This window comes from Halomonas llamarensis (assembly GCF_023555005.1).
GTDB lineage: Bacteria > Pseudomonadota > Gammaproteobacteria > Pseudomonadales > Halomonadaceae > Vreelandella > Vreelandella llamarensis.
On record NZ_JAMJPJ010000008.1, the window covers coordinates 1 to 57,671 of the forward strand.

At 54.7% G+C, this 57,671-nt stretch carries 53 protein-coding genes, 1 tRNA gene and 3 pseudogenes (1 of these 57 running past the window's edge); 36 read left to right on the forward strand and 21 right to left on the reverse strand.

Annotation, left to right across the window (positions count from 1 at the left end):
• The 3 genes and pseudogenes from M8006_RS06995 to csiR all read left to right on the forward strand — a co-directional run.
• Positions 1-140 (forward strand): aldehyde dehydrogenase family protein (locus M8006_RS06995; protein WP_250080835.1); only part of this gene is annotated, 140 nt, incomplete at its 5' end.
• 9 nt (positions 141-149) lie between these two features.
• Positions 150-284: pseudogene (locus M8006_RS18260) on the forward strand (4-aminobutyrate--2-oxoglutarate transaminase); the annotation flags it as partial.
• Positions 285-479: 195 nt separating this feature from the next.
• Positions 480-1,214: a DNA-binding transcriptional regulator CsiR gene (gene csiR / locus M8006_RS07000; RefSeq protein ID WP_250080746.1), complete on the forward strand. Its 735-nt coding sequence runs from the start codon at positions 480-482 to the stop codon at positions 1,212-1,214.
• A gap of 83 nt (positions 1,215-1,297) precedes the next feature.
• Here csiR and M8006_RS07005 read toward each other — a convergent pair whose 3' ends face one another.
• The 3 genes from M8006_RS07005 to dctP all read right to left on the reverse strand — a co-directional run bounded on the left by M8006_RS07005 (position 1,298) and on the right by dctP (position 4,277).
• Positions 1,298-2,617 (reverse strand): TRAP transporter large permease, encoded by a 1,320-nt coding sequence (locus M8006_RS07005; RefSeq protein WP_250080747.1) that lies wholly within the window; start codon positions 2,615-2,617, stop codon positions 1,298-1,300.
• A 102-nt stretch (positions 2,618-2,719) separates the two neighbouring features.
• Positions 2,720-3,265, reverse strand: coding sequence for a TRAP transporter small permease subunit (locus M8006_RS07010; protein WP_250080748.1), 546 nt, complete (start codon positions 3,263-3,265; stop codon positions 2,720-2,722).
• The gene (dctP, locus tag M8006_RS07015) at positions 3,258-4,277 is read right to left on the reverse strand and encodes a TRAP transporter substrate-binding protein DctP (RefSeq protein WP_250080749.1); all 1,020 of its coding nucleotides are present in this window, start codon (positions 4,275-4,277) and stop codon (positions 3,258-3,260) included. Before dctP ends, M8006_RS07010 begins: the two co-directional genes overlap by 8 nt.
• A gap of 285 nt (positions 4,278-4,562) precedes the next feature.
• Between dctP and rsd the strand changes: the two genes are divergently transcribed.
• Together rsd and M8006_RS07025 are read left to right on the forward strand one after the other, a co-directional pair.
• Positions 4,563-5,054 (forward strand): sigma D regulator, encoded by a 492-nt coding sequence (gene rsd / locus M8006_RS07020; RefSeq protein WP_250080750.1) that lies wholly within the window; start codon positions 4,563-4,565, stop codon positions 5,052-5,054.
• 219 nt (positions 5,055-5,273) lie between these two features.
• Complete coding sequence (locus tag M8006_RS07025) at positions 5,274-6,248, forward strand: malate dehydrogenase (protein ID WP_250080751.1); 975 nt, start codon at positions 5,274-5,276, stop codon at positions 6,246-6,248.
• A 75-nt stretch (positions 6,249-6,323) separates the two neighbouring features.
• Here the strand turns inward: M8006_RS07025 and M8006_RS07030 are convergent, their stop codons facing one another.
• The gene (locus M8006_RS07030) at positions 6,324-6,980 is read right to left on the reverse strand and encodes a histidinol-phosphatase (protein WP_250080752.1); all 657 of its coding nucleotides are present in this window, start codon (positions 6,978-6,980) and stop codon (positions 6,324-6,326) included.
• A 211-nt stretch (positions 6,981-7,191) separates the two neighbouring features.
• On the opposite strand from M8006_RS07030, the gene M8006_RS07035 reads away from it, so the two are divergent.
• Both M8006_RS07035 and ptsP read left to right on the forward strand, forming a co-directional pair.
• On the forward strand, positions 7,192-7,728 hold the full coding sequence (locus tag M8006_RS07035; RefSeq protein WP_250080753.1) for an RNA pyrophosphohydrolase: 537 nt from the start codon (positions 7,192-7,194) through the stop codon (positions 7,726-7,728).
• Between the two features lie 48 nt (positions 7,729-7,776).
• Positions 7,777-10,038 (forward strand): phosphoenolpyruvate--protein phosphotransferase, encoded by a 2,262-nt coding sequence (ptsP, locus tag M8006_RS07040; protein WP_250080836.1) that lies wholly within the window; start codon positions 7,777-7,779, stop codon positions 10,036-10,038.
• Here the strand turns inward: ptsP and M8006_RS07045 are convergent.
• Positions 10,035-10,823, reverse strand: coding sequence for an NRDE family protein (locus M8006_RS07045; RefSeq protein ID WP_250080754.1), 789 nt, complete (start codon positions 10,821-10,823; stop codon positions 10,035-10,037). The genes ptsP and M8006_RS07045 overlap by 4 nt on opposite strands.
• A gap of 155 nt (positions 10,824-10,978) precedes the next feature.
• Between M8006_RS07045 and M8006_RS07050 the strand changes: the two genes are divergently transcribed.
• The 10 genes from M8006_RS07050 to M8006_RS07095 all read left to right on the forward strand — a co-directional run bounded on the left by M8006_RS07050 (position 10,979) and on the right by M8006_RS07095 (position 19,291).
• Entirely contained in the window at positions 10,979-12,133 is a 1,155-nt protein-coding gene (locus M8006_RS07050; protein WP_250080755.1) for a response regulator, read from the forward strand.
• Complete coding sequence (locus tag M8006_RS07055) at positions 12,130-12,927, forward strand: sulfite exporter TauE/SafE family protein (RefSeq protein WP_250080756.1); 798 nt, start codon at positions 12,130-12,132, stop codon at positions 12,925-12,927. The genes M8006_RS07050 and M8006_RS07055 overlap by 4 nt, the downstream gene beginning before the upstream one ends.
• 46 nt (positions 12,928-12,973) lie before the next feature.
• Positions 12,974-13,777, forward strand: coding sequence for a prolipoprotein diacylglyceryl transferase (gene lgt, locus M8006_RS07060; protein WP_250080757.1), 804 nt, complete (start codon positions 12,974-12,976; stop codon positions 13,775-13,777).
• 22 nt (positions 13,778-13,799) lie between these two features.
• Positions 13,800-14,099 carry a nucleotidyltransferase domain-containing protein gene (locus M8006_RS07065; RefSeq protein ID WP_250080758.1) on the forward strand — a complete coding sequence of 100 codons (300 nt, stop codon included), beginning with the start codon at positions 13,800-13,802 and terminating at the stop codon, positions 14,097-14,099.
• Complete coding sequence (locus M8006_RS07070; protein ID WP_250080759.1) at positions 14,096-14,629, forward strand: hypothetical protein; 534 nt, start codon at positions 14,096-14,098, stop codon at positions 14,627-14,629. The genes M8006_RS07065 and M8006_RS07070 overlap by 4 nt, the downstream gene beginning before the upstream one ends.
• A gap of 122 nt (positions 14,630-14,751) precedes the next feature.
• Positions 14,752-15,525 carry a thymidylate synthase gene (locus M8006_RS07075; RefSeq protein WP_250080837.1) on the forward strand — a complete coding sequence of 258 codons (774 nt, stop codon included), beginning with the start codon at positions 14,752-14,754 and terminating at the stop codon, positions 15,523-15,525.
• Entirely contained in the window at positions 15,522-16,055 is a 534-nt protein-coding gene (locus tag M8006_RS07080; protein WP_250080760.1) for a dihydrofolate reductase, read from the forward strand. Before M8006_RS07075 ends, M8006_RS07080 begins: the two co-directional genes overlap by 4 nt.
• A gap of 26 nt (positions 16,056-16,081) precedes the next feature.
• Positions 16,082-16,834, forward strand: a complete 753-nt coding sequence (locus M8006_RS07085) for a ProQ/FINO family protein (protein ID WP_250080761.1) — start codon at positions 16,082-16,084, stop codon at positions 16,832-16,834.
• A gap of 244 nt (positions 16,835-17,078) precedes the next feature.
• Positions 17,079-18,143 (forward strand): porin, encoded by a 1,065-nt coding sequence (locus M8006_RS07090; RefSeq protein WP_250080762.1) that lies wholly within the window; start codon positions 17,079-17,081, stop codon positions 18,141-18,143.
• 95 nt (positions 18,144-18,238) lie between these two features.
• Positions 18,239-19,291, forward strand: a complete 1,053-nt coding sequence (locus tag M8006_RS07095) for a hypothetical protein (protein ID WP_250080763.1) — start codon at positions 18,239-18,241, stop codon at positions 19,289-19,291.
• A gap of 162 nt (positions 19,292-19,453) precedes the next feature.
• Here M8006_RS07095 and M8006_RS07100 read toward each other — a convergent pair whose 3' ends face one another.
• Positions 19,454-20,608, reverse strand: a complete 1,155-nt coding sequence (locus M8006_RS07100) for a DcaP family trimeric outer membrane transporter (RefSeq protein WP_250080764.1) — start codon at positions 20,606-20,608, stop codon at positions 19,454-19,456.
• 411 nt (positions 20,609-21,019) lie between these two features.
• Between M8006_RS07100 and M8006_RS07105 the strand changes: the two genes are divergently transcribed.
• The 3 genes from M8006_RS07105 (at position 21,020) to M8006_RS07115 (ending at position 24,262) form a co-directional block, all read left to right on the forward strand.
• Positions 21,020-23,056, forward strand: coding sequence for a sensor domain-containing diguanylate cyclase (locus tag M8006_RS07105; protein ID WP_347709747.1), 2,037 nt, complete (start codon positions 21,020-21,022; stop codon positions 23,054-23,056).
• Positions 23,057-23,163: 107 nt separating this feature from the next.
• On the forward strand, positions 23,164-24,111 hold the full coding sequence (locus M8006_RS07110; protein WP_250080765.1) for an AEC family transporter: 948 nt from the start codon (positions 23,164-23,166) through the stop codon (positions 24,109-24,111).
• Between the two features lie 74 nt (positions 24,112-24,185).
• Positions 24,186-24,262 (forward strand) — tRNA-Arg (locus M8006_RS07115).
• A 149-nt stretch (positions 24,263-24,411) separates the two neighbouring features.
• Here the strand turns inward: M8006_RS07115 and M8006_RS07120 are convergent.
• From M8006_RS07120 to M8006_RS07170, 11 genes are all read right to left on the reverse strand, one after another.
• Positions 24,412-24,663: a hypothetical protein gene (locus tag M8006_RS07120; RefSeq protein ID WP_250080766.1), complete on the reverse strand. Its 252-nt coding sequence runs from the start codon at positions 24,661-24,663 to the stop codon at positions 24,412-24,414.
• Positions 24,663-26,393 carry an Hsp70 family protein gene (locus tag M8006_RS07125; RefSeq protein WP_250080767.1) on the reverse strand — a complete coding sequence of 577 codons (1,731 nt, stop codon included), beginning with the start codon at positions 26,391-26,393 and terminating at the stop codon, positions 24,663-24,665. Before M8006_RS07125 ends, M8006_RS07120 begins: the two co-directional genes overlap by 1 nt.
• A 12-nt stretch (positions 26,394-26,405) precedes the next feature.
• Entirely contained in the window at positions 26,406-27,077 is a 672-nt protein-coding gene (locus M8006_RS07130) for a nucleotide exchange factor GrpE (protein ID WP_250080768.1), read from the reverse strand.
• Between the two features lie 34 nt (positions 27,078-27,111).
• A complete protein-coding gene (locus tag M8006_RS07135; protein ID WP_250080769.1) occupies positions 27,112-27,405 on the reverse strand; it encodes a J domain-containing protein in 294 nt (97 codons plus the stop codon).
• A complete protein-coding gene (locus M8006_RS07140) occupies positions 27,402-29,870 on the reverse strand; it encodes a tetratricopeptide repeat protein (RefSeq protein WP_250080770.1) in 2,469 nt (822 codons plus the stop codon). The genes M8006_RS07135 and M8006_RS07140 overlap by 4 nt, the downstream gene beginning before the upstream one ends.
• A 76-nt stretch (positions 29,871-29,946) precedes the next feature.
• Positions 29,947-30,555 (reverse strand): TerD family protein, encoded by a 609-nt coding sequence (locus M8006_RS07145; RefSeq protein WP_250080771.1) that lies wholly within the window; start codon positions 30,553-30,555, stop codon positions 29,947-29,949.
• Between the two features lie 130 nt (positions 30,556-30,685).
• On the reverse strand, positions 30,686-31,558 hold the full coding sequence (locus M8006_RS07150) for an aldolase/citrate lyase family protein (RefSeq protein WP_250080772.1): 873 nt from the start codon (positions 31,556-31,558) through the stop codon (positions 30,686-30,688).
• The gene (locus tag M8006_RS07155; protein ID WP_250080773.1) at positions 31,558-32,685 is read right to left on the reverse strand and encodes a cysteine protease StiP family protein; all 1,128 of its coding nucleotides are present in this window, start codon (positions 32,683-32,685) and stop codon (positions 31,558-31,560) included. Before M8006_RS07155 ends, M8006_RS07150 begins: the two co-directional genes overlap by 1 nt.
• Complete coding sequence (locus M8006_RS07160; RefSeq protein WP_250080774.1) at positions 32,682-33,440, reverse strand: HAD family hydrolase; 759 nt, start codon at positions 33,438-33,440, stop codon at positions 32,682-32,684. Before M8006_RS07160 ends, M8006_RS07155 begins: the two co-directional genes overlap by 4 nt.
• Complete coding sequence (locus M8006_RS07165) at positions 33,437-34,594, reverse strand: phosphoribosyltransferase domain-containing protein (protein WP_250080775.1); 1,158 nt, start codon at positions 34,592-34,594, stop codon at positions 33,437-33,439. Before M8006_RS07165 ends, M8006_RS07160 begins: the two co-directional genes overlap by 4 nt.
• A 140-nt stretch (positions 34,595-34,734) precedes the next feature.
• Positions 34,735-35,313 carry a TerD family protein gene (locus M8006_RS07170; protein WP_250080776.1) on the reverse strand — a complete coding sequence of 193 codons (579 nt, stop codon included), beginning with the start codon at positions 35,311-35,313 and terminating at the stop codon, positions 34,735-34,737.
• 726 nt (positions 35,314-36,039) lie between these two features.
• On the opposite strand from M8006_RS07170, the gene M8006_RS07175 reads away from it, so the two are divergent.
• From M8006_RS07175 to M8006_RS07195, 5 genes are read left to right on the forward strand one after another with little or no spacing between them, the layout of a single operon-like run.
• Positions 36,040-37,236: a TerD family protein gene (locus M8006_RS07175; protein WP_250080777.1), complete on the forward strand. Its 1,197-nt coding sequence runs from the start codon at positions 36,040-36,042 to the stop codon at positions 37,234-37,236.
• Positions 37,237-37,288: 52 nt separating this feature from the next.
• On the forward strand, positions 37,289-37,933 hold the full coding sequence (locus tag M8006_RS07180) for a VWA domain-containing protein (protein WP_250080778.1): 645 nt from the start codon (positions 37,289-37,291) through the stop codon (positions 37,931-37,933).
• Positions 37,934-37,944: 11 nt separating this feature from the next.
• Positions 37,945-38,997, forward strand: a complete 1,053-nt coding sequence (locus M8006_RS07185; protein WP_250080779.1) for a TerY-C metal binding domain-containing protein — start codon at positions 37,945-37,947, stop codon at positions 38,995-38,997.
• Positions 38,994-40,601, forward strand: coding sequence for a protein phosphatase 2C domain-containing protein (locus M8006_RS18265; RefSeq protein ID WP_250080780.1), 1,608 nt, complete (start codon positions 38,994-38,996; stop codon positions 40,599-40,601). The genes M8006_RS07185 and M8006_RS18265 overlap by 4 nt, the downstream gene beginning before the upstream one ends.
• Entirely contained in the window at positions 40,598-42,091 is a 1,494-nt protein-coding gene (locus M8006_RS07195) for a helix-hairpin-helix domain-containing protein (protein ID WP_250080781.1), read from the forward strand. The genes M8006_RS18265 and M8006_RS07195 overlap by 4 nt, the downstream gene beginning before the upstream one ends.
• 113 nt (positions 42,092-42,204) lie before the next feature.
• Here M8006_RS07195 and M8006_RS07200 read toward each other — a convergent pair whose 3' ends face one another.
• From M8006_RS07200 to M8006_RS07210, 3 genes are all read right to left on the reverse strand, one after another.
• Positions 42,205-43,182: a calcium/sodium antiporter gene (locus M8006_RS07200; protein ID WP_250080782.1), complete on the reverse strand. Its 978-nt coding sequence runs from the start codon at positions 43,180-43,182 to the stop codon at positions 42,205-42,207.
• Between the two features lie 60 nt (positions 43,183-43,242).
• Positions 43,243-43,695: a tellurite resistance TerB family protein gene (locus M8006_RS07205; protein ID WP_250080783.1), complete on the reverse strand. Its 453-nt coding sequence runs from the start codon at positions 43,693-43,695 to the stop codon at positions 43,243-43,245.
• A 152-nt stretch (positions 43,696-43,847) separates the two neighbouring features.
• Positions 43,848-44,501 (reverse strand): DUF1523 family protein, encoded by a 654-nt coding sequence (locus M8006_RS07210; protein ID WP_250080784.1) that lies wholly within the window; start codon positions 44,499-44,501, stop codon positions 43,848-43,850.
• 480 nt (positions 44,502-44,981) lie between these two features.
• Between M8006_RS07210 and M8006_RS07215 the strand changes: the two genes are divergently transcribed.
• The 10 genes and pseudogenes from M8006_RS07215 to M8006_RS07260 all read left to right on the forward strand — a co-directional run bounded on the left by M8006_RS07215 (position 44,982) and on the right by M8006_RS07260 (position 55,544).
• Entirely contained in the window at positions 44,982-45,323 is a 342-nt protein-coding gene (locus M8006_RS07215) for a YbjQ family protein (protein ID WP_250080785.1), read from the forward strand.
• A 333-nt stretch (positions 45,324-45,656) separates the two neighbouring features.
• On the forward strand, positions 45,657-47,093 hold the full coding sequence (gene cysS / locus M8006_RS07220) for a cysteine--tRNA ligase (RefSeq protein WP_250080786.1): 1,437 nt from the start codon (positions 45,657-45,659) through the stop codon (positions 47,091-47,093).
• A gap of 15 nt (positions 47,094-47,108) precedes the next feature.
• Positions 47,109-48,230, forward strand: a complete 1,122-nt coding sequence (locus M8006_RS07225) for an NAD(P)/FAD-dependent oxidoreductase (RefSeq protein WP_250080787.1) — start codon at positions 47,109-47,111, stop codon at positions 48,228-48,230.
• Positions 48,224-49,240, forward strand: coding sequence for an arsenic resistance protein (locus M8006_RS07230; RefSeq protein ID WP_250080788.1), 1,017 nt, complete (start codon positions 48,224-48,226; stop codon positions 49,238-49,240). The genes M8006_RS07225 and M8006_RS07230 overlap by 7 nt, the downstream gene beginning before the upstream one ends.
• Positions 49,241-49,285: 45 nt before the next feature.
• On the forward strand, positions 49,286-49,846 hold the full coding sequence (locus M8006_RS07235) for a DapH/DapD/GlmU-related protein (RefSeq protein WP_250080789.1): 561 nt from the start codon (positions 49,286-49,288) through the stop codon (positions 49,844-49,846).
• 9 nt (positions 49,847-49,855) lie between these two features.
• A pseudogene (thrS, locus tag M8006_RS07240) lies at positions 49,856-51,766 on the forward strand (threonine--tRNA ligase); the annotation flags it as partial.
• A 138-nt stretch (positions 51,767-51,904) separates the two neighbouring features.
• Positions 51,905-52,330: pseudogene (gene hisI / locus M8006_RS07245) on the forward strand (phosphoribosyl-AMP cyclohydrolase); the annotation flags it as partial.
• A 299-nt stretch (positions 52,331-52,629) separates the two neighbouring features.
• Complete coding sequence (locus tag M8006_RS07250) at positions 52,630-53,718, forward strand: CobW family GTP-binding protein (protein WP_347709748.1); 1,089 nt, start codon at positions 52,630-52,632, stop codon at positions 53,716-53,718.
• The gene (gene folE2, locus M8006_RS07255) at positions 53,718-54,620 is read left to right on the forward strand and encodes a GTP cyclohydrolase FolE2 (protein ID WP_250080790.1); all 903 of its coding nucleotides are present in this window, start codon (positions 53,718-53,720) and stop codon (positions 54,618-54,620) included. Before M8006_RS07250 ends, folE2 begins: the two co-directional genes overlap by 1 nt.
• A 234-nt stretch (positions 54,621-54,854) precedes the next feature.
• The gene (locus M8006_RS07260) at positions 54,855-55,544 is read left to right on the forward strand and encodes a type 1 glutamine amidotransferase domain-containing protein (protein WP_250080791.1); all 690 of its coding nucleotides are present in this window, start codon (positions 54,855-54,857) and stop codon (positions 55,542-55,544) included.
• A 98-nt stretch (positions 55,545-55,642) separates the two neighbouring features.
• Here M8006_RS07260 and M8006_RS07265 read toward each other — a convergent pair whose 3' ends face one another.
• Positions 55,643-56,920 carry a M20/M25/M40 family metallo-hydrolase gene (locus M8006_RS07265; protein WP_250080792.1) on the reverse strand — a complete coding sequence of 426 codons (1,278 nt, stop codon included), beginning with the start codon at positions 56,918-56,920 and terminating at the stop codon, positions 55,643-55,645.
• A gap of 177 nt (positions 56,921-57,097) precedes the next feature.
• Between M8006_RS07265 and M8006_RS07270 the strand changes: the two genes are divergently transcribed.
• Positions 57,098-57,671, forward strand: partial view of a sodium-dependent transporter gene (locus M8006_RS07270; RefSeq protein ID WP_250080793.1) — the 5' end (the start) only. Its footprint extends 899 nt past the window's final position; 574 of the gene's 1,473 nt are visible here — the first part of the coding sequence; the start codon lies at positions 57,098-57,100; its stop codon lies off the right edge, out of view.

Below are 57,671 nucleotides of genomic sequence, written 5' to 3' on the forward strand. Positions count from 1 at the left end.
TGGCCGTTAACGAAGGCATTCTGTCGACCGAATTGGCGCCGTTTGGCGGCGTGAAGGAATCCGGGCTTGGGCGTGAAGGGTCCCGCCACGGGTTGGACGAGTTCACCGAGTTGAAATACGTCTGTGTGGGGGGCCTTTAAGCGCTTTTCGGCCATTGCCACCGGAAGGTCGTCGACGCCGTCAGAGCGCAAGCGGGCCGGGTGATGCACACTTGCCAGACGGTCATGCCCTACGAAGGCTGCGTCCAAGTGGCGGAGAAACTCAGCCAGATTTCTGCGGTGCGCAACGATTAAGTCACACGAGCCGATGCAAGAAAACGGCATCGGCTCGATGCGTCTGTCGTCGCTCAAGACATTGGCATCGTCAAACAGGTGTTTCGAATTATGCTATGCTTTTCATCATTTTTCAGATCGCCCTAATGCAAGGAGTGCTGCCGCTTCGTAGGTTCGCAGGACATGCGCTTCTTTCAGGATTTTTTTATGAATAGTGTCAATGAACATGTCGCCACCCCGGCCTCGGGCAGTGACGAGCAGGCAGATGCCAAAGAGAACTTGGGAGTTCGCGCATACAAGCAGTTAAAGAACGATATCATCAAGGGCGCTTTTCGCCCCGACGAAAAGCTGCGTATGAGCGCCCTCAAGGAGCGTTACGACCTGGGCATTGGGCCACTGCGTGAAGCGTTGTCGCAACTGGTAGCCGAGCACCTAGTGGTGGCGATCAGCCAGCGAGGTTATCGCGTGGCGCCGATGTCGCTGGCCGAGCTTCACGATATTTATGATGCGCGTGCGCAACTCGAAGCGATGATGCTTGGCTTGGCGATTGAGCGCGGAGGCGATGCCTGGGAAGCGGATATTTTGGCGAAATCTTATCAATTGTCCAAAGTGAGCGAAGCCAATACCCCTGACTCGCTTTTGGAAATTTGGGATGCGCGCCATAGTGCGTTTCATACCGCTTTGGTTCGTGGCTGTCGTTCGCCGCAACTGATGAAAGTGCGCGATGGGCTCTTTGATAAGGTCCAGCGCTATCGCCATTTTTGGCTCAAAGAAACCGTTTTTTCCGAGCAGGCGTTGGATAAAAAGCGCCAAGAGCACGATGCCCTCGTTGAGGTCACGCTGGCGCACCGCAAAGAAGACGCCGAGCGCATGATGCGCGACCATTTGATGACGCCCGTCCCGATCATTACGTCGGTAATGCAGCAACAAGGCATTGCTTAACGCGCCAGCTATCGTGAAGGGTGCCCCATCCCGATGGCTGGCGCGTTTTGACGGGCGTTGTTAATGGATAGGCTGTGCCGTTGCTAGAACAATAGACCGGGTAGCCACAGCGCGATGCTTGGGAAAGCGACAATCAGAGCCAGGCCGAGAATTTGCAACGCCACGTAAGGCAGTGCCGAGTAATAAATATCCACGATGGTGATGGACTTTGGCGCGACTGACCGCATGTAAAAGAGGTTGTAGCCAAAAGGGGGCGTTAAATACGCGGATTGCATGCTGAGGATAAACAGCACCGCAAACCAAGTCGTATCGAAGCCTAGGTCGCGCACAATCGGCACGTAAAGCGGGATGGTGATGAACAGAATGGCAAAATCATCCAAAAACATGCCGAGTACGAAGAAGCTAGCCAGCATGATGATAATGACGGTGTAGGGCGATAGCGCAAAGTCATCAATGAGGTCGCTGACGATCATGCCAGCGCCCAACCCCATATAGATCTTACTAAAGAACACCGCCGCGATCGCAATCCAGAGCAGCATGCCGGTGATTTTTGTCGTGCTGAGCATGACGTAGCGCAGCAAATCCCAATTGAGCCTACCCCGCATGGCGGCAATGAGCATCGCGCCCGACGCCCCAACGGCAGAGGCTTCAGAGGGAGACGTGACGCCACCAATGATGCAGCCCAATACGGTTGTGACCAATATGCCGGGGGCAATCACGTGGCGCAGTGAGATCAGCTTCTCTTTGGCGGTGAAGCGCTCTTCTTTGGGGGCGGCAGGCCCGAGTGCCGGGTTGATGCGGCAGCGTATCAGCACATACACCATGTAGATGCCCGCCAGCATCACACCGGGCATTAAGCCCGCAGCGAACAGCTTGCCGACTGATTCACGTGCGAGAAACGCATAGACGATCATCAGTACGCTCGGCGGGATCAGAAAACCGAGGGCGCCGCCTGCCATGATAGTGCCGGTGATCAGTCGTTTGTCATAGCCACGTTTGAGCATGGCGGGTAGGGCAATGATGCCTAGGCTGACAGTCGCTGCCCCCGAGACACCGGCCATCGCGGCGATAAGCGCACAGATCAGAATGGTACCGACGCCAAGGCCGCCGGGCAGTCGGCCCATTAGTTTGTGTATCATCTCGAACAGGTTGTCGGTGATCCCTGAACGTTCTAGTACCAACCCCATGAAGATGAACAGCGGTAACGCGACCAACAGAAAGTTGTCCATGGTGCTGTAGGCCGACGAGAGCAGAAAATCCAGCCCGCCAGGGCCGAACATTACATAGGCACTGCCCATGCCCGATATCATGAGTGCCCATGCCAGCGGGGCACCCATTGCCATCAAAATAATCATGGAGATAAACATGATGGCAGTGGTGGTAAGTGGATCTAAATTCGCCATGAAAAAACCCTTTCTCGGGCATACCTTCAAGGATATACCGGGGTGTGTTTCTTATTGCGCCACGATAAATGCCATCGTATTGCCTGTCTTAGCGCGGGCGCCTTAATAGTCGGCATCGCTCATGTCATCTCGCGGGTCGTCATAGCGCATGCCAAACAAGCGCACGACGGCGCGGACAAACTCAGCTACGCACTGCAGGATTAAAAACCCAACAGCAATAGGGATCGTCGATTTGATGGGCCATAGCGCTGGACGCCAAATGCTGCTGTTGGAGTACTCGCCGATGAGCCATGAGCGGTAAGCGAACTCCACCGCCAATTTAAAAAAGATAGCCAAAACGAGAATGCCCAGGGCAAAGACGATCACGTCGCAGAATGCCTGTACACGAAACGGCAATAAACGGTAGATGACGTCGCTACGTACATGCTGCTGATGGCGTAAGGTATAGCTTCCGGCTAGGATGCTCAGCGCACCGAAGAACATAGTTGCCAGCTCGTGCCCCCACACCGTGGGGGCATTGAAGATATAGCGAGCAAATACTTCATAGAGCAGTACACCGATGATACCTAGCGTCAGCCAGGAAGTAGCTTTGCCGACCCAGTCGGAAAGCCCATCCTGAAAACGTAGATAGCCGGTAATCTTACTCACTGATGCGTCCTTTCGCTTTGGCATTTTCGATCAGAATTTCGACTGCTTTGGCGTTGCGCTCAGAGCGCTGTGCTTCTTCTTTCCAGATAGGGAGGGACGCTTCGGCCATACGGCGCGAATCTTCTTCTGGCAGAGTGGAAAACTCAAATAGCTCACCTTCTTCGATCAGGCGATGGTTCCCTTCTTCGAGCCAGTTGTGCACATCACGCAGGTACTGATCAATTTCTGTGGTGAGAATCTGCTGTTGCTCTTCGCTCATGCGCTCCCAGGTATTCGGGTTAATAAACGCGTTTTCCGTCCAGCCAGGGTTGATCAGGTTCATATCGGTGTAGTAACCCGCGACTTCGTCGATGCGTAGCTGTTCGTACTCAATTGGGCCGCCGTAGACGGCGCCATCGATGACCCCGGTGGAGAGCGCGACATAAAGCTCTTCGCCCGGAATGAAGGCGGTCGGAATATCAAATTTCTCCAGCACCGTGGCAATTGAGCTGGTAGCGCGGATGCGCATGTCCTGTAGGTCTTCTAGGCTATCGACCGGCTCGGTGGTTACCAGTCCATAATCGCTGCCAAAACCGCGGCCGATCAGCTTAACGCCCTTCTCTTCGTAGGCTTCAGCGACCAGTTCATCCAGTCCCTGGTTGGCAAAAATATCGCGTGCTTCCTCGACATCGACCCAAGCTCCCGGAAGGCCGCCTTCGATCGTCCCAATACCGACTGTGCCGGGCCAGTAACTTCCCACACCGTGAGCAAGATCGATGCTGCCGCGGGCGACAGCTTCAACGAACTGATCGCTGTCGACGAGGGCGCCACCACGGAAGAATTGCAGCCGGATAGAGCCATCACTGGCTTCTTCGACACGTTCGCGAAGGTCTGAGGCGATTGAGTCAACTTCGGTGCCGTAGAACGTATGCATGCGCAAGCGCACCGTATCCGCGTAGACCGCTTGGCTGGCTAGCACGGAAGCGGCGACGGAGGTGGCAAGAGCACTTTTCACGAATGCGGAGAGCGTCATAGTAAGACCTTTTCATGCAGTTAATGTTATTGATGGTGGTCAATGCCTAGAGCGTCGAAAACACGTTAAGCGCCTTCAGTGTAATCACACGTAACGCAATCGTGCCAGAAAAATTTCTATAGAATTGCTTAATATCAACATTATTTTTAGCAGGCAAATGAAAATTTTTATTCTTCAGCCGTCAGTATGGTTCTATCTCGAAGTGAGCTTCTTGAGGATTGACAGGGTGGGGTGGAAAAGCGACGCTGGCTTTGTTGACGGCGGCGACCAGCAAGGAGAAGCCCCATGCTTGAAGATTGTAAAAACGCCCTGGAACGTTGGGGCGGCGTGCATACGCTAATTGATCGCTGGCTTGAACAGCGTAAAACGTTGTTGGTGAGCTTTATTGAGCTCAAAGAGACGTGCGACGCGGAGCTTGACGCCGTAAATAAGACGCGAGTCGATACGTTTAGCGAGCTATTGATGGATTACATCAGCGCTGGCCATTTCGAGGTGTACCCGCAGCTAGCAGAAGAAGCAAAAGCCTTCGGCGATGAATCTGCGTTAGTCATCGCGTCCAAGCTTTTGGAACGTTTGGAGTTATCGACGGAGTTGGCGCTTGAGTTTGAGACCGATTTTGCCACCCCGATACGCTGCCAGCGGAACTTAGCGCGTCTTCCGGCGTGGATTGATCGCCTCGCTAAAGGGTTGAACGAGCGTTTTATGCTGGAAGACCAGTTGATTGCCCGGCTGCACGCTGCGCACAGCCCGCAAAAAGAAGCTACCTCGCCTATTTAAGCTTGTGCGCTTATTTTTCAGCCTGCGTTAAAGCGCCACTTAAGTGCAAGCGTTACGAGGCGAGTGTGATCACTAGCCGCAGGTCTGATTGAGTTTTTGTTGCAGCGCGCATACCATCTTGACGTCTTGAGTTGCGTCGACGATGGCACCCCGCGCTGTCTGCGGCATCCTACTCTTGGCTTACTGATCATAGTGAGTCCACCCAACCAAGGAGCTACGATGAAAGATCCCGTACGTATTGCGATTACCGGCGGTGCCGGCCAGATCAGCTATTCTCTTATTTTCCGCATTGCCGCTGGCGACATGCTGGGGCCAGATCAACCTGTGATTCTCCAGCTGCTGGAAATCCCACCGGCAATGGACGCGCTGAGTGGCGTGGTAATGGAAGTCAACGATTGCGCCTTCCCGCTGGTGCAGGACATCGTGGCAACTGACGATCCGAACGTGGCGTTTAAAGATGCCGATTTCGCCTTGCTTGTCGGCGCACGTCCGCGCGGCCCAGGCATGGAGCGTAAAGACCTACTCGAAGCTAACGCGGCGATTTTCTCTGTTCAAGGTAAAGCGCTTAACGATAACGCTAGCCGTGACGTACGCGTGCTGGTTGTCGGCAACCCGGCCAACACGAACGCCTTGATTGCGTCTTGTAACGCGCCGGATCTCGACGTGGGGCAGTTCACTGCGATGACGCGGCTGGACCACAACCGTGCCTTGACGCAGCTGGCACAAAAAACCGGCAAGCACGTGACTGACGTTGAAAGCTTGATCATTTGGGGTAATCACAGCGCGACCCAGTACCCAGATTTGGCCCAGTGCAAGGTCGACGGCAAAGCAGCGTTTGATCTGGTTGAACGCGACTGGTACGAAAACGACTTCATTCCCACCGTGCAGCAGCGCGGCGCGGCAATCATCAAGGCACGCGGTGCATCTTCTGCGGCGTCTGCGGCGTCCTCCGCCATTGATCATATGCGTGATTGGGCGCTGGGCTGCGACGGCATCGTCAGCATGGCGATCCCGTCTGACGGCAGCTACGGGATTGAGGAAGGTATCATTTACTCTTACCCGGTGCGTTGCCAGGGCGGTCAGTATGAAATCGTCCAAGGCTTTGAGCTTGACGACTTCAGCAAAGAGAAAATGCAGGCGACCGAGAAAGAGCTGCGCGAAGAGCGTGCGGCGGTTGAACACCTGCTTGGCTAAGTATTTGCCGTGATCTCGAAGCACAAAAAACCCCGCCACGGCGGGGTTTTTCACTTTCAGGCGACTGACACAAGCTCAATCGCGTAGGCTCATGATTCGCCACTGGCGCTCTTCGGCGACCTTGCGCAGCGTGTCATCGGGGTCAACGGCGACGGGGTTATCGATTTTTTCCAGCAGTGGAATGTCGTTGTGAGAATCGCTGTAAAACCAAGCACCGTCCAGTGTGATTTCCTGATCTTCCAACCAAGCCTGTAAGCGCGTGACCTTGCCCTCGCGGTAGCTCGGCACACCCGATACGTTGCCGGTGTAGTGGCCATCCACCATTTCGGGCTCAATGGCAATTAAGTGGTCGATCCCCAAACGCTCGGCGATGGGGCCGGTAATAAAACGGTTGGTCGCGGTAATAATCAAGAGTGTGTCGTCACGGGTGCGGTGACGAGCGATCAGCTCTTCCGCTTTGGGCAGAATATGCTGCTCGATTTTGCTGGCCATAAATTGCTGGTGCCAAGCAGCAAGCTGTTCAGGTGTGTTTTCTGCCAGCGGCTTCAGCGCGACGGCGAGAAAAGCGTTAATGTCTAGCGTACCGGCGTTGTAATCGGCCATGAAGCGCTCGTTTGCTTGGCGGTATTCAACCGGGTCGACCGCACCTTGTTCGAGCAGAAACTCCCCCCAGGCGTGATCGCTATCAGTGGATAGCAAGGTATTATCCAGGTCAAAAATGGCCAGGCTCACAGCACTCCCCTTATCGCATTCGTTAGTCGTGGTCGTTAACGTTGGTGTAATTATCGCAGAGTCATTTTGCCTTTCCTACTAATTGACCCGGTTTAGCGCCTTGATTTCGACGTTATGGTGGCATTTTGGGCGTTAAGCGGAGAATGTATTGATACGCTTGTCACCGTTGTGGAAAAATGGCGATAACTGAAAATTTAATAAGGTGATGTCCGTGATCGACGCTGACGGCTTTCGCCCTAACGTTGGCATCATTATTGCCAACGGCCAAGGGCAGCTGCTTTGGGCGCGTCGTGTAGGGCAAAACGCGTGGCAGTTTCCCCAGGGAGGCATCAAAGCTAGCGAAACTCCGCAACAAGCTCTTTTTCGTGAGCTTCACGAAGAAATCGGCCTGACCGCCGAGGACGTTGATATTGTTGCCTGCACCCGGGGCTGGCTACGCTACCGCCTACCGCGACGCATGATTCGTTCCCATGCGCGGCCGGTGTGTATCGGCCAGAAACAGAAGTGGTATTTACTTCAGATTCGTTGCCAAGAGAACCGAATCTGTATGACGGCAACCCCTAAGCCAGAGTTCGATGGTTGGCGTTGGGTAAGCTATTGGTATCCGTTAGGGCAGGTGGTGCCCTTTAAGCGTGAAGTGTATCGCCGCGCGCTACGCGAACTTTCTCCTCGCCTCCAGCGGATGGCCCAGGAAGGCGAAGCGTCGCTGGTTCACTCTGTCGCAGAGCCGTCGTGGTCACCCAGGTGAGCTTTCATTTTCCTCAGCGAGGCCAATATAGTGAAAAGTAAAACGTCCATGCTTGAGGTGCTGCGACGCGTTATTCAGGAAGTGAATGGCGCGCGCAATCTTGACGCGGCGCTCTCAACGATGGTGCGCCGGATCCGCAAAGCGATGTTGACCGATGTCTGCTCGTTCTATCTTTACGATAAAGAGCTTGAGTCGCTGGTGTTGATGGAGACCATTGGTCTGCGTACTCAGGCGGTTGGCCGCGTGGTCCTACCCCTCGGCGAGGGGCTAGTGGGGTTGGTGGCCAAGCGTAGCGAGCCGCTAAACTTAGAAGATGCGCGCATACATCCGCATTTTCGTTATTTTGAAGCGACCGGAGAAGAGCGCTACTCCAGCTTTCTTGGCGTACCCATTATCCATCAACGCCGGATGCTCGGGGTGCTGGTGGTCCAGCAGGCCGAAAAGCGCCGCTATAACGATGAAGATGAAGCGTTTCTGGTCACCATGGCGGCGCAGCTGGCGGGCGTGCTAGCGCATGCGTTGGCAACCGGTAATCTCACGCGGCCCTCGTTGTCCGGGAGCCAGGCGATGTTTAAAGGGGTGGCCTCGTCACCCGGTATCGCCATGGGCGAGGCCGTTGTGATCGCCCCGCCAGCAGACCTCAATAGCGTGCCAGACTTGGTGCCAAGCGATGAAGCCTTTGAAATCTCACGGTTAAAAGAAGCCATTGCCAAGACCCGCGATGAAATTCGCGCGGCGGCTGAGCGCTTGGTAAACCGTATTTCCAGCCAGGAGTTAGCGCTTTTTGATGTCTACCAGCAGATGCTGGGCGAGACAGCGCTTTCTGAAGAAGTTGAAAAACGCATCCGTGAAGGGCAGTGGGCGCCGGGGGCGCTCGCCGATGTAGTGCGTCGCCACGTGCAGTATTTAGAACGGGTGGATGACGACTATCTGCGCGAGCGTGCGGCGGATATTCGTGATCTCGGTCGCCGTGTATTGGCACATTTGCAAGAAGACTCCCCCAGCACACCCGAAACCTACCCCGATAACGCCATTTTAGTCGGTGATGAAATCAGTGTGGCCATGCTAGGGGAGGTGCCCCGCGATAAGCTGAAAGGGCTTGTGTCGGTGCGCGGCTCTAGTACGTCTCACGTGGCGATAGTGGCGCGTGCGATGGGGATTCCCACTGTGCTGGGGATGGTGGATTTGCCACTACCGCGGCTCTCGGGCGCCCAGGTGGTACTTGATGGCCACCGCGGGCGGCTTTTCGTGCGCCCTGGTGCTGAGTTGAGTCGCTACTATGAAACCATCATTGCGGAAGAAGAAGCGCTTACCGCATTGCTTGAGCATGAGCAGGATTTGCCCAGCGAAACGACCGATGGCCATGAAGTGCCGTTGATGGTGAACACCGGCCTTGCCGTTGATGCTGCTGCCTTGCTGAAAAGCCGAATCAGCGGGGTGGGGCTTTACCGTACCGAAGTGCCGTTTATGATCACCGAGCGCTTTCCCGGCGAGAAAGAGCAAACACGTTTGTATCGCGATCAGCTAGAGGGTTTCTCACCGTTGCCGGTGGTCATGCGCACGCTGGATATCGGTGGTGATAAAGACCTGCCTTACTTTCCTATCGAAGAGGCTAACCCTTTCTTAGGCTGGCGGGGAATGCGTGTCACCCTTGATCACCCCGAAGTGTTGATGGTGCAGTTGCGGGCGATGCTCAAGGCGTCGCAGGGGCTGGATAACCTATACGTGCTCTTTCCAATGATCACCAATGTGGAAGAGGTGGATGAAGCACTTAAGCTTTTGGATCGCGCGATCGTCGAGCTGGGAGAAGAGGGCATCACGGTTCAGCGCCCGAATGTCGGTGTGATGATTGAAGTCCCGGCGACGATTTACCAAATGGATGCGCTCGCCAAGCGTGTCGATTTCTTCTCGGTGGGCAGCAATGACCTAACCCAATATCTGCTGGCCGTTGATCGAAACAACCCACGCGTCTCTGATCTTTATGATGCGCTACATCCGGCGCTACTCGGCGCACTGGTCGAGCTTGCCCAAGATGCGAGGCGCCTTGATAAGCCTATTTCGCTATGTGGCGAGCTCGCGGGCGACCCTGCAGGAGCGCTGTTATTAATGGCGATGGGGTTTACCAGTCTCTCGATGAATGCACCCAGCTTGCCCAAAGTGCGTGCCGCTATCCGGCGTGTGTCGTTTAGCGACGCGCAAATATTGCTCGACGAGGTTATGTGCCTCGATACGCCTGCTCAGGTGCACCCACACCTGGAAGCGCGCATGGAATCGTGGGAGCTTTCGCACCTAATGCCGCCCAAAGATTAACGCTGTGCTTCGCTGAATACATGTTGACCGTCAAAGAGGGCGGTTTCGCCCTGAAACTGGCCGTTCTGCCCGAAGCGCTGCTCGGTCATCGCGGTATTGCCTTGGCGGTCGAGCGTTACCCATGTGGTCGCTCGAGTACCGTACGTCTCCCCGACAATAAACGCGGCGGATAAGCGCTGTTCTAACGTTAGCCCCACGCCGGTATCGGGCAGCGCTTGGGCGGGGGCTTCGTCGGTCTGTTGAATGACGTGGCGCGAGGCTTCCGGCCAAGTGATGGGTGGCGTGGTGTCTCGTACCATCGCTTGGTGAAGCTTAACCGTTTTAGGCCAGGGTGTGTTGAGGTCGGCATTGGAGAGCGTATGTATACCGCGAGGTACTTCACGTAACGCTGTGCGTTCTCGACCGCGATGGAGATGCCACATCTGGGTGGGGGTGGCGACAAGCAGGTTAAACCCCGCGTAGCGCGGTGCACTTTCGGTCAGTTGCTCAAGCCAGGTAGGTAGATCCTCGCAAGTAAGCGCTTGCACCACCAGCTCACCCCGACTGGGTGTGCCGGGTGGCGCTACCAGCGCCGGGTCACGCACATTGGTTAGCGTGGCAAGCACACCCTGGCGATTAACCGCCAGCCATGTGCCGCCAGCTTCGAGATCGCGTCCGCCGAGAATCGGCGCATCATCCCAGTCGTGCAGCCCTGCCGTCGGGCGCACGTAAAATTCATCGCGATTGCCAATGAGCCTCAAGGGCGTTGGCGCGCCGGGTTGCCAATCGAAGGCGAGTAAACACATGCCATCATACCTTTTTCAATAGATGTTCAATAAACGTGGTTCATATGACAGCGACGCGACCGCCACGTACACTTAGCACTGCTTTTATCAATCGCAACGCGCTTACAACCCTTATGACCAAAACAGGGGCGCAAGGCCAACGGAAAGGCACAGCCATGCAAGGTTATCATCGTAAGGAGCATTTCTGGAATGTCGTTATCTGGCCGATTCTATGGCCTTGGCTGCTGGCGCAGCTTGCGCTCGTCGGTCTCTGCTTGATCGTGGGGCTCGTTATATGGGGGATGAACCCCGAACAAGCCTCGTGGGGCACGGTGGTGACATTGATGGCAGCGCTGTTGCTGGGCAGTAGTCTTAACGTTGGCGCGGTTGTCGTTCTCGTGCGTGCGCGGGCGCGACGTTTTGAATCTACGTTCGATCAAGTATTAGGTGAATTAGAGCAGCACACTTCAACGCTTTGTGAGCGCAGTGGACTTGCCACCGTTGCACCCATGGAGGCGCAAGAAGTAAAAACGCAGCGCCCTCATGCCCGCGTTTCGCATGTCATCGTGCAGTTGGCCCAGCTTGGGCGGTATCTGGCAACCTTAGCGCCTTCTTTGGACAAGTCACCGGCTGCTAATAGTGCCCAGCAAACATTGCTCGATGACTTGGCGCATAAACAGCAACAGCTCGATCAGCTGTTACAAGGGCGTGAGCGCGCCCGGGAAGAGTCGCGATTAAAATCCAGCTATTTGCACCTGCTTCAGCGCGAAACCAATGCGTTGTTTGAGTGTTTGGGGGATTTAAGGGCGGCGCCGGATGCGCGTGAAGCAGACTTGAAAGAATGCCGTGAGCGGTTGGCCGATATTCGTGCGCTGTTGGCCAATGTGGCAGAAGAGATGCCCGAGATGTCGACGATGGCATCGCCAGCACACCCACGTAGGGTGTTGGTGGTCGACGATGGTCCCGTTAATTTAATGTTGGCCCAGCAAGTGCTGGAAAAGCACGGGCTTGAGGTGGATACGGTCAGTAGCGGTGAAGATGCGCTTGCGCTTCAGCAAACCCACGCGTTTGACTTGGTCTTTATGGATATTTTTATGCCCGAGATGGATGGGTTAGAGACAAGCCGTCGCTGGCGCGCTTATGAGAAAACCTACGGCAAGGCAAGTGCGATTCTCGTCGCGCTGACGGCGAATGCCGATACCGCCGGCCGCGAACGCTGCCTACAGGCGGGAATGAACGACTTGATCGCTAAGCCCTATCAACCCGAAAGCCTGATAAATAAAGTTGCCGCCTGGTTCCCCGATGATGTGGCGGAGGCTTCGCCGTTATGACAGTGTTAATCACGTTGCTGGGGTATCTGGCATTAGGGGCGGCAGCTGGCACCATGGCGGGGCTTTTTGGCGTTGGTGGCGGTTTGATTATTGTCCCCGCCCTCGCGTTTGCGTTTGAACTGCAAGGCGTTGCCTCTGAAGTGCTGATGCATTTGGCGGTGGGAACATCGCTTGCCACCATTGTCGTCACCGGTGCCTCATCCGCTTTTGCCCACTTTCAGAAAGGGAGTATTTATCAGCCGTGGTTTATGGCGCTCTTGCCGGGGTTGATGCTAGGAGCGGTCGCTGGCGTTTTTGTCGCCGGAAGCTTATCCGGCACGCTACTGGGAACGCTATTTGGTATTTTTGTGTTGTTAGTGGCTGTCAAAATGATCTTGGGGCTTGCACCCAAGCCGGGCAGTGTCGCGCCGGGTAAGCCCGCGATGGTGCTTGCCGGTACGGTGATCGGGGCTATTTCCGCGCTTTTTGGTATTGGTGGGGGCACGCTGGCCGTACCGTGGCTGTCACGCTGTGGCGCCACGATGACACAAGCGGTAGGCACATCTGCCGCTTGCGGGTTACCCATCGCTTTTTTCGGCGCAATGACGTTTATCATCGTTGGGTGGGGCCACCCGCTACTGCCTTCCACCGCGACGGGGTTTGTGATGTGGCCAGCGTTTATGGGTATTGTGCTGGCGAGCGTGCCCTTCGCGCACCTTGGCGTGAAGCTTGCTCATGTGCTGCCAGCCCATATTCTGCGCTACGCGTTTTCCACGTTATTAACGTTGGTTGGGTTACGTTTTGTCTTCGGTTGATTCGCATTGAAGCCGTGTCTATTTTTGTAAAATTTGCGAGAGTGTGATGATTGCTTATCCCGAGATTGACCCTGTTGCTATCTCCCTCGGCCCCTTTCAGGTGCATTGGTATGGGCTAATGTACGTGGTTGGGTTCGTGGCGGCTTGGTGGCTGGGTGGTAAACGTGCCGCACGTATCGGGCTCACGCGCGATGACATTGGCGATTTGCTCTTCTACGCGGCTATCGGCGTGGTGGTGGGTGGTCGCGTGGGTTATGCGCTCTTTTATGGCTGGGAGCAACTCGCAGCCGATCCGCTGTGGATTTTCCGCGTGTGGGATGGCGGCATGAGCTTTCACGGCGGATTGCTCGGTGTCGCACTAGCGGCGTGGTGGTTCGCACGCAAAAAAAACCTCGCCTATTTAACCCTGACAGACTTTATTGCGCCACTGGCGCCGATTGGTTTGGGCGCCGGGCGAATAGGTAATTTTATCAATCATGAGTTGCCCGGCCGCGTGACATCCCTACCCTGGGGTATGCCATTTCCCGGCATGGGGCCAGAACCGCGTCACCCGTCAGCCCTGTATGAAGCGCTACTCGAAGGCGCGGTGCTCTTTGTGCTGCTATGGTGGATATCTGCCAAGCCACAAAGGCGTGGGCTTGTCTCAGGGGTGTTTTTGCTTGCTTATGGCGCTTTCCGTTTCTTAGTGGAGTTCGTTCGGCTGCCGGATGCCCATATTGGCTTTATTGCGTTTGGCTGGATCACCATGGGCATGCTCCTCACGCTGCCGATGATGCTGTGTGGTGCATTACTCATCGCGTGGTCGCAAAAACAGTCGGTGGATGTGAAGACAGCAGCCAAGCAGGTATAAGGGAAAGAAAGAAGGGGGCGCGATGCGGCTCACTAACGTTCAGCGTGAAACCATCAAAGGCGTGACCAAAGAGCTGTTTGGAAGCGACGCGGAGGTGAAATTATTTGGTTCTCGACTAGATGACGCTGCCAAAGGTGGGGATATTGACTTGTTAGTCGTTAGCGAAGCGCTAATTAAAAACAAGGTACAAAAAGCCCTTTATATGGTGGCGCGCCTTCAGGTTAAGCTTGGCGACCAACCTATTGATGTGCTTGTGGTTGATCCTGAAACAGCATTGACTGCCGTTCATCGCCAAGCATTAAGAGCGGGAGAAACACTTTGAAATTCGATGACCTGCTTCCAGTTAATCGTTTTATTGCAACCTTAGAGGTTGTTGAGCGCGAAGGCGTGCATCTAGCTTACAGCTGGCAGACACTATTCGGTGACGGGCAGAAAATAGACGCGGAGTGGGTTATTGGCCTAGAGCGCAACCCGGAAGAGGCTGTCCGTCTAGAAGCGTTTGTCTCACGTTATGGACGCATGCAAGATACGCTTGCAGATAAACTCTTACCGCGTTGGTTAATGGCATTGGCAGAAAGACCAGGTAGCCAAATTGAAACGCTGAATCGTGCTGAACGATTGGGTGTCATTGAAAGTGTTGAAGCGTGGCTTGCCGCTCGAAAATTGCGTAATCAGCTCGTGCATGAATATATGCAAGATCCTGTCGCTTTTGCCGAGGCATTAAACGTTGCGATGTCCACCAGTGTGATGGTGCTGGAAACCTATAACCATCTACAACGCTATGCCGAAAATACGATGAATTTAAGTAATCTTCCTAAGCCGCTTAGATTGCCTACAGACACTGAAAAATAGCTTTATTGACGCTAAACTCACTTCAAACTTCAACCACGAATGGATATACCGTGACGGCGACAGAGCCTTTGAAACAGCCTTCGGCAACGCAGCCTGCACTTGAGCAGCCTTATCTTGAGTTGATGCACACCGTGCTGAATCACGGTGTGGATCGTGAGGATCGTACCGGCGTGGGGACGCGCTCGGTGTTTGGTCATCAGATGTGCTTTGACTTGTCTCGTGGCTTTCCGCTTTTAACCACCAAAAAACTTCACCTGCGTTCGATCATTCATGAGCTGTTGTGGTTTTTGCGCGGCGATACCAATATCGCGTATTTGAAAGAAAACGGGGTGAAAATTTGGGACGCCTGGGCGGATGAAAATGGCGACTTGGGGCCGGTATACGGCTACCAATGGCGCAGTTGGCCGCGCCCGGAAGGCGGCAGCGTCGATCAAATCAAGCACGTGGTTGAACAGATCCACACCAACCCACAGTCGCGACGCCTGATTGTTTCTGCGTGGAACCCCGCGCAGGTGGATGAAATGCAGCTGCCGCCGTGTCACTGCTTATTTCAGTTCTACGTCGCCAACGGGCGCCTTTCCTGCCAGCTTTACCAGCGCAGCGCGGATATTTTCCTCGGGGTGCCGTTTAATATCGCAAGCTACGCGCTGTTGCTCAGTATGGTGGCCCACGTCACCGGCTTAAAGCCGGGCGAGTTTATTCACACGCTGGGTGATGCCCACCTGTACAGCAATCATCTTGAGCAAGCGCGCGAACAGCTGACGCGTACGCCAAAAGCCCCACCGCGGCTCGTGCTGTCGCCCGAGGTGACGGACCTTTTCGCGTTTCAGTTTGATGATATCTGCATCGATGATTACGACGCGCACCCGCATATCAAAGCAAAGGTGGCGGTATGACTTCACAGCCCGAGCCGTTGGTGCCAGCCGCCATGATTGCCGCGATGGCAAAAAATCGCGTCATCGGCGTTGATGGCAAGCTACCGTGGTACCTGCCTGAGGATTTACAGTTCTTTAAGCGTATGACGCAAGCCAGGCCCTTGGTGATGGGGCGTAAAACGTTTGAGTCCATCGGTAAGCCGCTGCCAAACCGCCTCAATATCGTGGTGACCCGCGATACTCGCTGGCATAAAGACGGCGTGCGCGTGTGCCACCGCTTGGAAGATGCCCTCGCATTGGCGGACCAACAAGCCACTATCGAAGCAGCGGAAGAGATCATGGTGATGGGCGGCGGTGAGATCTACGCCGACGCCATGCCGTTTGTTGAGCGACTTTATATCACTGAGGTGGATGTCGAGGTGGAGGGCGATGCTTACTTCCCCGAGATTGACCCACAGTGGTGGCAAGAAGTGCAGCGCGTGCCAGGTACCCCCCAGCACGGCCAGCCTGCCTACGATTTTGTCGTCTACGAGCGCCGTCAGCGTGTGTGACGCTGCTAAACAAGGAGCCAACGCATATGGCAGCCCGCGTGATGCAGTTATTGGATGACCTAGAAGCTCGCTTAGAACACGCTCAGCGTGAAATCAACGTGTTGAAGGAAGAAAACCAACGGCTTAAACAAAAGCTTGAAGAGCAGGGCGCCGCTGAAGAAATGCAGGCACCAGTTCAAGTTCCATCTATGCCGCAAGCTCCATCTACGTCGCCTGCCGTTGAGCGCACACCCGTCGCGGAAAAGTCCGTAGAGAGTGTGGAAGGTGTGGAAAGCGCTAAGCCGCCGTCTCCTCAAGAGTTGTTGCAGCAGTGGTACAAGCGCTACCCGAACGCGTTTTTCAAAGGCCATACCAAACCCTTAAAAGTCGGGATTCACCAGGATTTAGCCGAACGCGAACCATGGTCAAACAAATTGATTCGCCGTGCGCTTGCCAACTACGTCAATTTGCCGCGCTACGCCAAAGCCATGCACGCAGGGGTTAAGCGGATAGATTTAGACGGCAATGCCGTTGGTGTTGTTGACCAGCAGGCGGCACAGTTTGCTGCGGAGAAACGCCAACATAACGCGCCTGCCGATAAAAAAGCGCCAAAAAACGTACCGCAGGCGGCGCCAAAGGCAGAGCAAAATGGCGATGAAAAGCACCCTAAAAACGTGCATAAGCCGCGTCAAAAGCCCAAAGAAGGGGCAAGCGGTGAAGGTAATCAGCAGGTTGAAGCGCGACCCCTCTCGCTGGAAGAGAAGTTGGCCAGCCTGCAAGCCAAATTTGAGCGCCCCTGAGACAGGCTTTATTCGGGGGCGTTCCATATAAAAAGCGCGAATAATTAAAAAACAGTGTTTTTCTCTATTGCGTTCCCTGAAATCCCGGTATAAGGTTCTACCTGCGAGCATTGGACTATAACAAGGTTTGCGCAGGACATGCCCTCCTCACTAACGAGGAGTCAAAAAGAGCATGCCGCCAAACCAATAGCAGGCGAAAGCCTGACAAACGATCGAATCAATAAGCTAGTTAAGGAAACGACTCATGAAAAAGACACTTTTAGCAACTGCTATCGCCGGTGCGGCCTTCGCTTCAGGCGCACAAGCCGCTACCGTATACAACGAAGACGGCACCAAGCTAGACATTTACGGCAACATCCAGATTGCTTATTACAGCACTGATGATGCAGCGGGCGACGCACAAGACGGAATTACCGATAACGGTACGACGTTTGGTTTTGCTGCCGAGCACATGATTACCCGTGATCTGGCCGGTTACCTGAAACTTGAAATTGATGACATCAAAGCAGACGAAATGGCGACTGCGACTGATGACGATGATGCAGGCGATACGGCTTATATTGGCTTGAAAGGCAACTTTGGTGATGTTCGCCTGGGTTCTTATGACCAGCTGATCGACGACTGGATTCAAGATCCGATCACCAACAACGAAGGCTTTGACGTTTCTGACTCTACCAAGGCACATGGTAGCGGTGGCGATCAGCAGACCGATAAGGTGACTTATACGTCTCCTTCGTTCAGCGGCATGCAGTTCGCGGTAGGTACTCAGTATAAAGGTGATTTTGACTCTGCTGATAGCGGCGTTGATCAAGGTGACAGTAACGCGTCCTTCTTCGGTGGCGCTAAATACACCGCCGGTGCGTTCTCCATCGCTGCTGTCTATGACAACCTAGATAACGTGCTTTACAACAACAACGGCACGGCTGATAGCGTTGGCGACCAGTACGGTTTTACCGCTCAGTACACTGTTGATACGCTCCGCCTGTCAGCGAAGCTTGAGCGCTTTGACTCCGATATTACCGATGGCGACTCCACTAACTTCTACGCGTTGGGTGCACGCTACGGCTACGGTAATGGCGATATCTACGGCGCCTACCAGTACGTTGATGTTGGTGCAGGTACCTTCCTATCCGAAGCAGATGAGTCACTCCAGGGTGATCAAGACCGCGACGAAACTTACAACGAAGTTATCTTAGGCGCGACTTACAATGTCTCTGATGCCATGTACGTTTGGTCTGAAGTCGCCATGTATGATCGTGAAAACGACGAAGATGACGGCGTAGGTGTTGGTGTAACTTACTTGTTCTAAACTTTCTTGCAGGGTTTCCTGCCTGAAGGACAGAATACGAAAGCCGATCCTCAGGGGTCGGCTTTTTTTATTGAAAGTGTTGTGAGCGAGGTTTTATGAAAACGCCATTATTTGCCGTCAGCCTGTTAGCGCTGAGTATGACGTTGGTAACAGTATCTCACGCCAGCGAAATGCAGGATCGCTTTCGTGAAGAGGGCGGTGGGCTCGATTTAACCGGTTTTTTTAATGCGGAAACGGATGCCCGTAGCCGTAGCTTTCACTTTGGTGGCGTCAACGAGCATGATTTTAATGTGACGCGCTCGGGGATTTACCGTTTTGATAGTCGCACTACGGCCGGCTACTCTGATAACTACCAAATTGCGGCGGTGCTTGAAGATGATAAAGGAAATGTCATTACGCGTACCGAGGCGTTAGGCCAAAACGGCGGGTTGGCAATGCAACAACGGCTTGACCCCGGCCGTTATGTGCTGCGCGTAGAAGCTCAGCGCTTTGGTCGCCGCGGAAAGGCGGGAGATGGCTACTCCGTCTTGGTTAATGCCCTTAATGAGAAAGGGCAAGCCGTTGATGACGGAGTCGACGACGGCAGCGGTATCGTGTTTTCCGGGAAAACCCGCGAAAGTGACGACTCTGTTTTTGTGCGCAGTGAAAATGCTGTCGTTTCACTTGGCAATCGTCGCCAAGGCAATAGCGAGCAAAGTGAGAAAAAAGCTGCCAATGCTAGTGTGGTAGCTAGCAGTGCAGCAGAAACCCAGCAGCCAGGTTCTGCTGAGGTGAAGGAGCGAGCCGCTTCTTCACAACGTGATAAACGTGCTACGGATACGTCTGAGACCCCGGCTTTCAACACCTTAGTGACGGATGTGAAAATTCGTACGCACGGTGAAGTGTTAACGTTCGATATGGCAGAATCATCAAATGTTGCGATTACGACATCGACGTACCCGAGCGGCTATGAGGACACCTATCGCATTGAGCTCGACGTACTGAATGCTCAAGGCCGTGTCGTTGCTGAAGGGGCAGGGGAAGGTTTTGATGGTGATGTGGATCTGCGTACCCAGCTCCAGCCAGGGCGTTATACGATTCGTGTGAATGGCCAAAAGTTCGGTAACGCACGCGATGGTGTTAATAATTATGAGCTTAAGGTGCAGTAGCTGGATTGATTTACTACCATCCGTCAGCTAAAAAGGCCTGTCTTCAACAGGCCTTTGTTTTTGGGTCGCGCACCATAAAAAAGCCCGGGCATATTGCCAGGGCTCAAAGATCGAAAACGTGTTTGCTGTTAATAAAAATAGTAACTCAGCGTTGGAGAAGCCTTAGAACGTGTATTTTACGCTGGCTTGAACGCGACTGGCGTCGCCATCGGTGCCGTCGTACTCATCAACGGCGGCGTACTGGTACTCAAGGCCGTACATGATGCGTTCTGCGGGCTTATAGCGCAGGTTGGCATGTACGCTCATGGTGCTGTCGCGGAAGCCAGAAGCCTGGGCTGCCGCCTCGTCATCGGCGTCGCCACCGCTATAGCCGACCGCTACTAAGCCGTTGAGCATTGGGGTTAGAGGCATATCGACAAAGCCCATGGCATCGACCTGAGAAACGGTTTCTATATCGCCGTTTGCATCAAGGTAGCCGTTCTGGAACGGAGAGACCGAGTTGAAAATGTAACGGTTGGCGCCATCGTTATAGCCGAAGTTGCCGCCTAGCTTGACGCCGCCGACAGTGGTGGAGGCAGCAAGCATCACGCCGTAGCCGTTCTCGGATGCATCGGTGTTCCCATCATCCACTTCCAGATAGGTAACAACACCCGATAAGGAATAGTTGAGTGGGCCAGCCGCTCCTTTGTATTTCATGGTTAAATCGGGGAGCGGGTCATTATCATCTAAACTATTATTAACGGTGGACTCAGGGTTCTCAAGGGCGACTGAGAGGCCGCCAGTGGTGTAGCGCAGCTGGGCCTGACGGTTGAAGATGTAGCCGGCTGGGCCATTGAAATCCAGCGTCGGAGGCAGCGCAACCAGCGGCATGAAGTTGGACCACGTTTGACCGGCGAGAATGCCATTCCAGGAGCCGAAGCCGTGACGCAGGCGCAGCTGTGTGGAGTTGCTGACCACTTGGTTGAAGCCCGAGTCGGCGTTGCCGGAGAAGAAATCGGCCTCAACGTAGGTTTTAAGGTTGCTGCCCGAGACCATTGCATCGGTACCAAAGCCGAAACGTGTCTGGCGAGCGTGGAAGCGCGTACTACCCTCGACTTCGTTATCTTCGGCAGCACCGGTGTTAATTGAGCCGATGTTGAAAGCATCGCCAAGATCTTCTTCGACGTTATAAATCATGTCAAGTTTCGTGTAACCGCCGTAGTTGACGGTCACATCGCCAACCTCAAACTCGTAAGCGTGTGAGGCAGACGCCACGGCTAGGACGAGAGCGCTTGCGGAAAAAAGCGATGCTTTTTTAAAGGTTGTTTGAATTGTCACGTGCTATTCCTTTCGATGTCTGGACCGCTGTCGGCCAGCGGATCATTATTGTAGTGGTCGTACATCAATCAGATAGTCTTTAGCGTGTGAACGCTGCTTGCTATCCACGCCTAACATAGCGATGCCGCGCATAAGTGACAATCGTGTAATCGATAGATTGCGACCAAAGAACGAGGAACTTTTGCCGTAGTGGCTCATTTTCGAGGAAGACAGTGTTTTTCGAATAAAATCAGGTAAGCGAAAACGAACCACACGCTGTGTCATCGTACCCAAGCTATCGTAGCGTTAAAGGAAAAGGGAGGCTTCGACGCTTGTGATATGGCATAGTTATGAAAAGCTATTGAGTTATTTAACGTCGCTTAGTATGTATAACGTCTTTACCTGAGACCTGAGATATAAGAAGGATACCGCTTGGCTCAATCCTCCAACTGGAATCTACTTCGCTTTTTTCACACGCTACAAGGGCGCCTCGTATTTGGGCTAGCACTTACGTGGTTGCTGGTGGTAGCGCTTGTCCTGGGTATGGCGTGGTATTTGGGGCAATCGATGGTGCAGAGTACTAGCTTGTCGAACCTGCGCTACGAAGCGAATATGCTAACGGATGAAATCTCGCAGCAGATGAATTCCCGTATTAGCGCGCTTGAGAAGGTGTCTGAGACCGTCAAAGGTCGAGATAACCCGTTGTGGCTGCAAAATGAGCTTCGCCGCAATAATGCGCTATTAGAGTGGTTTGACGGTATCGTCGTCATCGACGCAAACGGCGAAGTCGTCGCCGATTGGCCCGTGGTCGTTGATTGGCAAGGGCTTGATACAGCGCAAACCGAATTTTTTCGTATGCTGAAAGGCACGCAAAACCCCTATGTGAGCGAGCCGTTTATAGGCCGGGCGAGTCAATACCCCATGGTGTTGGTTAACGTGCCAAGGTTTGACGCGCAGGGAGAGTTCGATGGCGTTATCGGCGGCGTGGTGAGTTTGCGAACCAGCGGCTTATTTTCTCGCCTTTCGCGAATGCAGCAAAGCGAAGGCAGCTACGCAGTGATTTTCACCGCCGCGGGCACTGTGTTGTATCACCCCGAGCGTGAAAAAATCATGTCAGACGCACTATCGCAATTTAATAACCGTTGGCTGAGCGAGGCACTGGATGGCTGGCAAGGCACTGCCGTTGGTTCGCTTATGAATGGTGAGGCCGGCATGCAGGCTTACGGCCAAGTATGGCCTGCCGGATGGATTGTGGGGCGTTATTTAACCAGAGAACAAGCAGATCTACCGCTATCTGATTACATCAAAAAACTGTGGTGGATTTGGGCCATGTTAGCGGTGCTAATGCTGCCGCTGCTGTGGTGGCTATTGGGCCGCTTACTACACCCGCTGCGTTATTTGGAAACCCAGATTGGTGAAGTGGGCCTTGGCCAGCGCCAGAAAGTGGCATTGGCAACCAACATGCAAGAGCTCAATCAGGTGGCTTCTACGTTCAACCGTGTTGAGGGTGAGCGCCAAGCGCTGCTTAATAGCCTGCATGAACGTGAAGCGTTTTTAAACTCAATCCTACAGGCCACGCCGCAAGGCATGTTTGTGGCCAACTTTGACGGCGAGATTACCTACATGAACCCGGCGTTGCTTGATCTGCTGGGCATTTCCTCGACCATACCCACGTCGCAGTGGATTAAGCAGGTGCACCCGGATGATCGCGAGGGTGCCCTGGATATGTGGCGCCATAGCTTAAAAACCCACAGTGATTTTGTGCGTCAGCTACGCTTTATTCGCCATGGTACGTCCGATCAAAATGCGGGCAAAGAAATCCTCTGGCTTGAGGTGCACGCGCGGGCAGTGATGGTATCTCAAGCGGAATTTTCGCTTGGGATGGTTGGCATGGTGAAGGATATTACTGAACGACGTCAGCAGGAAGCGATCCAGCGTTGGGAGGCGGAACATGATCCGCTCACCGGGCTTTTAAATCGCCGCGGTTTTGATCGGCGCTTGGATGAGGCCTTTGCCGAATTCCAAAAGACCAGTACACCGTCGGTATTGATGATGTTTGATTTAGACCACTTCAAGCCAATCAACGATGAAGGTGGCCACGCCCTGGGTGATGAAATGCTGCGCCGTATTGCGCAAGTGGTGGCCTGGGAGGTGCGCCGCAGTGACCACGTCGCTAGGCAGGGGGGCGACGAATTTGGCGTATTGCTGCCCAGCTGTACGCTAAGCCAAGCACAGAAAGTGGCAGAATCGCTACGGCAAGCGGTCGCTGATATCTCAGTGACACATGAAGGCAAAGAGTATTGCGTCACGCTAAGTATGGGTGTCACGGCATTTAGCGAAGATGACCATGAAGTGGACGATGCGATGAAACGCGCTGATGCCGCCAGTTATGACGCTAAGGCGCAAGGGTGTAATGCCGTGGTTATTAGTGTGCTTGACACCTCCAATGTTAATGCGCTTTTTGATTAAAAGCGGCTTTCGCAAGCCACGTTAGCCATTGAGGTCTTTTAAGCGTTCGTTGAACGTTTTTATTTAGTCGGTTGGTTGTCTAGCGTTTGCTATGAGAGAGGCCTTTTGTGAGTTTACTAGCGCTTTTTGCGCGAACGTTGGATGTCACGCTACCCGTGTTTGCGATGGTGTTTGTTGGCCTAGGGCTTAAGCGGGTGGGCTGGATAGATGCCGCTTTTGTCTCCACTGCCTCAGCGCTGGTATTCAAAGCGACGCTGCCTACGCTGATTTTTATGAGCCTCATTCAGGCGGACCTTGCTGTCGCGCTTAATGCCCCATTACTCCTTTTTTTCGCTCTCGCCACGCTTGTGCAGTTTTTAATCAGCTGGGCATGGGCGCATTACCGCGTACCTTATGCTGATCGCGGTGTGTATATTCAAGGGGCTTTTCGCGGTAACTGTGGAATCGTGGGGCTTGCGTTAGCGGCAGCGATGTACGGCAGCTACGGGCTATCTGCCGGGGGCGTTTTACTCGGCGTGGTGATTTTGACGTATAACGCGCTCTCAGTGATTGTGCTGGCCACGTTTCAGCCTGGCCAATCCACCGATTGGCGTCATCTGTTGGGCAGTATTGTGACCAACCCATTGATTATCGCGGTGATGGCGGCAGTGCCCTTTGCCGCATTTGATCTTCCTCTGCCAAGTTGGTTAATGACGTCAGGTGAGTATTTCGCCTCCCTGACGCTGCCGCTGGCACTGATTTGTATTGGTGCGACACTCTCGGTCTCTTCGTTAAGAGAAGATAGCCAGGCGGCACTTGGCGCAAGCACGTTGAAAATGGTGGTGTTGCCAGGGTTAGCGACGTTAGCCGCCTGGCTTCTAGGTTTTTCCGGCCGTGAGCTTGGTTTGTTGTTTCTGTTTTTCGCCAGCCCCACCGCCGCGGCAAGCTTTGTGATGGTGAAAGCCTTGGGCGGTAACACCGCCCTTGCGGCGAATATTATCGCCATGACGACATTGATGGCTAGCGTGACGGTCACGTTGGGGATTTTCGTACTGCGCGGCCTCGGTTGGATCTAATCACCGAAGCCTTCGCGTTCTGGCTGGGAGTTGGCGCCTTAGCAAGTCAAACGTTATACTATGCAACCTTCCACGTCCCTGTAGCTCAGTAGGATAGAGCAGCCGCCTCCTAAGCGGCAGGTCGCAGGTTCGAATCCTGCCAGGGACGCCATTAGCACAATAGCTGACTATCCTCTCTTTGAGAAATCCGCGTTTTTGCCCTTGGTTCCCCTGGTTTTGCAAATATTGGGAAGCTAGTGATAGCTATCTATGTGAGGCTTAGGCGTTTTGCCACTTGCCGTTAGTCGACGGCGCCAATAATCAGACCGCTCGCCCTTGGCTATTGCAAAAGTCCAAGAGTACCTTGGCCAACGGGTCATGGTTGAGCCGATAAGCCTGCTCAAGGTGCGTCACGGCAATAGAATGGTCCTGCGCAGCTAAGGCGCTGATGCCGACCGCCAGGTAATACTGCGACGCCTGCTCAACCTTAAGTAGCGGCGCCAGCTCCATCCCGCAGCGATGGCATGTGCTGCCTTCGCGGTAGCGAGCACGGCAATTAGGGCAGCGCTGCATCAAGACTCCAGGTAATAAATCAGATCACTTAGCGCATCCACGGCTTCAGCAAGCGCTACGTCGTCGTCACGATCCAAGGTATCGCGGACTTCCTCCATACAATCCACCAAGTCTTCGCTGTCTTCTGGTGATGCGTTTTCCAATAGGCGTTCCGCTTTCTCAATCAGCGCCCTGGCTTGCACAGCGTGGCGCTGTTCGGACTGCCCTTCAGCCACTTCCCCTTCGATCAGGGTTGAAAGCCGCTCGCGGGCCTCTTCAAGCTCCTCGTTGGCAAAGCGTGAGGTGGCATTTTTGATAGTGATACGTTTTTCCAGTCCAGTGCGTTTCTCGCGGGCGCTGACCTCCAGGATACCATTGATATCCAACGTGAAAGTGGTCACGATAATATTGCCTGCTGGCGCATCACTTAAGCCCTCAACGCGAAAATCGCCGATCTGGGTATTATTGAGCGCATCGCGCTCTTCACCCTGAAAGACCTTGACGTCAATAATCTGCTGGCCGTCATGCACGGTGCTAAACGCCTCACTTTTTGTCACCGGAATCGGGGTGTTCTTGCGAATGAGCGGCACATAAACATAAGGGTAGGGTTCGCCATCAAGCTCATCGAGTGCACTGGTGCCGAAAGTATACGGCGTGATATCAACCAATACGCGAGCCATGTTGTCACCGGCGACGAGCGCGCCTTGGATGGCGGCGCCATGGGCCACGCATAAATCCGGGTCGAGTTCGGCGCGGGGCGTCATACCAAGCACTTCTTCCAGACGCTGCTGGACAAGCGGGGTGCGCGTGGCACCGCCCACCAACAGCACCTCATCCAGGTCAGCCACCGTTAGTCTTGCTCCCTCCAGGGCGACATGCACCGCCTCCAGCGTGTCGTTGACCAAAGGTGCGATCATATCCTCATAGTCGTCACGTGAAAGCTCCAGGGAAAGGTGTACCGGCTGACGGTCGTGCTCCAACAGATACTCTTCATCGATACGGGCATAGGGCGCATCGCTCAGGGCAATCTTCGCCGCTTCGGCAGCGCGGGTAATGCGCGCCATGGCAGCGCGGTTATCACGAGGATCGACCTGATGCGCCTCTCTTAGGTGCGCAACGAGGTGATTGACGATACACGTATCAAAATCATCGCCGCCCAAGCAGTTGTTACCGTGGCTTGCGAGAACCTGGTTGATATCTTCCGCCAGACGTACGACGGAGACGTCGAACGTGCCGCCCCCCAGGTCGTAGACCAAGACGTTTTTCGCTTCGCTGTGATGGGCCTCATAAGCCAGCACGGCCGCCGTCGGCTCGTTAATGATACGCTCGACAGCAAGGCCTGCCAGTGCGCCTGCTTCACGCGTGGCTTGACGCTGCGCATCCGAGAAATAGGCAGGCACGGTAATGACCGCTTGCTTCACCTCCGTGCCAAGAAAGGCTTCGGCGGCGCCCTTGAGGCGGCGCAGGATTAACGCTGATATCTCTTGGGGAGTGTAGTGCTTCTCACCCAGAGCAACGTGGGTGTCTTCCCCCATACGCCGCTTGATGGAGCGCAAGGTGCGTTCCGGGTGCAACGCATACTGATTGCGTGCGGTCTGTCCTACCAGCAAGGCACCATCATCCGCCAACCCAACGACGGAGGGCAGCAGGGATTGACCATCCACTTCGATAACATGTACTTGGCCATCGCGCACCACGGCCACTTCGGAGTTTGTGGTTCCAAGATCAATACCGATAATAGGTGTTTTCACAATAACGGGTCCTTAATGTGACGTATGGGTGTCAGGCACCGGTGGCTTATTCACGATGACCTCTGCCAGGCGCAGCAACCGCGTGCCGTGCCAGTAACCGGGACGCAGTTCGTCAAGCACTTCGCCTTCAGGCCGATCAACGTCGTACGCGATATCCGCGGCCTGCATGGTATGCGGATCAAACGGCTGACCGAGACTCTGGACGGGACGCACCTCACGGCGAGTTAAAATACCGTCTAAGCGCTCAAGGTTCATCGCCATACCCTGCGCCATACCGCGAACAAAGGTCGTCGCATCGCTTCGCCGAGCAAGCCACCCGGGTGTGTAACGTTGGGCTTGCGTGTGACCTGCTTGCAGACGATCGCGCAGATCAATCATCTCCAACAGCAGATCGCGCTCTTGTTCGCGCTGCTGAGCCTGGTGCTGTGCGCTTTGCTGAGACAGCTGCTGTTCAAGCCGTGATTTATCCTGTTCAAGCCTATCAAAGAGCTCACGAAACTGCTCCAACGCGGTTTTGAACTGGCGTGATTCGATTTTGACTTCACTTTTGAGCGCAGCAAGTTCGGCCAGTAGCGAGAACAGATCGGGTGCATCCAGCGCTTGCTCGTCAGTCTCCTGCGAACCGGGGGTTTGCAGATAGGTACGAAAGCGCTCCAGCAGTTGTTCCTGTTGGTCCTTGTCCATGCACATTCCTGTTTTCGTTGGTCGCACGTGGGCGTTAGGTTTCACCGCGCAGCAATGCACTAAAGAGCGCACGCGAAGGGCGTTGCGGTGCTTTAACGGGTGAGGTGCGATCGAGCAAATCTTCTGGCGTCGGCGGCTGGGCATCAAACAACTCAAAGGTTAAACGCTTACGCCGTGTGGCAATCTTTTCATAAGCGGCTTGAGCCGCCTGAAAACCTTGGGGGTCGCGTTCCGGCGAATGGCGCTTAATGGCTTCGCGATAGGCACGCGCAATCGTGGTGTCATCTGACGTGGCGTCAACGCCCAATACCAGATAAGGGTTTCTCACGGTTCATACTCCCCTATGTTCATCAGCATATTACTCACAAATTCAGCCACAACTTCAAGCCCGAAATCGCGTTCCATGGCACGCAGTGCTTGCTGTGTTTTTTTATCTAAACCCAAGTCATTACACAGCGCTTCCAGGCCGTGTTCATGCAAATCTGCAAGCACGGCGCTACTCTCCGACGCATGCCCGAAGGGGTTAGCCATTTCGTCGTCAAGCTCGTCTTCGTCAAAGGCCATGGAAGAACCACCAAACAACGGCGCTTCCAAGAAGCGAAAGTGCGCCAGAATCTCGCGCAATCGCGTTGCCGTGCGCATATCGCCGGCCTCGATAGCCCTTGCCTCAGCAGCATCCAGACGTCGAATTTCTTGATCACTCGCTTGCCATTTCTGTCTTGGGTACTTGGCCTCGAATGCATGTAGCACGAAGGTTGGGGCTTTCGACCACTGCTTCAAGGCTGCACGGGCTATCGCCAGCCTCGGTTCTTGCCAGTCGCAACGCTTGAGTAGCTCGCAAAGCTGTACCATGGCATCAAACGTGAGGGGCAAATGCGCGGCCGTTTTAAGCGGTTGCGTAAAATAGCGTTTGAGCGGTTCGGGCAGTTTTTCTGATGTCAGTTGCTCTTGCAGACGTGTGACAAAAGCGTCCAGATCGGCCGTGTCCTGTGCCTGAGGTTTTTTGATGCCGAAGCGTTTCCCCATGTGCGTCGGCGACTCTCCCGCCGCCAGCAGCTCTAGCGCGATATTGAAGTGCGCGGCGAGCCCACCGCCTTGTTGCTCGTATATCTCAAGGAGACTTGCAATGCCGGCTGACGAATCGTTTTGCATTTGCGTCAGTGCGGCGACGATATCGCAGCGTACACTAAAGCGCCCGGTGTCCCACTGCCTGGCTTGCATTAACTCATTGTCTGCCAGGTCGGGGCGCTTGGCGCGCAACTGCTTAGCCGCATGGGCCAAGTGCGCTTTCACGAGGCGCTCGCGTGCGCCGCGATTGATCGGGTCGATGGCGAGAACCTGATGTGCCAGCTTGGCCGCCTTTTTAAACGCCTGACTGGTCACGGCGGTATCCAATGCCGCGGTTAATACCCGCACATCGTTCGGCCAGTGCTGCAATGCCTGCTGTTCAAAGACGCGCGCCTGCTTGAGTTGCTTACCGCGTAAATAGTAGCCGTGTAAGCGCAGATAAGGCTCAGGGTCATCCGGATCATAATCCAGGCTTTCTTCAACGAAGGCAGCAACTTGCCTATCCAAGGCCTCGGGATCTTTGGAAGGTATTTCGTCAAGCAGGTGGAATAGTGCATCCGTGCGCCTAAGGGTCAGCGCAATTCGCAGAGCGTGGTCACTCTCGGGCAATGGCACCGACAACAAGAGCTCATCCGCCAATCTTTCCAAACTATCGTGATGCTCCCAAGGATCCGCTTTTTGGTCTTCTAGATACCACGTTAACAAGCGCAATAGATCGTAGTTGGGCGGTTGAACCGGGCGTTGTTGACGCAGCCATTGCGCGCTGTCGGGGAACTCTTCTACCAACAGACGCAGGGCATGCTCATCAACCCAGGATTTTCCTAGCGTTGTCTGATGGTGATACATTAGTTTAAAAAGCGCCTTGTTAGATGGAGTCGGCCCCAGCTTTTGCAGCGCCTGCTGCATTGACTGACGTGACCGATCCCAACCACGCAGGGTCAGCACAAAGCGCCGCGTTGCCTCGCCCATTCCCGCCAGTTGGGCGGCGGCTTCATTTTCTGGCACACAGGCCAGTTCGGCGGCCTGGCGCAAAGAGGCAAAAGCAGAGGTATCAGCCACCTTGGCCAATCGTGTTTTCGCGTCTTTCGGCGCTTCATCTACGCGCTGGAGCGCCTTGAGAATGTGTACCAAGTCGCGGCAGGGTGAACGAAACGGAATCCCAGCCAGTGCCTGTGTCAGCGCCTCGTCATCGCCATTGCAATAAGCTTCAAGCGCCGTTTCTGCTGCCAGGAGGTGCTGATGTAACGGGTCATCATCAGGCAGCGCGTCGCGTATCGCGGCGTTCCCCGCCAGGCTGTGGGCGGCTAACTTCGTACGCAGCACATCGCGCTCAGCACGGGAAATCCCCTCAGTAGCGGATCCGTTTAATAATGCGACGGCTTCATTGGTGTTTCCCAAACGCAGCAGCACGTCCGCATAGGGCAAGCGCACCGGCGCGACATCACTGCCTAACATACGTCGGTTATGCCAAATCACTAGGGCTTCTTTATCCATGCCTTTGTCGGCGAGTGCCATCGCACGTCCTTCATAGGCCTGGGCAAGATATTGACGCGTCTGCACAGTATCTGTCTGCTTTAAAAGCAACTTGAGAGTGGAAATCGCCTCGCGAAAGCGCCCTTCCTCAAGCGCTTTCTGCGCTTCTTGCGTTAACGTTTCACTGTCCGCGTGATGGAGTGTTGCCGGTGTCTTACTCCGTAGATGCCCTTTACGCTTTTTTTTCGCCATAATCGTCGTCACTTACGGGTTATCGGATACCAAAATACCATGTGCCTCAGATCTGAAACCGCCATTATCTCAAACTTCAGTTGGCGTAATCACGCGAGAACGCGGCCAATGACGCTTTCAGGTCTTTCTCCGCAATCGGGGCACCAATGCTACGGAACTTCCAATTGCTGTTATGGCGATACAAGCTACCCATAATCATGCTCACTTTGCCCCCGAACGTCGGGTCGTTAGCCACGTCAAATGTTGCAAATACGCTGCCGGTACCGGCCTTGCCGTTGTGGATACGAATGCCAGCAAACGGGATCTCACCGAAGTTCTGCTGTGAGAAAGAATTCAACACTAAGGCTAGTGTCGTAACCTCACTTGGTACCTGATTTAGGTTAATTTGGACGACTTCATTATCTTCGCCATCATCGCCGCCAGTGTCACCTGTCCGGTCATCGCCACTGTGATTGATAGAGCCACACTTAGATTTTAGCTGACGAAACCATACGGTATCGACCAGATTGCCTTGGGCATCAAACATGCCCACAGAGGCGTCTAGGTCAACGGCAACGTGTTTTTTGCCAAAAAAACCTTTCTTTTCGATTGCGCCCCAGTTCACACCGATTTCAATGTAATCCAAGGTATCACCATCTTCTTTTTCAAGACTGATGCGTTGGCCTTTTGCGAGGTTAATAGACATAGTGAATGCTCCATTTTTTTAAGTGATTGCCGTGTATCGGCATTGGGTTTAACGAATGTTGGGTAGGCTAATAGTGGCGGTCTGGTCTGCTTTAGTCAGGTTGATCATTGGATTCTCGCTGGCTGGGTAATTAAACAGTGGCTTGCAAAGCGACGACCCGTTTGGCCCAACTAACGTGACACGTCGCTTCTAGCATCTGGCCACTGTCTTTAAACACCGCTTCCGCACTGTTGAGCAGGGCGTGGGCCTGAGGCTGCTGGCGGGCCATGGCTTGAGTAAAATGCTCTTCGATCAGCGCTACTTGCGCAGGATGAACGCAGGTCTTGGCATAAAATCCCCAGGCTATGTCTTGGGCTACTTCACGAGATAGGGTGTCGGGTTCCCCAATTAAATCACACACGGGGGCTGACAGCTCGAAGCCGGCAGGCCTGAAAACGGTAATGAGCCGCTCAATAGTTGATCGCAAAGGAGTGTCGTAAAGCGTTTGACCGGGCTGGCGCTTAAGGCCCAGGGCACCTAAAAGATCATTAGCACCAATACGTAGCGCGATGATCGGGTTACATAGGGCTTGCACCGCTTTAAGGGTGGCGATCACGCTGTTTTCACTAAACAACGCCGGGGTTTCGAGCGTTGGCATAATGGCGAGCTCCTTGTGGCGATTCAGTACCTCGCGCCATGCGGACATGGTGGTATCGTCGAATTTGGGTATGACCATCCCATCGATACGTGCCATCGCGTCAGACGACTCCAATAGCTGGCGCAGCACAAAGGGATTACGCGGCCTGACAAAGCGCAGGAACGATACGTCTTGTGGTGCCGCCTTCAACGCTTTTATCAATCGTTGCACGGCCCAGGCGACGGCGTCGGGTGTCACCGCGTCTTCCGTACACAGGATGATCGATCGTGCATCATGGCAGCCAACGGCTAAAATCTGATCGAGCGCTTTGTGGGTGGCGGGCACATAGAGCGATGCGCCTAGTTGGCCATAATGGGGTGTCGCCATTAGATAGCCTCCACTGTGGAAAGCGCTTTGATTAATGAGCAGGCATGGAAGGGCATATCAGGGCATACATCCACCGGTACGTTTTTTTCTTTTGCCAGCAGTATGAGATGCTCGACATCTGGGTGAGCGGTATCACGCACCATTAACAGGGCCGGGACGCGACGCAGCATGACGCGTGTGGCCTCAGCAATTCCCGGCTTGATGTGATTGATGTCGTCAACGCCATAATCGCGTTGGATCTGTCCGAGCATTTCTTGCATCAAGAACCGCTGGCGCGTGAGTTCGCCCTCCGCTGGGAGAGGCGTGTTGTCAAACGGCTGCGATAAATAGACGGCGACGCGCTCTATGAACGCCTGTGATTGGTCGTATGGCGCCAAGTCGGCATATAGGACACAGCCATGAAAAGCGCCCTTGGGTACTTGGTGGTTGAGGACCGAGCGCGATACAAGCCCTGAAACAGTGGCGTTGAGAATGCCCGATGGAATGGCATAGTCCTCACACGTTGCCGCGTAATCAGCCGTACCGCCAATGTCAGAAATGACCGCCAAACGGGTAGAAACGGTGCTTTTACCTTGGGCACGTCGGGCAGTGTTGTAGCGCGCCATATCTGAACGCAATTCACGAGTAATCACACCTTTTGCGGTCCATGCATCGACAAATACAATGCGCTTAGCCTCTACGCCGACATCATCCAGCAGATAATCCAGCGCCGCGGTATCGATGCCTCGATCACGAATAATGGAGACGCTGTAGTGCTGGCATGCTTGATCTTCATAATTCACTAGGGCACGTCGGAGCAGTGCGCCCGCTGGGGTGCCAGCACGCACCAAGCTGACCAGCGTAATGGGTGAGGCGCTACCCCCCAAGTCGGTTACCAACTGATGGGCCAGCTGGCGCACTTCACGCGCTAGCCTTGGGGCGTAGCGCGCGCAGAGGATCTCAAATAACGTCAGGTATCGAGGGCTTGGCGCCTCTTCACGATGAATCATTTCACTGTAGTGGGCTTGGCCTGTTTGAATGCGGCGCTCTTTCTCTTCAATCGAGAGATATTCTGGCGCTATCGGAGTGAGCAGAAACTGGCAGTCATCCGGCTGGTAAGAACCGTAAAAGGGCGCGAGCGCGGTCATTGGGCGAGTTCCTTTACTGCGTTCCAAACTTGGCTACGCGTGGGCATTACGGCCATATCGCTATGCGTCATGAAAGGTAGATCCGATAGGCTGTCGCCAAGCGCGATGATGGTGTCTTCTGGTTGACGCTTAAGCACCTCTTCGAGAAGAAACCGGCAAGCCTCTGATTTGCAGGTGTAGAAAGGTCGCAGCGCGGCATTACGGGTGTTGGTATGAAGCGATAATCCATGTGCCTGAGCCACCTCGTTGAGTAGCGCGTGAGCCTCGATAGACAGCTCCCCCGTTGCCTTGATCGACAAATAGACCGGCACTGACAGGTCTTCTAGCTGACGCAGCGTAAACTGCAGGTGCGGCACTACCCGTGGCAGTGCCTCGCTAAGGTCAGCGTAGGCCCGGCCGATAGCAAGGTGCGCATCATCCATATGCGGCGCCAGACGCGATTGCCACGCCGGTAACACTTGGCCTTCAAACGTGACCAGTGCGCCATGGCTCACCACGGCATATTCCCGTGGGAAGGATAGTGACACGCGATCCAGCGCATAGCTGGTTCTACCCGTTACCGGAATAATCAGGTCGGCCGCGCCACTGAACAGCTCCCACAGCATGCGTTGCTGGTGGGTCTGAAACGAAAGCGCAGCGCCGTCTCTATCGACAGCGGCGAGCTGAACGCGCTCAGCGTTGCCAGGTAATGACCGCTCACTGGCGAACAGCGTATCGTCGAGATCCGTCAGTAGGATCAATCGGCCACGGCTCATGCTACTTGCCCTTGTGCGTTGTGAGCATGCAGGCGGTGGGCGGCTTCAAGCGCTTGGCTTAAATGAGGCAAGCCGATGCCATCAAAGGCCAGTGGTACACGCTGTAGCGGTGCGTTGTAAAGGAAGTGGGTTTTGCTGCTGTCGCCAGGAGCGGGGTGTTCAAGCTTATTGGCCACTTCATCACCCAAGGCAATGGGTGAGCGTGTTGAGCTTTGAAACAACACATCCATTCCGGCTGTTTCTAACGCCAGCGCAGCACGGAAGGGAGTATCTAAGAACTCGCCCATGCCGTACACCACATGGGGCTTATTGACATGCAGGTTCCGTGAGAAAAATTCGTCTTCCAGTAATGTCTCGTAGGTACCAAATACCATGCCATAAAGACCCTGCCGCTCCAGTGGCAGCGGCGCTGACTGCGCCGATAGTGCGTCGCAGAAATCGACATCGACATTAGCAGGCAGGGTGGCCTGATACTCTGGGTTGGCCGCGAAGGAAAAGGTCCCCGCCATCAGCTGTACGAAGTTAATCTCGATATTTGACGGTAGCAGTGACAACAGTTGTGCTCGCGCTGCTTCATCTAGCCAGCTAACGATCGACACAATGTGCAGGCGTTTAACCCGTGAGAGCTCGGGCTGCTCGATTAGCGCATGGGCTAACTGAGCCAAGGTGCGACCCGTGGATATCTCATCATCGACAAGCACAAGATCCTCAGTCGTTTTGACGGCGTGCAGCGCATCGCCTTCCAGTCGAGCCATGTGCATCGTATCAGCGTGCGAGTGTGCCTCGCGGATGCGTAACCAGGGATCAGGCACCAAAAAGCGGGTGGTGTGATGAAAGACGCTATGTTCATGCAGCCTGCCAAGATGGCGGGCAACGCCGGCGCCCAAACCGACGGCTGTTTCCGCCATGCCGACCACATAAGCGGTGCTGCCACGCAGCTTGATGGCCTGCGCTAACTCGGCATGAATAGCGTCCATTTTGGAAGGCCGCACCGGTACATGCTTGCCCAGCACGCGGGAAACGAACAGATAGCCGCGACGCGGGTTTAGCCGAGACGCAAAGGCGATTAATTCGTCAAGGCGGTGGCCATTTTCGGTCAATGTAAGCGTCAGCCGTCCGGCCTGGATGTCTTTAATCAATCTTGGCGTGCTCATAGAACAGTATTCCAATCAGTATATAGGCTCTGAAAAACCGACTGATCGCACCAGAAACAGCTTTTCAGAACAAACATCGCCCAGCATCGGAAGCTGGTGTCATGATGAGTGGGAGCCGAGGCTCCCACTCTTGCGCTCGTTTAAGAAGCGTTTAACCCATACTTGGAGGCGAGGTCACCCAGGCCACCGCTAAAGCCTTGGCCGATGGCACGGAATTTCCATTCGCCGTTGTTCCGGTAGAGCTCACAGAAAATCATGGCATCTTCTACCGAGTAATCTTCTGACAGGTCGTAACGCACGACTTCCTGGTTATTGTCTTCGTTGATAACGCGAGCGAAGGCGTTTTCAACCTGACCGAAGTTCTGGCCACGTGCAGCGGAATCGTGGATGGTGACCGCGACAGCAATTCTATCGACGTCAGCGGGCACCGTGGAAAGGTCGACCTTGATGACTTCATCATCGCCTTCGCCTTCACCCGTGAGGTTATCGCCCGTGTGCTCAACAGAGCCATCGGCAGACTTTAGATTATTGTAGAAAATGAAATCTTTATCACTGCGGCACTTGCCATCGCTATTGACCATAAAGACGCTGGCATCCAGATCAAAGTCTTGACCGGTGGTGACGCGAGGGTCCCAGCCCAGGCCAATACGGATTTGCTTGATACCGGGTGATTCTTTGCTCAGCGAGATGTTGCCGCCTTTGGAGAGCGAAATTGACATGTGTTAATACCTCATCATTAGTTGCGAGAAAAACAGACTAAGCACCCGCTTAGCCCTAGTAAAGGCCTTTTGGCAGGCCGTAACTGGGTAGGAATGCCCTCAAGCTAAGCTACCAGTAAAGCTATTGGCCTTGGCTGCAAAACGTCATTAGCGACCTTCCTTGTAAAACTCACTTACGACCATGGAATACCGATGACTGATCCACCCCCAACGATATCAGATTCACGCTTGTATTGGGGCAGGTTTGAGTCAGCGACAGGCCACCAAGCACCCTGGCCTTGATGACAGCAAAATAAGTCGTGAGTTGCGTCGTAACGCGACGAATGATGTTTATTACCTCGAGCTAGCCCGGCGCCAGAGCAATGATCGGCGGCGAACCCCTGCTTTTCGCCCAAAGGGCGGGGAGTGGGCAAGAAACACACAGATAAGAAGAGTGTCTGAACTTAGGGTATGTTGTTAACTCAAGCGAGAGTTAATGAGCAGGGGCGGCAATTCATCAGTTCTTCCCTGGTACGTTGAACTCAGCGTTTAAGTCGAATTTTAAAAACCCCGAGGCATCGTAAGGTGTAAGGTGTTTTTAATACGCCCCTACCCAATAAGATGAAGGATGGGGCAAGTAGGTTTGTATGTTGCTAGGGTGGTGCAGTCACTCAACGTAAAAATTAATCAATCACTCGACAACATTTAATCAGATGATTGTCGACGCTGTTAAGGGAAGCATAAGTGATGGGTACCGAACTGATTGCAGGGCAAAACGCCAAACTCAATGACGCACAGCTGACGTTTAGTCTTGATGTGGGAAACGACCAAGGGGCTGGCCTAGACGCCTCAGTCATTCTGCTGGCTAACACAGGGAAGGTGTCGAGCGATGATGACTTTATCTTCTTCAACCAACCCAAGCACCCGTCAGGTGGCGTAGAACAAAAAGACGGGTCGACGTTTTCGGTCGATCTGAGCAAGGTGCCTGGGCACCTTGAGCGCATAGCCTTCGTCCTCACCGTTGATCCTGGGCTATCCGCGCTGTCGAGCGGCTACCGTTTTGACCTTAAGGGGGCTGGTGAACAGTTTGAATTCATTGGTCAAGGCGCTGGGCGTCAGGAGAAGTCGCTCATTGTGTGCGAATTGTACCGTCGCAATGGTGATTGGAAAGTGAAAGTCGTTGACCAGGGCTTTGCCGGTGGCATGGCGCCGCTTGCCGAGCATTTTGGCGTTGATGTCGACAGTGATTCTAAGCCAGCTCCCTCGCCAACACCGGCCCCGGAACCAGCCCCTCCCAAGCCCCAGGAGAAGCCATCGATTAATCTTAGCAAGATCACCCTTGATAAAAAGGGCGACACTATTTCGCTTGAGAAAAAGTCAGCCACCTTCGGCAAAATTCATGTGAACCTCAATTGGGATCAAACCGAGGGGGCGGGCGCCAGCAAAAAAGGCCTATTCGGATCGTTACTGGGCGGCAAGCAAGGGGGGATCGATCTTGATCTTGGCTGTATGTTCGAGTTTAAAGACGGTACCAAAGGGATTGTTCAAGCCCTTGGCAATAACTTCGGCAGCCTGGAAAAAGCGCCCTATATCTTCCTGGATGGCGACGATCGCACGGGGTCAGTGAATCAAGGTGAGAATCTGTATCTGAATGGCGAGCATTGGGGTGACATCAAGCGTGTGATGGTCTTTGCCTTCATTTATGAAGGGGTTGCGAACTGGGCACAGACCAATGGTCGCGTATCGATTAAAGCCCCTGACCAGCCTGAAATCGAAATTCGCATGGACGCCAGCGGGAAAAACGAGAACTTCTGTGTGATTGCGATGCTGGAGAATCAAAACGGTGCCCTGAATATTTCTAAAGAGGTGAACTACTTCGGTAGTCATAAGCCAGCGGATAACCATTATGGCTTTGGTTTCCAGTGGAAAGCCGGCACTAAGTAACGACATAACGTTGCCCATTTCAATCTGAGCAAACACTGAGCAAGGAGCTACAATGGATCGTCGTTTACCTATCTACCTACTTATCGACTCGTCGGGTTCAATGCGCGGCGAGCCGATACAGTCAGTCAACGTCGGCTTGACTGCCATGCTATCGGCGCTGCGCCAGGACCCTTATGCCCTCGAAACGGTTTACCTATCAATCATCACCTTTGATCACGAAGTGAAAGAGCTGCTCCCCCTGCAGGCCTTAGAAAGCGCCCAGGTGAATGACATCGAACTACCACGCTCCGGTGCAACGCACATGGGCGAAGGCCTCAATAAGATCTGTGACTGCGTAGAGCGGGATATCCTAACGTCCACGTCCGACCAGAAGGGCGACTTTCGGCCGATGCTGTTTGTGATGACCGATGGCTCGCCCTCCGATCTGATGGAGTTTGACGCGGCGGTAGCGCGCATCAAAGGTATGAAGTTTTCCGAGATCATCGCCTGCGCGGCTGGCCCCAAGGCGAAACAAGAGCACCTTAAAAAGTTCGCGACCAAAACGGTCAGTCTGGAAAACATGGACAGCGCGGGCTTTGCGAATTACTTCCAATGGGTGTCAGCGTCCATTGCGGCTAATGCCAGCGGCCAACAAAACGGGGCGGGTGACGACATCACGTTGCCACCACCCCCGGATGAAGTGCAGGTCGTCCTGTAACCGAGGTATTAATGAGACGCTTACCCATTTTCTTTGTGCTGGATGTTTCGGAATCCATGGCCGGTGAACCTCATGCTCAACTGCAGCGGGCGATGGAGTCTATCGTTGAGCAACTTCGCCAAGACCCAAGCGCCCTGGAGACCGTGCATATTTCGATCATCGCTTTTGCCGGGCAGGTGGGTACCGTGGTGCCTATGGTGGATCTGATAAGTTTTTATCCCCCGCGCTTACCGCTTGGCGGCGGGACGGCCCTGGGGGAAGCCCTGGATGAACTGATGACCCGCATTGAGGTGGACGTGAAAAAAACCTCGCCCAATCAGCGCGGAGACTGGGAGCCGGTCATCTACCTATTAACCGATGGCCGCCCAACTGATCGCACCGATGCCGCTATCAAACGCTGGCGCCAACACTACGCCAGCCGCGCGCATTTGATTGCCGTTACTCTTGGTGGTGCTGCGGATACCCAAGTGCTCAAGCAGCTGACCGATGACGCGGTGTCGCTGGACAACGGTAGCGGCGAAGATTTGAGCCGCTTTGCTCGCTGGGTTTCCGCGTCGGTCGCCGCCCAGAGCCAAGCGCTGGATGTGGGTAAAAACGCGCCCGGGATATCACTTGCCAAAGCGAGCGATGTGGGGATCAGCTTGGTGAAGGACAGTGACGCGGCGCCTGTCGACGATCAAGTTGTGGTGTTCACGGGCCGCTGCCATCGCCACAAGAAGCCGTACCTGCTCAAATACAACGCCGTTCCGCCGGTACCGGGTAATTTTGGCGCGTCAGCCGCCCAGGGTATTTATGGGCTTGAAGGTGTCTATCCGCTTGGCGAAGAGTATTTCGAGTGGTCGTCACAGAGCAGCACGAACGCAACGGTTAGCAGCGACCAACTAGAAGGGGTGCCGCCTTGTCCCCACTGTGGTGCGGTCACCACGTTTGCATTATGCGGCTGCGGCAAACTGATGTGTTGTAACGGTCCCGGCCAGCAAACGTGCCCTTGGTGTGACGCTAACGTAGTGTTTGGTCAAGGTAGCGGGGGCACCGGTTTTGATGTGGGCAGGGGACAAGGGTGAAGCATTCACAAGACTACTACCGGCGTGTCATTAACAGCTTGTTTGGAGTGCCAGGGCAGCGGGTGAAAGATCACGTGATGGATCAGGTGCTCAACGAGACGGAGGCTGCAGCGTTAATAGATGAATTTTACGACCGCTTTAATGACGTCATGCTAGTGCATTTTAATCAGGCAAAAGAGGATGGCACGAAAGCAAAAGAAGCGGGTCACGCCTCGACGCCAGGCCTCCCCATCTGCAATAGCGAGGAATGCGAAGTGTCCGAACATCACAATGCCAACTCTGGCAATGCTCCCCAAGATCGGTCAGCGGACGCACCCATCCAGCCGGGCGATATCCCCTCCGAGGCGCCTGCAGAAGCGCCAGTACCGATAGTCGCGTCTCGTGCCGAGAGCCTCCCGAATGGTCGTTCGGGGCAGCCCTATGACGTTTGCCTTGATGAGTTGCTGGATGACTTGCCCGCGAAGCTGCAGCTTGAAGATGACGGTGGCAGTAACCTGTCATTGTCCGATGACCGTCGGCTGCAGGGCACACCGACTGCCCAGGGGGCTCACCAATTGGAAGTGCAAGGTCTTGATGAGCAGGGCGAAACGATACTGCAGCTCACGCTCAAGCTGGCGCTGATCCCCAGCTCTCGCGACCTGTGGAAAAATCTGCCGTCAGACCCCGACGTTCCCTATGCCAAGCCCGATGAAGAGGTTGATCGTCTAAGCGGTGGCGATGGATGGCAAATGGCCATGGGCTCCCAGCGCGGTCGGTCTCATGCCCATAGGGGAGGGCAGCGTGATGATCATGGCACTATCGCCCGGGCAACGACAGGCTGGAATGTGTTGATCGTGGGGGATGGCGCGGGGTCGTGTGATTACGCTCGCCAGGGAAGTTTATTAGCAACGACCGTGGCTCGCGATAAGCTGTTGAGCTCATTGGCGGCAAACGAGGGGGCCGCTTTGGAAGCTGCTGCGCTTGCGTGGTGGAAAGGGGGTGATCGTTCTCGCATGTCGCAGGCGTTACTGGTACCCCTGCAGCAGACGATGATTACCGCGGTGCATGCGGGCCATCGAGCGATTGCCGAGGAAGCCAAAGCCTCTGGTCACCCGGCGAAAGCGTTTTCGACAACCTTGCTGCTCGCGCTGCATAAAGAAACGCCTGATGGTCATATCGTCGTGACGTTTGGGATTGGCGACGGCGCGGTGGCAGCGCTCTACGAGGATCGGCAGGCCCAGATGTTGAACACGGCGGACTCAGGCCAGCATGCCGGGCAAACTCGTTTTCTTGACGCGCCACTTTTCCAAGAGGCTGAGGGGCTTTACCAGCGGGTGAAGATTAACGTTTTCTCTTCACTGGAGGCTCTCATTGTCGCCACTGATGGCCTGACCGACCCAAAATTCACGTCTGATAATGATATGCACGACGGTGAAAGCTGGTGGACGCTCTATGATGAGCTGGCGCCGGCCCTGTCAGCCCCCAACGATGATTCTGAGCGCGACCCGCTACAGGACTACCTGAGCTTTTTTGTTGAGCGTCATCACGACGACCGGACGTTGGCAGTGCTTTATCGTGACAGCGTCGCTTCAGCGGTTATGGGCGGCGCGGAGATCACGGCATGAGCGCCCCCATCATTACGCTAACCACCTCTAACGGTGAGCAAGTCCAGTTTCGTGACAAAATCATCGCCAGCGGCGGTATGAAAGATGTCTACGCCAGCCCAGACAAACGCTATGTGGTTGCCTTTTACCGCGCCCAGCTAGATGACGCAGCCCGACAGCGCCTTGAGATGATTACCGGTGCCTACCGTGAGCGTATCTTTGACAATGAGCAGGGCGCCTATTGGGAACAACTGTACTGTTGGCCCACGGCAACGGTGGAGCACAACGGGCGGACCGGGGTAGTGGCACCGTTTTATCGTGACCACTTCTTTTTTGAGCATGGTTCATTCAACGACGACATGCTCAAGATTCAGGGCAAGGACAAGGAAGGCAAGTGGTTTGCGTCGCCCAACAACCAATTCAAGTTTTTGGACGAACGGGAGCGTGGCAACTGGCTTAACTACCTGCAGCTCTGCTTACGGCTGTCTCGCGCCGTTCGCCGATTGCATGCGGCAGGGCTCGCCCACAGTGATTTGAGCTACAAAAATGTACTGTTGGCACCGACGACCGGCAACGTCTGTATCATCGATATGGATGGCCTGGTCGTGCCCGACCGGTTCCCCCCAGAGGTCGTGGGCACCCCCGACTTTATTGCGCCTGAATGCATCGCAACGAGCCACTTGCCTAAGACTGACCCACAACGGGTATTACCCAGTATTTTTACTGACCGGCACGCACTGGCCGTTATGGTCTATTCGCTGCTGCTGTTACGCCATCCCTTGCGTGGGCAAAAAGTGCATGCCGATGACCCCAGTGAAGATGAGCGCCTCACGATGGGCGAGCAGGCGCTGTTCGTAGAGCATCCCAGCGACAACCGTAATCGCCTCAACCCTACTGAAGCGACAAAATCAACTGAACTGCCCTGGAAAGATCCTCAAAAGCTGCCTTACACCGTCACCGGTCCTTACCTAACGGCGTTGTTCGATCGTGCCTTTATCGACGGGCTGCATGACCCCCGTAGTCGTCCCAGCGCGGATGAGTGGGAGGTTGCCCTGGTTAAAACGGTAGACCTAATTCAGCCCTGCCAAAATAGCGCCTGCCAGCAAGCTTGGTTTGTGTTCGATAACACCACGGCGCCGCGCTGCCCCTTCTGCCAAACTCGGTACCAGGAAAAGCTGCCGGTGATTAACCTCTATTCCTCGCGGGGAGATCGTTATCGGCCGGATAACCATCGCTTGATGGTGTACTCAAATCAGAGCGTTTTCCCCTGGCACGTTGATCGCACAATTATACCTAACGAACGGCTTGGTGATGAGCATAAATCGCGTGTGGGCTACTTCGTGCTGCACCAGCAGCGGTGGTTCTTGGTCAACGAACACATGCCTGATTTGAAGAATGCCGTGACAGGAGATGCCGTGCCAATTGGCGGCAAGGTTGAGCTGGAGGACGGTCTACAGCTGCTCACCGGCAAGTCACCGGGTAGCCGGTTGTTCTATCTGCAGATGGTATAGAGGTGTCTCCGAGGGTTATCGGTATTGGCGAGTTGTCACCCAGATCGCACTGCCCTTGGCAAGCGACAGTGCCATCTGATTGCCTTGTTTGCGAAATCTGTCGATACGCTAGATCAGAGATTAACAGCCAGTAAGCTGTCTGACAGCGTGTACTGCGCGATGATGAAGGCGATATAGCACGCTGCCATTATGCCGCCTGTTATGCGTCCGATCTTGCCCACAAAGAGCAGGAAGGCCGCAAAGACGAGGGTCACAAGGACGACCGCGTAGATGTCGAAGGATGTAAAACGTGGATCAATCAACAAAGGCTTGGCGACGGCAGAAAGCGCCAGGACCGACAGAATATTGAAGATGTTGCTGCCAATGATACCGCCTACGATCATGTCGTTTTGGCCCTTGCGAGCGGCAGCTACACAGGCGGTCAGCTCAGGCAGCGAGGTGCCAAAGGCAATAAGGGTCATACCGATCACGGCTTCGGGCACGCCGAGTGCAACACCGCCAGCAACCGCTCCCTGAACCAGAATCTCGGACCCGATCAGCAGGGTTAAGATGCCGACAAGCAGCATAAGTCCTGGAAAGCGGCTACCGGTATCGTGCTCTTCCACTTCGTCTACGTCGAGCTTGCTAGCCTTGTACTGGTAGAACACGTAGCCAGCAAGCGCGATGACCATCACCAGACCTCCCCAGGCTGGCAGGATACCGGCGACTACCGCCGCCACCATACCGGCCGTGGCAGCCAGCATGACGACCGTGTCTAGAGCCACGTCGGCGCGGCTGAAGACAACAGGTGCAATCAGGGCTGACACCGCAATCACCATGAAGACGTTGGCAATGTTTGAGCCAATCACGTTGCCGACCGAAATGCCGGGAAAACCAGACAGGTTGGCGTTGACAGAGGTGAAAAGTTCCGGCGCAGAGGTGCCAAACGCCAGGACGGTGGCGGCAATGAAAAGCTTTGATAATCCTGACCGTCCGGCGACCGTCACGGCGTTATCGACCGTCCAATCTCCTCCCTTGATCAGCAGCCAAACGCCAAACGCAATTGCGCCGAATGCAATCAGGGAAAGTTGGTAAGTGCTGAGTTCGTGCATGTTGGTTCCAGAAGAATAAAAAACGGCGAAAAGAGAGGACGGTTTTTGTCGTTGAAGGGGTTATAGATCGAACTCTTCAGGCTTGAGACCAAGCTCCTGTGCGATTTCTCGCACCACGGCTTTCTCGTCGTCATCGAAATCGCCATCGGCCGCACCAATGGCGCACACGACACGCACAATGACCCGGGCTTGATCTTCCTTGCCGCGTACCTTGCCGACGGTCTGCAGGGCATTGGCCTTGCCGATTTCATGATCGAATTCGAAATCGCCAACGGCTTTGTTGAACACCTCAATCACCTGCCGAATGTCGAAATGCTTCAGCTCGTCCGAGCGCTCTAAAAACGCTGCCATCTTCTGCTTTTCCGAGGCATCGACGGTGCCGTCAGCCGCGGCGACGAGGGCGCAGCCAGAGACGATTGCTTCCATAAAGGTACGGTTTTTGAACTTCGCTACCTCAGCTGTCAGGTTTTCACGTGCCTTAGTAACGTTTTCTTTTAGCCAATTAAGTGCCATCTTGCTTCTCCAGTCTGATAATGAACCATTTTGAAATTTAGCGGACTTGATCGGATAGCCTATCAAGCGCCTTTGAGGTCCGCGAGGCGGATACGTTGCACAGCTTGTGGCGAATGGTCATTGATGCTACGACAATGTCGTATGGGTGTATTTTACGATGGTCCTTTGTCATCCTCGTGCCCGGAGCTGCCATTGTCCGACAGGAATTCATCGCGAATGCGTTGGCTGTCATCGTTGTTGCGGCTGGTAATGCGTGCCTGCTCTGCTTGAATTTCTCGTTCGGCGCGGTCTGCCTCGCGACGGGCATGCAGTTGCCGGGCAGCGCGACGAACCCGCCAGGCGACATAGGCACCCCCCAACGCCAGCAAGGTTAGGACAACGATATTGAACAGCGGAAAGTGACGGTAGCCCGGCTCGACTTGCCAGGCCTTCACTGCGTTCGGAAACATCGAGAAGATTGGAACACGCCAGCCGTAATGCCGAACGGCCACTAAGTTATTTTCGTCCTGTGAAATCGAGCGGGCACGAGTGTGCAGGTCGGAGCTATCGAACTTTCCGTACAAAATTGCATCTTCGTTGCGGTAATTGCGCGGATCACCTTCCTGGTTTTCTGCCAGGATAAAGTACACGTCCATAGTGCTGACAGAGCTACCGGATTCACTGTTCTCGTTGTTATTCTGGGTATCTACCCGCTTAACATCGGTACCGATCAGGCGCACGACATCAACCTGCGGTAGGGCATAGTATAAAGCGGCGCCGACTGCGATCAAAGCCGCGCCAACCAGGGCATATCCAAGGCGTTTCATTGATCATTTTCCTTAGGGTTAAGGTTTCGTAGCGACATGTTCTGTTGCTGATACACTCTGCATCTACACTATCAGTGCCTACCCGGCGCTATGTCTATTTGGCTTGGTGGCAAGGCTTTAGCAGGTTTCTATTGAAGATCACAGAAATGGACATTGCATTGTCTGATGATAAATGTAATCGCATTTGAGCTATCGGTGATAATGACATTCGTGAGCGTCTTCGGCAACTTTGCTTCGATACCGAAGTAGCAGGCCCTAGCAGGGGTGATCTCTAGGCTGCCTGAGGCAAAACGCTGGCTCGACGAGAGCGCCTAGCCGAATAGGCAGCGGATACGAGGTGTTAAGGCGTGATGAGATGGCCATCGCCATTTCAGAAAATTCCCATTGCCACCAAGCGGCCACCCCTGCATATTACCCGACAGCCAAAGCATAGCGTTCTCATTGCGAATGCAGGACTTATTAACCAATCACGAGGTACCTATGTCGCAGCAAGTTGTCCTTACTACCTCGTCACATCTTGAAGGCTATCGAGTCATCGAGCATGTCGACATTGTTTCGTCTGAGTGTGTATTCGGCATGAACGTGCTCAAGGATATGTTCGCGGGCTTTCGCGATTTCTTTGGCGGCCGCAATAAATCATCTCAGAACGCATTGCGTGATGCGCGTATTGCTTGCCTTGATGAATTGCGTACAGAGGCAGCTCAAATGGGCGCCAACGCTGTGATTGGCATTGATCTTGATTACAGCGAGATTTCAGGCGGCGGCAAGTCGATGCTGTTCTTGGTTGCTACAGGTACGGCGGTGAAGGTGAGGAGAGCGTAATTGAACCGATGACGGTTCGTTGGGGGCTTGTAGATGACGGGAACAAGTTGTCAACGGTACCAGCGCGATTGGAAGTCCTGCTCGACGGAAGCGTCAATATAAAAACTGCGTCACTATTCAAGTGGCTGCACGAGAGGTTCGCCAACCCGTAGTTCTTATCTGGAATAGTAGCGCCATTCAATTTGTAAACGCACTGTAGCTAATTCGTCGGCGCAAGTTGCTTCATAGGGGTAGCTAAATGTTATGTTATAATGTAACAATAATAGAATTGATGATATTGATGTGCATCTGAACCCCCAACTACCGCTCGCTTATGCCCACCGTGGAGACGCCATGACAGCGACGATTCGCCTCTATAACACGCTGACGCGCGCTAAAGAACCGCTCCGCACCGAACGCCCCGACCGGGTGACCCTGTATGTCTGTGGCCCCACGGTATATAACTTTGCGCATATTGGTAACGCCCGCCCGGCGGTGATTTTTGACGTGCTGGCGCGCTTGTTAAGGTATGACTACCCCGAGGTCGTCTACGCGCGCAATTTTACCGACGTGGATGACAAGATTAATGCCGCGGCGGCAGACGCTGGCGTGCCGATTGGTGCGATCACCGAGCGCTATATTGAGGCCTACCACCAGGATATGCAGGCGCTGGACGTACTGCCACCGGATATAGAGCCCCGGGTGACCGGGCATATCCCTGACATTATCCAACTGATCGGCACATTAATCACCCGCGGTCATGCCTATGTAGCCCAGGGCCATGTGCTGTTTGATGTGGCCTCTTACCCCGAGTATGGGGCGCTGTCGGGTCGCCGTCCTGATGACATGCTGGTCGGCGCCCGGGTCGAAGTTGCCCCCTACAAGCGTAGCCCCCTCGATTTCGTGCTCTGGAAGCCTTCAACACCAGAAATGCCCGGCTGGCGGAGCCCTTGGGGCCGCGGGCGACCCGGCTGGCACGTGGAGTGCACGGCGATGATCGGCCAGCACCTGGGGCATACCCTCGATATTCACGGCGGCGGCCAGGATCTGATCTTTCCTCACCACGAGAACGAAATTGCCCAGGGCACCTGCGCCCACGGCGCGCTTTACTGCCATACCTGGGTGCACAACAGCTTTATCACCGTCGAGGGGCAGAAAATGTCCAAGTCCATTGGCAACGTACTGCTGGTACGCGATCTGCTCAGCCAGGCGCCCGGTGAAGCGGTTCGCTTTGCACTGCTGGCGACCCACTACCGCCACCCGCTGGACTGGAATGCCCAGCGGTTGGCCCAGGCGCGGCAAACCCTGGCGCGCTGGTACCGCCGCCTAGCCGCTGTCACTGGGGATGAGCAGGCTGAAGGAGAACAGAATGCGTGGAAGAGCGTAGCGCCGGATGTCGAGGTGCTGGAAGCCCTGCGCGATGACCTCAATGTGCCCCGCGTCATCAGCCGCCTGCACGCGCTATCAAGCGCGATTAGCGATGCTACCAATAAAGAAAATGCACGCTTAGCCGCCCAACGGCTGCGTGCCTCTGCCGCGTTGGTCGGCTTATTACAGCAACCGGCAGCAAGCGCCTTAAACGCCCTGCGGGAACTGCCAGATCAAGCCTCGCCACAGCGGCTGCCCGCCAGCCGGGTTGAGGCATTGATAGCAGAACGCCATCAGGCCCGCCAGCAGCGCGATTTTGTCCAGGCAGATGCCCTGCGCCAAACGCTTGAAATGGCCGGTGTGGTGATAAATGACACTCCACAAGGCACTCAGTGGCAGTTCGCCGACGCGGTGACGGTATGAAGAGGGAGGCGCGAAATGCAACGCTATGATGTGATTATCGTCGGGGCGGGCCCGGCCGGGGTAGGTTTAGCTACCATGTTAGCAAAACTGCCCGATCTCGATTATGTACTGCTGGAAGGCGGGCGTATTGGTGAATCGCTGCGCCGCTGGCCCGCGCAAACGCGTTTTATCACCCCCTCGTTTTACAGCAACCCCTTCGGCCTGGCCGATCTCAATGCCGTGGATGCACTCAGTTCGCCCGCACTCTATTGCGGTGTAGAACACCCCAGCGGCGCCCAGTACGCCGACTACTTAAACTTTATTGCCCAGCAGCACGAGCTACCCATCCGTGAAGGCTGGCAAGTTCAGCAGGTAGCGCCTGCGGCGGACGGCGGCTTTTTTGTCAGTGGCGAACAGGGCGAGCTGCACACGCGCTTTCTGGTATGGGCCACCGGGGAGTATCAGTTTCCTGAACTGGCGCCATTCCCCGGGGCCAGTTGGTGTCCCCATTATGCCGAAGTGGAAAACTGGGCAGACTTCAGCGCCCCCCGCTATACGGTGATCGGCGGCTACGAAAGTGGCGTCGATGCAGCGGTCAACCTGGTGCAGCTGGGGCGCTCGGTGCGCCTGCTGGCGCGCAAATCCTCCTGGGATCCCAGCAGCCCCCACGACCCCAGCCTGTCGCTGTCGCCCTACACCCGGGGTCGCCTGGAAGCGGCGGTCAACACCGGGCGGCTGGAGATTGTCTTCGGCGCGGATATTGTCGAAGTCACCGCCAATGCGGCCAGCGGCTTTCGCATCCACGCCGCCGATGGCCGCCAATGGACCTGCGAACAGCCGCCGATTCTGGGCACCGGCTTTCTCAGCGGCGGCGGCGCCACCCAGATTGATGAATGGTGGGAGTGGGATGCGAAGGGGCAGGTAATACTCACCGAGCTGGACGAATCCACCCTAACGCCAGGGCTGTTTTTAGTCGGCCCTCAGGTGCGTCACGACCCGCAAATCTACTGCTTTATTTACAAGTTTCGTCAGCGCTTCAGCATGATCGCTACCTGTTTGGCCGAGCGCTTGGACATTGATGCCTGGGTACTGGAAGAGGATAACCAAGTGTGGGGCGCGTTCGGTAACCAGGAGTGCTGTGAGGATTGCCAATGCTGACCCTTAGCTCCCGCGACCGCTTACCCGCTGCCACGCTGACCTCCAGCTTGCTGGTGATGGCGATTATTATCGGCGCGCTACTCGGCCACTTTGCCCCCGACCGTGGTCAGTGGCTGGGCGATAACGTCGATACCACGCTGCTCACCATGATTGGCCTGCTATTTTTCAGCGTACGCCTGGACGTGCTTGCCCAACAGGCGGGCAACCTACGTTTTATCGCCATTGCCGTGGTGGCTAACTTCATTTTCGTGCCCCTGATTGGTTATGGCGTGGCGTCGCTATTTATGGCGGCGCACCCACTGCTGATGGTGGGGCTAGTGATCTACTTTGTGTCGCCCTGCACCGACTGGTTTCTGGGCTTTACCCGCCTGGCAGGAGGCAATGTCGCCTTAGGGATGGCGCTGATACCGATTAATATGGCGCTACAGCTGCTGCTTTACCCGTTCTATTTGCAGTGGTTTACCCCGCATACGGGCGCGATTGATCCCCAGTTAATCGCTACCACGCTGCTGCACTGGTTTTTGCTGCCAGCGATCGCCGCCCTAACGCTGCACTACACGCTACGCTTTATGCTTGGCGAGCAACGTTTTGAACAGTGCCTAACCTTTGCAGACCGCGCCACCCCCTGGGTGATTGCCCTGCTGGTGTTGCAAATCTTCGCCGGTAATATCGCCTCAATCCTCGCGCACCGCTATGTGTTTGCCTGGCTGCTGCTGTCGGTGTTTGTGTTCTTTGTGCTGACCTTCTTGCTTAGCGAAGCGCTCAGCCGCGGGTGCTGTCTGGACTACCCCGAACACGCGCTACTCACCATGACCATCGCCGCCCGTAATGCGCCGCTGATGCTGGCGGTGACCATGACGGTGCTGCCCGGCCAGCCGCTTATCTATGCCGCCCTGGTGATGGGTATGTTAGTGGAGTTTCCTCACTTGACGCTGCTAAGGCGCGTGCTAATAGTGCTCGAACGTCACCCTTATCCCTCCCGATGGCTCCACCGTCGTAATAGTGGTTAACCACGACGTCCTTATAATTGACGTCTATTTACCTAAAGGCCTTTTATGATCAGAAAAAATCCGCGTGGCGATTTGCCTAAAATTGCGCCCAGTGCCTTTGTTGATCCTACCGCCATTATTTGCGGCTTAGTGATCGTTGAAGAGAACGTCTTTATTGGCCCCTATGCCGTCATCCGGGCTGATGAAGTCGATGCCGATGGCCATATCGATCCCATCGTTATTGGTGCTCATTCTAATATTCAGGATGGCGTTGTTATGCATTCAAAATCCGGCGCCAAAGTGACGATAGGCCAACATACGTCAATCGCTCACCGAGCAATCGTGCATGGCCCTTGCTCGGTAGGCAGTCATGTATTCATCGGTTTTAACAGTGTGTTGTTCAACTGCGCGATCGAAGATAGATGTGTGGTGCGCTATAACGCAGTGGTTGATGGCTGCCATCTTCCTGCTGGGTTTTATGTTCACTCTACTGAACGCATTGGCCCCGAAACCGATTTGGCGCTTTTACCACAAGTCTCAACCGAAGCCAGTGAGTTCTCTGAAAATGTTGCCCGCACTAACAATGATTTGGTGCGCGGCTATAAGGCAATCCATAACGAGTTCTAAACGATGACAATGCCTACTTTGGAAAAGACAGTGACTATAACGCTGCCGGATGGCGCCGAGTGCCATTTTGATCACCGGGTTAGTGTCGCCGAGGTGGCGCACGCCATTGGCCCTGGGCTGGCGAAACAGACCCTGGCCGGTAAGCTCAATGGTCGCCTGGTCGATGCCTGCGAGGTGATTGATCACGATGCCCAGCTGCAGATCATTACCCCCAAGGATGATGAAGGGCTTGAGATTATCCGCCACTCCTGTGCCCATCTGGTCGGCCATGCGGTTAAGCAGCTTTACCCCAGCGCCACGATGGTGATTGGCCCGGTGATTGACGCTGGTTTCTACTACGATATCGCCTTTGAGCGTTCCTTTACGCCGAGTGATCTCGCTGCCATCGAAGCGCGGATGCACGAGTTGATCGCCCAAGAGTATGAGATTGTAAAACGCATGACGCCGCGGGATGAAGCGGCCAAGCTGTTCAAAGAGCGCGGTGAAACGTACAAGCAGCGCCTCATCGAAGAGATGCCTGAGGAGATCACCAGCGTGGGACTCTATATCCACCAAGAATATATGGATATGTGCCGTGGCCCCCACGTGCCCAATACCCGCTTTCTCAAAGCGTTCAAACTGACCAAGCTGGCCGGCGCCTACTGGCGGGGCGATGCCAACAACGAGCAGCTACAGCGCATCTATGGCATCGCCTGGGCGGATAAAAATCAACTGAAAGCGTATTTGCAGCGCCTTGAAGAGGCGGAAAAACGCGACCACCGACGCCTGGGCCGGGGTTTTGATCTGTTTCATTTTCAGGAAGATGCGCCGGGCGCGGTGTTCTGGCACCCCCGCGGCTGGGCGGTTTTCCAGCAACTGATCGACTATATGCGCCGCCGCCAGCAGGCAGCGGGCTATGTGGAGGTCAACTCCCCCGATGTGATGGATCGCAGCTTGTGGGAAATCTCCGGCCACTGGCACAACTACCGCGAGCATATGTTCACTACCGACACCGAGGATGGCCGCTCGCTGGCGCTCAAACCGATGAACTGCCCCGGCAGCGTGCTGCTCTACCGCCACGGTTTAAAAAGCTACCGCGACCTGCCCATTCGCATGGGCGAGTTTGGCAAGGTGCACCGCTACGAGCCCTCCGGCGCGCTCCACGGGCTGCTGCGGGTGCGCCACTTTACCCAGGACGACGCCCATATCTACTGCACCCCGGGCCAGATGGATGCCGAGTGCCGAGATGTGGTGGCCTTGGTGCTGGATATCTACCGCCAGTTCGGCTTTGAGGATGTGCGTATCAAACTCTCTACTCGGCCAGAGAGCCGCATGGGTGACGATGCCAGTTGGGATCTGCTGGAAGGCGCGCTGGAGCAGGCGTTGACGGGTATGGGCCTAGCCTATCAGCTCAACCCCGGCGAAGGCGCCTTCTACGGCCCGAAACTTGAGTTTGTGCTACGTGACGCCATTGGCCGCGACTGGCAGTGCGGCACGCTTCAGGTGGATATGAACCTGCCCGAGCGTTTTGGCCTGGAGTACGTGGCTAAAGACGGCCAGCGCAAGCGCCCCGTGATGCTGCACCGGGCGCTGTTTGGCTCACTAGAGCGCTTTATCGGCATTCTGATTGAGCACTATGCGGGCAAGCTACCAACTTGGCTGGCGCCGGTCCAGGCAATGGTAATGTCGATCACCGAAGAACATGCCAGCTATGCTCAGGTTGTGGCACAGTTGCTCAATGGGGCAGGCGTACGTACCGAGACTGACGTGCGCAACGAGAAAATCGGCTATAAAATTCGCGAACAAACCCTGCAGCGCATCCCCTTTCTGCTGGTGGCCGGTGCCAAAGAGCGTGACTCGGGCACCATCGCATTGCGCACTCGGGAGGGCGATGACCTGGGTGTATTGCCTGTTGATCAGGCTATGTCTTACCTGTCAGAGCATACTCAAGCACCGGACGCGCTTGAGTACCAAGCCGCTCAGCAGCGCCTTTTTGAGCAATTGCGCGCCCAAAAGGATATTGGGCAAGCGGGTTCAATATTTTCGTCGAGAGTCTCCGTTGAGCAGGTAGAAGAGGGTGACTTGTTAGCCCCCAAGTTTGACGCACAAGGTTTGCTTACCTGCGTTACCACCGATGCCACAACGGGTGATGTGCTTATGGTGGGCTATATGAACCAATCCGCCTTGGCAAAAACTATTCAAACCAAAGAAGCTCACTATTGGAGCCGATCACGGCAAATGCTCTGGCATAAAGGTGCGACCAGCGGCTTGGTACAAAAAGTGGAAGAGTTACGTGTTGACGACGACCAAGATGCGGTGTGGTTACGTGTCGGCGTGGCAGGATCGGGAGCCAGTTGTCATGTTGGCTACCGTTCATGCTTCTATCGTCGCATTCCGGTCGGCTTTGAGTGGCAGCCAGGCGGCGCATTGATATATGTGGAGCCCTCAAAAACGTTTGATCCAAAACAGATATATGGGGATCTACCCAACCCGACCATTCTTTAGGGTTATTCATGAGAGATAGGTAAAAAAGCAGCTTTTTTCGAACTCTCCAGTTCATGGCAACGGACGCGATGCGCCGTTACCAAGTGGCTTTTTGCCCTAAAATGATATGTTATATCGTGTTTTAAGTGAGGTTTACATATAGGTGACCAACGCTTGGGAACGGCTACTGCGGAGAAAACAGCGAACCGAGAGGTATTCCATGACTCGTATTTAGACCTACTGCAAGTTTAAGTTTTGAGGCCAAGGCACGCCAAGAGCGCTAGGAGCACCATTACCGCAAGGCGAAGTGGGAGTAGATTATGATGCAAGGTCAATCGTTACTGCCGATCAATGTATTGACTGGGTTCTTGGGGAGTGGAAAAACCACACTCCTGAACAGATGGGTTAACCAACCCTCTATGCGCAATACCCTGGTGGTGATCAATGAGTTTGGTGATATCGGATTGGATCATCAGCTGATCACTCACAGCGATGAACAAGTGGTCATCGAAATGAGTACCGGCTGCCTATGTTGCACGCTACGTGGTGATCTGAGCCGGACGCTGCAAGAAGCGCTTGACGATATAGCGGCACAAGACAAACCCCAGCCTTCCCGAGTCGTCATTGAAACCACTGGGCTAGCGGAGCCTACGTCTTTGCTGAAACTGCTGATGACGGATCACTGGCTAGCGCACCGCTTTAAGCTTGATAGCGTGGTGTGCTGCGTTGATGCGGCAAATGGTTTAGCAACGCTCGACGCCCACTGGGAGTCGCAACAGCAAATCGCGGTGGCCGACAAACTGCTAATGACCAAAACCGACCTGGCGAGCGAAGAGGGTGTGTCCCAACTGGCGAATCAATTGGCCAAGTTAAACCCAGCGGCGGAGCAGTGGCAGGTGATCAACGGCGAACTTTCGGCGGATTTGCTGGTGGGGGCAGGATTATATGGTGGCGACACCAAGGGTTTTCAGGTGGAGCAGTGGCTTAAAGCGGGCAGCTACGCTGTACATCAAGCAGACACTCATCCAGACGCTTTTTCCGCGCCGCTGAACCGTTCGCCATTGAGTACCCATCCGCCCGGTGGCTCCCCTCACAGCGACGGCATTAATGCTTTCTGCTTTAGCGTTAACGAGTTAATTGAGCCTGATGCCCTAGAAAGCTGGCTGGATATTTTGATGTCATTAATGGGCGACAAAATGCTGCGCATTAAAGCTATTGTGCACCTCACTGACCGGGAGGCGCCGCTAGCGTTACATGGTGTGCAACATATATTTCACCCGCCTGCGTCCCTGCCGGCAAACAGTGTGGGCGACCGCGTATCGCGCTTTGTGTTTATTACCCAAAACGTTGCGCCTGACACCGTGGCTGAGCTTTACAACTTCTTTCACTCTTCTAAAGAGGTAGACTAATGACCGTTTTAACCTTACCGGATATTGCCAGCCAAACCACTCGCTTATCGAGTACGTTGGCCTGGGTGGGCATGGAGGGCATTGCGCTACCTGTCCAGCTTGGCACTCACAGTGTCACGGCCAAACTGGACGCGGGGGTTAGCCTCGATGAGAGCGAAGCGCGCGGTATCCATATGTCGCGGCTCTATTTGGCGCTGGAACCGCTTGAAGACGCACCGCTTACCTTGCCAACGGTCAAGGATATATTAGACGCTTTTTTAACCAGCCAGGATGGGTTGTCCCAAGATGCGTACCTGAATGTGGAAGGCGAACTGCCGCTTAAGCGGCAAGCCTTGATTAGTCCGCTCGCCGGGTGGAAAAACTACCCCTTTTCACTGCGCTGCCAATTAACGCCCGATGGTTTTCGAGCTGACCTGGAGCTGACGGTGGGCTATTCGTCTACTTGCCCCTGCTCGGCGGCGCTGGCGCGGCAGTCTATCCAGCAAGCCTTTGAAGAAGATTTTTCAGAAATCCCGCTAACCCAATCGGCGGTATCGGCTTGGCTGGGCAGCGAAGAGGGCATATTAGCCACGCCCCACAGCCAGCGTAGTTTTGTCGAGTGCTCGCTACGATTATCCGAGGACGAAAACATTGAATCACCCGTAGCGGATTTGATGGACAATTTGATCAATCGTATTGAGGAAACACTCGGCACAGCGCTGCAAACCGCCGTGAAGCGCATCGACGAGCAGGCCTTTGCCCTTGCCAATGGGCAAAACCTGATGTTCTGCGAAGACGCGGCAAGGCGTGTGGATAAAGCTCTGCGGCAAGCGCCGGGGGTAGCCGGTTTCAAGCTGAAAGTCGTGCATGCCGAGAGTCTTCATGCTCACAATGCGGTGGCGCGCAGCGAGTGGAATGGGTGAGCGCCTCCATTATGAAAAGTGGTAGGTCGCAGTTTTGAATCAGCGTGTTAGCGGTATCTTTCTTCCCCGATTCAGAATGGGAATTTAAGCATGCCTGGCGGTCTTGGTCTTGCCAAATCGTAAGTGGCTATTGAGGGGTGAGGGTTGTATTTCCCTTCCACGTCTCCATCTAAGTGTATAAGGCACTATGCGAAATAACCTGACATGCATGCCTATACCGAACAGGAGTTCTCAATGAGCAAACGTATTCTTGTGGTGCTGACTTCGCACGACCAGCTAGGTGACACCGGTAATAAAACGGGCTTCTGGTTGGAAGAGCTCGCGGCGCCTTACTATGTGTTTAAAGATGCCGGGGCTGAACTTACGCTAGCGTCTCCTCTAGGGGGGCAGCCGCCGCTAGACCCAACCAGCGATGCGGAAGATAGCCAAACCGACGATACGCGTCGTTTCAAACAGGATTCAGAAGCACAAGCGGCGCTGGCGGCGACCCATCGGTTGGGCGATATGAAGGCCAATGATTTTGATGCGGTCTTTTATCCTGGCGGCCATGGCCCGCTATGGGATTTGGTCGATGACCCGGACTCCATTCGTCTCATTGAAACCTTTATCGCCCAGGGCAAGCCGGTAGCCAGCGTTTGTCACGCGCCGATTGTGCTGATCAACGCCAAAGACGCCGCAGGCGAGCCGCTTGTCAAAGGCCGAGCAGTGACTGGCTTTACCAACGGTGAAGAAGAGGCGGTAGGCCTCACACAGGTTGTGCCGCACTTGGTGGAAAATGCACTGCAAGCGTGTGGCGGCAAGTACAGTAAGGCAGGCGATTTTACCCCTTACGTGCGTGAAGATGGCCAGCTGATTACCGGCCAGAACCCGCCGTCTTCCGCGCCGACGGCAGAGGCATTGATTGCTTGGCTTGAACGCGCTTAGTACGAGTTAGCGTTGCCATCTCCGCAAAAAGCCCCGTTCAAAACGGGGCTTTTTTGTAACGGGGTTTTGTCGATAAAGCGTAAGCCAATCGGTAACGGTTAGCTGTCTTTATCGTCGTCTTTTTCGCTTTCGGGTTTCTCACTGCCTTGATGGCTAAGCGGGCTGGCTTGATCGAGGCGTGGGTGGTTATCGAGAAACTCACGCTTAATATCCGGCAATTTATCTAGCGACTGGATGGTATGCGTGAGCGCGTGAATGGCGGCGAGAACGTCTTGGGTATTGCCGGTTTCCGAGATGGTATGCATATTGCGGATCGGAAAGCCGATAGACGTGGCAGCGCTATCCACCGAGGCCAATACGCCCGCCATGCCATCGGTGCCGGTATCTACGCCGACGATATCGCGCTGCATGGGGATGTCGTGTGCTTTAGCGGCCTGGGCGATAACACGGTTTAACTGTTCGCTGGCGATAGAACCGACGGCCATCGTGAAACCTTTGCCCATTTCTAACGGCTGCATGCGCTTATCACCGATGCCCGGGGCGGCGACGTAATCGTGGTTCACATCGACGCCAATCAGCGCATCGGGTTTGAGTTCGCCAGCGAAAACGCGGCTACCGAAGCGTCCAATTTCTTCATAACTGGCAATCGCAAACATTACGCGTACTTGCTCGGTGCCGCCTGCTTCGGCAATGAGCCGGGCAATTTCGCTGGTGACAAAGCAGCCCAAGCCGTTATCTAGGTAAGCCCCAAAAAAGGTGTCGGGGCTAAAGCCGTGGCGAATCGGGCGGTCGAAGATAATCGAATCGCCGGGTTTTACACCTAGATTCAGCACCTGCTGCTTTTTGTTCTCGCCGTGGATTTGTAAATCCAAGTAGATCTGCTCTTTCTTTAAGCCTTTGCTGCCATCGCGCATCGCGGGGTCGGAAAAGTGGATGGCGCCGAGGGCTTCAACGGTGCCACCTTCAATGCTGCGGTAGCTGCCCGGTGCCTCCGGGTCTTCGCTGAACAGTTTAACCTCGTGGCCGATCAGCACGGTCGGCAAGAAAGAATCGGTGTTGATCCAGATTTTGCCGTCGTCACCGATTGAGCGCACTTGCATACGGATCTTGTCCGCGTGGCCGATGATCATCAGCTTGAACATATCATCGCGGCCGGGGTGGGTGTCGAGTACAACGCCGGCGTTGCCGCGGAACTGGTGTAGGTGCCAGTCGCTGGGTGCAAAGCTCTCAAAATGTGGCTTGAGCACACCGTACGTCATCGCGCCTTCCAAGCCCACGGGGCTCGGGGCGGCAAGAATGTCGCGCATCAGTTTAAACTGCGCGTCGGGCATTGGCTGGGTCCAGGGGGTCGTGTCGTGAGTTGTGCTATCGCTCATTAAAGGTGCTCCTTGATGGTGCTGTGATAAAAGCTTGTGTTAACACCCCATCTTAACAGCGGGTGGTTAATGACTTGTACATTCTTACAACGGCTGACCGACAATTTTCCCGGTGGGCTTAGGCATTTGCGCCAAAATCGACTAGCATGACGCGTTTTTCCCCATAGGAAGAACGATATGACGTCTGCCACTCAACCAAGAATTCAGTGGCTTGGCCGCTGGGGCTTTTTGCTGGCTGCCACAGGCTCCGCCGTGGGGCTGGGCAATATCTGGAAATTCCCTTATATCACCGGCGAATTCGGCGGCGGTGCCTTCGTGCTGGTCTATCTGGCGTGTATCTTAGCCGTTGGTGTGCCGGTGATGATGACGGAAATCGCTTTTGGTCGACGTGGGCGCGGCAGCCCGATCGATGCGATTCGTCGCGTGGTCAATGAATCCGGTGGCGGCTCAGCATGGTCGCTGATCGGCTGGATGGCCATGCTATGCGGCTTTTTGATTCTGTCGTTTTATGTCGTGGTAGCGGGCTGGTCGTTCTCCTATCTTTGGAAGATGCTTAGCGGCGGCTTAAGCGGCGAAAACGTGGATGACATGGTGGCGGTGTTTGTTGCTAATAACGAAAACCCGCTCAATCTGGGCTTTTGGAGCACGCTTGTGGCGCTGTTAACCATGTTCATCGTGGGCAAAGGCGTGCAAGAAGGGATCGAAAAAAACGTCAGTTGGATGATGCCGGGGCTGGTGGTGATGCTGTTGG

Coding starts and splice junctions, on each gene's coding strand:
- M8006_RS07150 (WP_250080772.1), bottom strand. CDS start 31,558: ATGGCGACACCCCATTATGGCCAACTAGGCGCATCGCTCTATGTGCCC.
- M8006_RS07140 (WP_250080770.1), bottom strand. CDS start 29,870: ATGGCGAAAAAAAAGCGTAAAGGGCATCTACGGAGTAAGACACCGGCA.
- M8006_RS07145 (WP_250080771.1), bottom strand. CDS start 30,555: ATGTCTATTAACCTCGCAAAAGGCCAACGCATCAGTCTTGAAAAAGAA.
- M8006_RS07205 (WP_250080783.1), bottom strand. CDS start 43,695: ATGGCACTTAATTGGCTAAAAGAAAACGTTACTAAGGCACGTGAAAAC.
- M8006_RS07050 (WP_250080755.1), top strand. CDS start 10,979: ATGCAAGGTTATCATCGTAAGGAGCATTTCTGGAATGTCGTTATCTGG.
- M8006_RS07260 (WP_250080791.1), top strand. CDS start 54,855: ATGAGCAAACGTATTCTTGTGGTGCTGACTTCGCACGACCAGCTAGGT.
- M8006_RS07075 (WP_250080837.1), top strand. CDS start 14,752: ATGCACACCGTGCTGAATCACGGTGTGGATCGTGAGGATCGTACCGGC.
- M8006_RS07065 (WP_250080758.1), top strand. CDS start 13,800: ATGCGGCTCACTAACGTTCAGCGTGAAACCATCAAAGGCGTGACCAAA.
- dctP (WP_250080749.1), bottom strand. CDS start 4,277: ATGACGCTCTCCGCATTCGTGAAAAGTGCTCTTGCCACCTCCGTCGCC.
- cysS (WP_250080786.1), top strand. CDS start 45,657: ATGACAGCGACGATTCGCCTCTATAACACGCTGACGCGCGCTAAAGAA.
- M8006_RS07095 (WP_250080763.1), top strand. CDS start 18,239: ATGAAAACGCCATTATTTGCCGTCAGCCTGTTAGCGCTGAGTATGACG.
- M8006_RS07025 (WP_250080751.1), top strand. CDS start 5,274: ATGAAAGATCCCGTACGTATTGCGATTACCGGCGGTGCCGGCCAGATC.
- M8006_RS07265 (WP_250080792.1), bottom strand. CDS start 56,920: ATGAGCGATAGCACAACTCACGACACGACCCCCTGGACCCAGCCAATG.
- csiR (WP_250080746.1), top strand. CDS start 480: ATGAATAGTGTCAATGAACATGTCGCCACCCCGGCCTCGGGCAGTGAC.
- M8006_RS07055 (WP_250080756.1), top strand. CDS start 12,130: ATGACAGTGTTAATCACGTTGCTGGGGTATCTGGCATTAGGGGCGGCA.
- folE2 (WP_250080790.1), top strand. CDS start 53,718: ATGACCGTTTTAACCTTACCGGATATTGCCAGCCAAACCACTCGCTTA.
- M8006_RS07085 (WP_250080761.1), top strand. CDS start 16,082: ATGGCAGCCCGCGTGATGCAGTTATTGGATGACCTAGAAGCTCGCTTA.
- M8006_RS07155 (WP_250080773.1), bottom strand. CDS start 32,685: ATGACCGCGCTCGCGCCCTTTTACGGTTCTTACCAGCCGGATGACTGC.
- M8006_RS07195 (WP_250080781.1), top strand. CDS start 40,598: ATGAGCGCCCCCATCATTACGCTAACCACCTCTAACGGTGAGCAAGTC.
- lgt (WP_250080757.1), top strand. CDS start 12,974: ATGATTGCTTATCCCGAGATTGACCCTGTTGCTATCTCCCTCGGCCCC.
- M8006_RS07160 (WP_250080774.1), bottom strand. CDS start 33,440: ATGAGCCGTGGCCGATTGATCCTACTGACGGATCTCGACGATACGCTG.
- M8006_RS07170 (WP_250080776.1), bottom strand. CDS start 35,313: ATGTCAATTTCGCTCTCCAAAGGCGGCAACATCTCGCTGAGCAAAGAA.
- M8006_RS07250 (WP_347709748.1), top strand. CDS start 52,630: ATGATGCAAGGTCAATCGTTACTGCCGATCAATGTATTGACTGGGTTC.
- M8006_RS07045 (WP_250080754.1), bottom strand. CDS start 10,823: ATGTGTTTACTCGCCTTCGATTGGCAACCCGGCGCGCCAACGCCCTTG.
- M8006_RS07130 (WP_250080768.1), bottom strand. CDS start 27,077: ATGGACAAGGACCAACAGGAACAACTGCTGGAGCGCTTTCGTACCTAT.
- rsd (WP_250080750.1), top strand. CDS start 4,563: ATGCTTGAAGATTGTAAAAACGCCCTGGAACGTTGGGGCGGCGTGCAT.
- M8006_RS07200 (WP_250080782.1), bottom strand. CDS start 43,182: ATGCACGAACTCAGCACTTACCAACTTTCCCTGATTGCATTCGGCGCA.
- ptsP (WP_250080836.1), top strand. CDS start 7,777: ATGCTTGAGGTGCTGCGACGCGTTATTCAGGAAGTGAATGGCGCGCGC.
- M8006_RS07090 (WP_250080762.1), top strand. CDS start 17,079: ATGAAAAAGACACTTTTAGCAACTGCTATCGCCGGTGCGGCCTTCGCT.
- M8006_RS07120 (WP_250080766.1), bottom strand. CDS start 24,663: ATGCAGCGCTGCCCTAATTGCCGTGCTCGCTACCGCGAAGGCAGCACA.
- M8006_RS07080 (WP_250080760.1), top strand. CDS start 15,522: ATGACTTCACAGCCCGAGCCGTTGGTGCCAGCCGCCATGATTGCCGCG.
- M8006_RS07215 (WP_250080785.1), top strand. CDS start 44,982: ATGTCGCAGCAAGTTGTCCTTACTACCTCGTCACATCTTGAAGGCTAT.
- M8006_RS07225 (WP_250080787.1), top strand. CDS start 47,109: ATGCAACGCTATGATGTGATTATCGTCGGGGCGGGCCCGGCCGGGGTA.
- M8006_RS07005 (WP_250080747.1), bottom strand. CDS start 2,617: ATGGCGAATTTAGATCCACTTACCACCACTGCCATCATGTTTATCTCC.
- M8006_RS07185 (WP_250080779.1), top strand. CDS start 37,945: ATGAGACGCTTACCCATTTTCTTTGTGCTGGATGTTTCGGAATCCATG.
- M8006_RS07175 (WP_250080777.1), top strand. CDS start 36,040: ATGGGTACCGAACTGATTGCAGGGCAAAACGCCAAACTCAATGACGCA.
- M8006_RS07230 (WP_250080788.1), top strand. CDS start 48,224: ATGCTGACCCTTAGCTCCCGCGACCGCTTACCCGCTGCCACGCTGACC.
- M8006_RS07165 (WP_250080775.1), bottom strand. CDS start 34,594: ATGAGCACGCCAAGATTGATTAAAGACATCCAGGCCGGACGGCTGACG.
- M8006_RS07235 (WP_250080789.1), top strand. CDS start 49,286: ATGATCAGAAAAAATCCGCGTGGCGATTTGCCTAAAATTGCGCCCAGT.
- M8006_RS07180 (WP_250080778.1), top strand. CDS start 37,289: ATGGATCGTCGTTTACCTATCTACCTACTTATCGACTCGTCGGGTTCA.
- M8006_RS07210 (WP_250080784.1), bottom strand. CDS start 44,501: ATGAAACGCCTTGGATATGCCCTGGTTGGCGCGGCTTTGATCGCAGTC.